54 protein-coding genes, 3 riboswitches and 1 other annotated feature (1 of these 58 cut by a window edge) are annotated in these 55,780 nt (G+C 60.8%); of the genes, 14 read left to right on the top strand and 40 right to left on the bottom strand.

Annotated elements, in window-relative coordinates; genetic code table 11:
* From argH to PHI30_RS05415, 3 genes are all read right to left on the bottom strand, one after another.
* Positions 1-60, bottom strand: partial view of an argininosuccinate lyase gene (argH, locus tag PHI30_RS05425; protein WP_300024956.1) — the start only. 1,323 nt of this gene lie to the left of the window's left edge; 60 of the gene's 1,383 nt are visible here — the first part of the coding sequence; it begins with the start codon at positions 58-60; the stop codon falls past the left edge of the window.
* Between the two features lie 118 nt (positions 61-178).
* Positions 179-1,405: an argininosuccinate synthase gene (locus tag PHI30_RS05420; RefSeq protein WP_300024952.1), complete on the bottom strand. Its 1,227-nt coding sequence runs from the start codon at positions 1,403-1,405 to the stop codon at positions 179-181.
* A 364-nt stretch (positions 1,406-1,769) separates the two neighbouring features.
* Positions 1,770-3,128, bottom strand: coding sequence for a lyase family protein (locus PHI30_RS05415; RefSeq protein WP_300024949.1), 1,359 nt, complete (start codon positions 3,126-3,128; stop codon positions 1,770-1,772).
* A 216-nt stretch (positions 3,129-3,344) separates the two neighbouring features.
* Here PHI30_RS05415 and PHI30_RS05410 point away from each other — a divergent pair, with 216 nt between their 5' ends.
* The gene (locus tag PHI30_RS05410; protein ID WP_300024947.1) at positions 3,345-4,286 is read left to right on the top strand and encodes a metal ABC transporter substrate-binding protein; all 942 of its coding nucleotides are present in this window, start codon (positions 3,345-3,347) and stop codon (positions 4,284-4,286) included.
* 112 nt (positions 4,287-4,398) lie between these two features.
* Here PHI30_RS05410 and PHI30_RS05405 read toward each other — a convergent pair whose 3' ends face one another.
* The 6 genes from PHI30_RS05405 to PHI30_RS10080 all read right to left on the bottom strand — a co-directional run bounded on the left by PHI30_RS05405 (position 4,399) and on the right by PHI30_RS10080 (position 10,252).
* Positions 4,399-5,157, bottom strand: coding sequence for an SDR family oxidoreductase (locus tag PHI30_RS05405; protein WP_300024944.1), 759 nt, complete (start codon positions 5,155-5,157; stop codon positions 4,399-4,401).
* Between the two features lie 22 nt (positions 5,158-5,179).
* The gene (locus PHI30_RS05400) at positions 5,180-6,109 is read right to left on the bottom strand and encodes an NAD(P)/FAD-dependent oxidoreductase (RefSeq protein ID WP_300024941.1); all 930 of its coding nucleotides are present in this window, start codon (positions 6,107-6,109) and stop codon (positions 5,180-5,182) included.
* Positions 6,110-6,164: 55 nt separating this feature from the next.
* Positions 6,165-8,543 carry a ribonucleoside triphosphate reductase gene (locus PHI30_RS05395; RefSeq protein WP_300024938.1) on the bottom strand — a complete coding sequence of 793 codons (2,379 nt, stop codon included), beginning with the start codon at positions 8,541-8,543 and terminating at the stop codon, positions 6,165-6,167.
* A gap of 201 nt (positions 8,544-8,744) precedes the next feature.
* A complete protein-coding gene (locus PHI30_RS05390) occupies positions 8,745-9,437 on the bottom strand; it encodes an anaerobic ribonucleoside-triphosphate reductase activating protein (RefSeq protein WP_300024935.1) in 693 nt (230 codons plus the stop codon).
* 146 nt (positions 9,438-9,583) lie between these two features.
* A complete protein-coding gene (locus PHI30_RS05385; protein ID WP_367186338.1) occupies positions 9,584-10,081 on the bottom strand; it encodes a Crp/Fnr family transcriptional regulator in 498 nt (165 codons plus the stop codon).
* 6 nt (positions 10,082-10,087) lie between these two features.
* The gene (locus tag PHI30_RS10080) at positions 10,088-10,252 is read right to left on the bottom strand and encodes a hypothetical protein (RefSeq protein WP_367186337.1); all 165 of its coding nucleotides are present in this window, start codon (positions 10,250-10,252) and stop codon (positions 10,088-10,090) included.
* A 233-nt stretch (positions 10,253-10,485) separates the two neighbouring features.
* Between PHI30_RS10080 and PHI30_RS05380 the strand changes: the two genes are divergently transcribed.
* The 4 genes from PHI30_RS05380 to PHI30_RS05365 all read left to right on the top strand — a co-directional run bounded on the left by PHI30_RS05380 (position 10,486) and on the right by PHI30_RS05365 (position 16,035).
* Positions 10,486-13,977, top strand: a complete 3,492-nt coding sequence (locus tag PHI30_RS05380) for an EAL domain-containing protein (RefSeq protein ID WP_300024932.1) — start codon at positions 10,486-10,488, stop codon at positions 13,975-13,977.
* A 195-nt stretch (positions 13,978-14,172) separates the two neighbouring features.
* Entirely contained in the window at positions 14,173-14,676 is a 504-nt protein-coding gene (locus PHI30_RS05375) for a GreA/GreB family elongation factor (RefSeq protein ID WP_300024930.1), read from the top strand.
* Between the two features lie 55 nt (positions 14,677-14,731).
* On the top strand, positions 14,732-15,076 hold the full coding sequence (locus PHI30_RS05370) for a Spx/MgsR family RNA polymerase-binding regulatory protein (RefSeq protein ID WP_300024928.1): 345 nt from the start codon (positions 14,732-14,734) through the stop codon (positions 15,074-15,076).
* The gene (locus PHI30_RS05365; RefSeq protein ID WP_300024926.1) at positions 15,073-16,035 is read left to right on the top strand and encodes a tRNA-dihydrouridine synthase family protein; all 963 of its coding nucleotides are present in this window, start codon (positions 15,073-15,075) and stop codon (positions 16,033-16,035) included. The genes PHI30_RS05370 and PHI30_RS05365 overlap by 4 nt, the downstream gene beginning before the upstream one ends.
* Positions 16,036-16,170: 135 nt before the next feature.
* On the opposite strand, the gene PHI30_RS05360 is transcribed toward PHI30_RS05365, so the two are convergent.
* The 11 genes from PHI30_RS05360 to PHI30_RS05310 all read right to left on the bottom strand — a co-directional run bounded on the left by PHI30_RS05360 (position 16,171) and on the right by PHI30_RS05310 (position 25,755).
* A complete protein-coding gene (locus PHI30_RS05360; RefSeq protein WP_300024925.1) occupies positions 16,171-17,244 on the bottom strand; it encodes a PTS transporter subunit IIC in 1,074 nt (357 codons plus the stop codon).
* 96 nt (positions 17,245-17,340) lie between these two features.
* Complete coding sequence (locus PHI30_RS05355; protein WP_300024922.1) at positions 17,341-17,853, bottom strand: transcription repressor NadR; 513 nt, start codon at positions 17,851-17,853, stop codon at positions 17,341-17,343.
* 132 nt (positions 17,854-17,985) lie between these two features.
* On the bottom strand, positions 17,986-18,687 hold the full coding sequence (locus PHI30_RS05350; RefSeq protein ID WP_367186339.1) for an ABC transporter ATP-binding protein: 702 nt from the start codon (positions 18,685-18,687) through the stop codon (positions 17,986-17,988).
* 11 nt (positions 18,688-18,698) lie between these two features.
* The gene (locus tag PHI30_RS05345; RefSeq protein ID WP_300024918.1) at positions 18,699-19,532 is read right to left on the bottom strand and encodes an ABC transporter ATP-binding protein; all 834 of its coding nucleotides are present in this window, start codon (positions 19,530-19,532) and stop codon (positions 18,699-18,701) included.
* A 1-nt stretch (position 19,533) separates the two neighbouring features.
* The gene (locus PHI30_RS05340) at positions 19,534-20,583 is read right to left on the bottom strand and encodes a branched-chain amino acid ABC transporter permease (protein ID WP_300024916.1); all 1,050 of its coding nucleotides are present in this window, start codon (positions 20,581-20,583) and stop codon (positions 19,534-19,536) included.
* A 10-nt stretch (positions 20,584-20,593) separates the two neighbouring features.
* Positions 20,594-21,475, bottom strand: coding sequence for a branched-chain amino acid ABC transporter permease (locus tag PHI30_RS05335; protein WP_300024913.1), 882 nt, complete (start codon positions 21,473-21,475; stop codon positions 20,594-20,596).
* A gap of 174 nt (positions 21,476-21,649) precedes the next feature.
* Positions 21,650-22,837, bottom strand: a complete 1,188-nt coding sequence (locus PHI30_RS05330; protein ID WP_300024911.1) for an ABC transporter substrate-binding protein — start codon at positions 22,835-22,837, stop codon at positions 21,650-21,652.
* Between the two features lie 91 nt (positions 22,838-22,928).
* A complete protein-coding gene (locus tag PHI30_RS05325; RefSeq protein ID WP_300024909.1) occupies positions 22,929-23,204 on the bottom strand; it encodes a hypothetical protein in 276 nt (91 codons plus the stop codon).
* 171 nt (positions 23,205-23,375) lie between these two features.
* Entirely contained in the window at positions 23,376-23,507 is a 132-nt protein-coding gene (locus PHI30_RS05320; RefSeq protein ID WP_300024906.1) for a hypothetical protein, read from the bottom strand.
* Between the two features lie 14 nt (positions 23,508-23,521).
* Positions 23,522-25,528: a ferrous iron transport protein B gene (gene feoB / locus PHI30_RS05315; protein ID WP_300024903.1), complete on the bottom strand. Its 2,007-nt coding sequence runs from the start codon at positions 25,526-25,528 to the stop codon at positions 23,522-23,524.
* Positions 25,525-25,755, bottom strand: coding sequence for a FeoA family protein (locus PHI30_RS05310; RefSeq protein WP_300024900.1), 231 nt, complete (start codon positions 25,753-25,755; stop codon positions 25,525-25,527). Before PHI30_RS05310 ends, feoB begins: the two co-directional genes overlap by 4 nt.
* Before the next feature lie 206 nt (positions 25,756-25,961).
* On the opposite strand from PHI30_RS05310, the gene PHI30_RS05305 reads away from it, so the two are divergent.
* Positions 25,962-26,327 (top strand): VOC family protein, encoded by a 366-nt coding sequence (locus PHI30_RS05305; protein WP_300024897.1) that lies wholly within the window; start codon positions 25,962-25,964, stop codon positions 26,325-26,327.
* Between the two features lie 103 nt (positions 26,328-26,430).
* Here PHI30_RS05305 and PHI30_RS05300 read toward each other — a convergent pair whose 3' ends face one another.
* The gene (locus PHI30_RS05300; protein ID WP_300024894.1) at positions 26,431-27,687 is read right to left on the bottom strand and encodes a diaminopimelate decarboxylase; all 1,257 of its coding nucleotides are present in this window, start codon (positions 27,685-27,687) and stop codon (positions 26,431-26,433) included.
* A gap of 214 nt (positions 27,688-27,901) precedes the next feature.
* Between PHI30_RS05300 and PHI30_RS05295 the strand changes: the two genes are divergently transcribed.
* Genes PHI30_RS05295 through PHI30_RS05285 form a run of 3 tightly spaced genes read left to right on the top strand, consistent with a single transcriptional unit; the run spans position 27,902 to position 28,626 of the window.
* Positions 27,902-28,075, top strand: coding sequence for a DUF6472 family protein (locus PHI30_RS05295; protein WP_300024891.1), 174 nt, complete (start codon positions 27,902-27,904; stop codon positions 28,073-28,075).
* A gap of 12 nt (positions 28,076-28,087) precedes the next feature.
* A complete protein-coding gene (locus PHI30_RS05290; protein ID WP_300024888.1) occupies positions 28,088-28,243 on the top strand; it encodes a hypothetical protein in 156 nt (51 codons plus the stop codon).
* Complete coding sequence (locus PHI30_RS05285; RefSeq protein WP_300024885.1) at positions 28,198-28,626, top strand: NUDIX domain-containing protein; 429 nt, start codon at positions 28,198-28,200, stop codon at positions 28,624-28,626. Before PHI30_RS05290 ends, PHI30_RS05285 begins: the two co-directional genes overlap by 46 nt.
* Positions 28,627-28,676: 50 nt before the next feature.
* Here the strand turns inward: PHI30_RS05285 and PHI30_RS05280 are convergent, their stop codons facing one another.
* Positions 28,677-29,303, bottom strand: a complete 627-nt coding sequence (locus tag PHI30_RS05280; RefSeq protein WP_300024883.1) for a single-stranded DNA-binding protein — start codon at positions 29,301-29,303, stop codon at positions 28,677-28,679.
* A gap of 142 nt (positions 29,304-29,445) precedes the next feature.
* On the opposite strand from PHI30_RS05280, the gene PHI30_RS05275 reads away from it, so the two are divergent.
* Entirely contained in the window at positions 29,446-30,615 is a 1,170-nt protein-coding gene (locus tag PHI30_RS05275; protein WP_300024881.1) for an Mbeg1-like protein, read from the top strand.
* A gap of 574 nt (positions 30,616-31,189) precedes the next feature.
* On the opposite strand, the gene PHI30_RS05270 is transcribed toward PHI30_RS05275, so the two are convergent.
* A complete protein-coding gene (locus tag PHI30_RS05270; protein ID WP_300024879.1) occupies positions 31,190-31,681 on the bottom strand; it encodes a hypothetical protein in 492 nt (163 codons plus the stop codon).
* A gap of 177 nt (positions 31,682-31,858) precedes the next feature.
* Positions 31,859-33,244, bottom strand: a complete 1,386-nt coding sequence (locus PHI30_RS05265) for a TrpB-like pyridoxal phosphate-dependent enzyme (protein WP_300024877.1) — start codon at positions 33,242-33,244, stop codon at positions 31,859-31,861.
* An 82-nt stretch (positions 33,245-33,326) separates the two neighbouring features.
* Positions 33,327-33,576: a binding site (T-box leader), on the bottom strand.
* A gap of 243 nt (positions 33,577-33,819) precedes the next feature.
* Positions 33,820-33,900, top strand: a riboswitch (cyclic di-GMP riboswitch).
* A gap of 73 nt (positions 33,901-33,973) precedes the next feature.
* Positions 33,974-34,057, top strand: a riboswitch (cyclic di-GMP riboswitch).
* A gap of 74 nt (positions 34,058-34,131) precedes the next feature.
* Between PHI30_RS05265 and PHI30_RS05260 the strand changes: the two genes are divergently transcribed.
* Positions 34,132-35,685 carry a hypothetical protein gene (locus PHI30_RS05260; protein WP_300024875.1) on the top strand — a complete coding sequence of 518 codons (1,554 nt, stop codon included), beginning with the start codon at positions 34,132-34,134 and terminating at the stop codon, positions 35,683-35,685.
* A 13-nt stretch (positions 35,686-35,698) separates the two neighbouring features.
* On the opposite strand, the gene obgE is transcribed toward PHI30_RS05260, so the two are convergent.
* The 15 genes from obgE to PHI30_RS05185 form a co-directional block, all read right to left on the bottom strand.
* Positions 35,699-36,982 carry a GTPase ObgE gene (obgE, locus tag PHI30_RS05255; protein ID WP_300024872.1) on the bottom strand — a complete coding sequence of 428 codons (1,284 nt, stop codon included), beginning with the start codon at positions 36,980-36,982 and terminating at the stop codon, positions 35,699-35,701.
* Positions 36,983-37,131: 149 nt separating this feature from the next.
* On the bottom strand, positions 37,132-37,413 hold the full coding sequence (gene rpmA / locus PHI30_RS05250) for a 50S ribosomal protein L27 (protein WP_300024870.1): 282 nt from the start codon (positions 37,411-37,413) through the stop codon (positions 37,132-37,134).
* Between the two features lie 42 nt (positions 37,414-37,455).
* Positions 37,456-37,788, bottom strand: a complete 333-nt coding sequence (locus tag PHI30_RS05245) for a ribosomal-processing cysteine protease Prp (protein WP_300024866.1) — start codon at positions 37,786-37,788, stop codon at positions 37,456-37,458.
* 2 nt (positions 37,789-37,790) lie between these two features.
* Positions 37,791-38,102: a 50S ribosomal protein L21 gene (gene rplU, locus PHI30_RS05240; protein ID WP_300024863.1), complete on the bottom strand. Its 312-nt coding sequence runs from the start codon at positions 38,100-38,102 to the stop codon at positions 37,791-37,793.
* Between the two features lie 220 nt (positions 38,103-38,322).
* The gene (locus tag PHI30_RS05235; RefSeq protein ID WP_300024861.1) at positions 38,323-39,834 is read right to left on the bottom strand and encodes an IMP dehydrogenase; all 1,512 of its coding nucleotides are present in this window, start codon (positions 39,832-39,834) and stop codon (positions 38,323-38,325) included.
* Positions 39,835-39,895: 61 nt separating this feature from the next.
* A complete protein-coding gene (locus PHI30_RS05230) occupies positions 39,896-43,570 on the bottom strand; it encodes a phosphoribosylformylglycinamidine synthase (RefSeq protein WP_300024859.1) in 3,675 nt (1,224 codons plus the stop codon).
* Positions 43,571-44,851: a phosphoribosylamine--glycine ligase gene (gene purD, locus PHI30_RS05225; protein WP_300024856.1), complete on the bottom strand. Its 1,281-nt coding sequence runs from the start codon at positions 44,849-44,851 to the stop codon at positions 43,571-43,573.
* A 19-nt stretch (positions 44,852-44,870) separates the two neighbouring features.
* The gene (locus PHI30_RS05220; RefSeq protein WP_300024853.1) at positions 44,871-46,049 is read right to left on the bottom strand and encodes a phosphoribosylaminoimidazolecarboxamide formyltransferase; all 1,179 of its coding nucleotides are present in this window, start codon (positions 46,047-46,049) and stop codon (positions 44,871-44,873) included.
* Positions 46,050-46,060: 11 nt separating this feature from the next.
* Entirely contained in the window at positions 46,061-46,666 is a 606-nt protein-coding gene (purN, locus tag PHI30_RS05215; RefSeq protein ID WP_300024850.1) for a phosphoribosylglycinamide formyltransferase, read from the bottom strand.
* Positions 46,660-47,694, bottom strand: a complete 1,035-nt coding sequence (gene purM / locus PHI30_RS05210) for a phosphoribosylformylglycinamidine cyclo-ligase (RefSeq protein WP_300024849.1) — start codon at positions 47,692-47,694, stop codon at positions 46,660-46,662. Before purM ends, purN begins: the two co-directional genes overlap by 7 nt.
* Entirely contained in the window at positions 47,687-49,195 is a 1,509-nt protein-coding gene (purF, locus tag PHI30_RS05205) for an amidophosphoribosyltransferase (protein WP_300024846.1), read from the bottom strand. The genes purM and purF overlap by 8 nt, the downstream gene beginning before the upstream one ends.
* Positions 49,185-49,904 (bottom strand): phosphoribosylaminoimidazolesuccinocarboxamide synthase, encoded by a 720-nt coding sequence (purC, locus tag PHI30_RS05200; protein ID WP_300024843.1) that lies wholly within the window; start codon positions 49,902-49,904, stop codon positions 49,185-49,187. The genes purF and purC overlap by 11 nt, the downstream gene beginning before the upstream one ends.
* A 59-nt stretch (positions 49,905-49,963) precedes the next feature.
* A complete protein-coding gene (locus PHI30_RS05195; RefSeq protein WP_300024840.1) occupies positions 49,964-51,385 on the bottom strand; it encodes an amidophosphoribosyltransferase in 1,422 nt (473 codons plus the stop codon).
* A 69-nt stretch (positions 51,386-51,454) separates the two neighbouring features.
* Positions 51,455-51,949 (bottom strand): 5-(carboxyamino)imidazole ribonucleotide mutase, encoded by a 495-nt coding sequence (purE, locus tag PHI30_RS05190; RefSeq protein ID WP_300024837.1) that lies wholly within the window; start codon positions 51,947-51,949, stop codon positions 51,455-51,457.
* 29 nt (positions 51,950-51,978) lie between these two features.
* Positions 51,979-52,704 carry a GntR family transcriptional regulator gene (locus PHI30_RS05185; protein ID WP_300024834.1) on the bottom strand — a complete coding sequence of 242 codons (726 nt, stop codon included), beginning with the start codon at positions 52,702-52,704 and terminating at the stop codon, positions 51,979-51,981.
* Between the two features lie 366 nt (positions 52,705-53,070).
* Here PHI30_RS05185 and PHI30_RS05180 point away from each other — a divergent pair, with 366 nt between their 5' ends.
* Positions 53,071-53,583, top strand: a complete 513-nt coding sequence (locus PHI30_RS05180; RefSeq protein ID WP_300024831.1) for a shikimate kinase — start codon at positions 53,071-53,073, stop codon at positions 53,581-53,583.
* A gap of 292 nt (positions 53,584-53,875) precedes the next feature.
* Positions 53,876-54,682: a C39 family peptidase gene (locus PHI30_RS05175; protein WP_300024829.1), complete on the top strand. Its 807-nt coding sequence runs from the start codon at positions 53,876-53,878 to the stop codon at positions 54,680-54,682.
* A gap of 19 nt (positions 54,683-54,701) precedes the next feature.
* On the opposite strand, the gene PHI30_RS05170 is transcribed toward PHI30_RS05175, so the two are convergent.
* Positions 54,702-55,256, bottom strand: a complete 555-nt coding sequence (locus PHI30_RS05170) for a phosphatase PAP2 family protein (RefSeq protein ID WP_300024826.1) — start codon at positions 55,254-55,256, stop codon at positions 54,702-54,704.
* 158 nt (positions 55,257-55,414) lie between these two features.
* Positions 55,415-55,588: riboswitch (Lysine riboswitch) on the top strand.
* Between PHI30_RS05170 and PHI30_RS05165 the strand changes: the two genes are divergently transcribed.
* A partial coding sequence (locus tag PHI30_RS05165; RefSeq protein WP_300024823.1) for a hypothetical protein occupies positions 55,584-55,780 on the top strand: 197 nt, incomplete at its 3' end. It overlaps the preceding riboswitch by 5 nt.

Here is a 55,780-nt window from a genome sequence, read left to right as displayed (position 1 = left end):
GTTGAAGTCGTTGACTAAGGCGTCGGTTTCCTTGCCGAAGCGCCCGGACCAGAGTTTCATACAAGCGTTCCTTTCACTGCGAACGCGGGGCGAAGAGCATCTCCGTCCCGCATCCGCGTTTTTCTTTTCAAAGCCGACGCCGCGGCCCACGAACCGGGGCGGGCGGAAGGCACGCTGCTTACAGCTTGCCCTCTTCCCGCAGGGCCAGCACCGTGTCGGGCAGGCCCCAGAGATTGATGAAGCCGGTGGCGTTGGTCTGGTCGTAGCTGCTTTCGTTGAAGGTGACCAGCTCCTCGGAGTACAACGACTCAGGAGAGGTGATGGAAGCGGTGATCAGGTTGCCCTTGTAGAGCTTGAGCTTCACGCTGCCGGTGACGTGCTCCTGCGTTTTGTCGGCAAAGGCGGAAAGAGCCTCCCGCAGGGGGGTGAACCACTTGCCGTTGTAAATAAGGTCCGCAAAATCCACCGCCAGCTTGCTCTTCATGTGGGCGGTATCTTTATCCACAGTCAGCATCTCCAGGCACTGATGGGCCTTGTAGAGAATGGTGCCGCCCGGCGTTTCGTACACGCCACGGTCCTTCATGCCCACCAGTCTGTTTTCCACGATGTCCAGAAGGCCGATGCCGTTCTCGCCGCCCAGCTTGTTCAGCTTGCGGATGATGTCGCTGCCCTTCATCTGCTCGCCGTCCACGGCCACGGGCACACCCTTTTCAAAGTCGATGGTGACATAGGCGGCCTTGTCCGGCGCGGTGACGGGGGAGACGCCCATTTCCAAAAAGCCGGGCTTTTCGTATTGTGGCTCGTTGGCGGGGTCCTCCAGATCCAGACCCTCATGGCTCAGGTGCCAGAGGTTTTTATCCTTGGAGTAGTTGGTCTCCCGGTTGATTTTCAGGGGGACCTTGTGGGCTTCGGCGTAGTCGATCTCCTCGTCACGGCCCTTGATGTCCCACTCTCTCCAGGGGGCGATGATGGTCATGTCGGGGGCAAAGCGCTTGATGGCCAGCTCAAAGCGGACCTGATCGTTGCCCTTGCCGGTGCAGCCGTGGGCGATGGCGTCAGCGCCCTCCGCCTTGGCGATCTCCACCAGCTTCTTGCCGATGATGGGGCGGGCAAACGCGGTGCCCAGTAAGTACTGCTCGTAAGTCGCGCCCATCTTCAGGGAGGGGAAGATGACCTCGTCCACCATCTCGTCGGTGAGATCCGCGATGTAGAGCTTGGAAGCGCCGGTTTTCAGGGCCTTTTCCTCCAGACCCTCCAGCTCGTCGTTCTGGCCCACGTCGCCGGCCACGGCGATGATCTCGGGGTTGTTGTAGTTTTCTTTCAGCCAGGGGATGATGATGGATGTATCCAGACCGCCGGAATAGGCCAGTACGATCTTGTGGATATCCTTCTTTTCTTTTTTCATGGTGGACGCCTCCGTTTGAAGTAATTTGTTGATTGAATTATACGCTTGCTATGTATAATTATGCAAGTGGCGGGTTGCACAACAATTGGGCCTTGAATACGGTACTTTTGCCTATTTTGCCATGTTTTTCCTATCCATCCTTACAATGGGCGGCGGCGCTGCGCGCAAGACGCCGGGAGGGGGCGTCCCACTGGGGGGTAAAGAAATGGAAAGTGCATAATTTTCCGGTTCCGGACCGGATGACGGCTGTGGGGGGGAAACGGCGGAGCGGCGCATCCCGCCAGCGCCCCGGCGGAAAGCACAGCCTTTCGGTGAACAAAAAAGCCCGGCGCACACAGGGTGCGTCGGGCCTTGGAAAACGCGGTCATACCATCTTTTCCGGTTTTACGGTCTCGTCAAATTCCTCCCCAGTCAAAAGGCCCAGCGCGAGGACGGCTTCCTTAAGGGTGGTGCCGTCGTGAAGCGCCTTTTTGGCGCACTGCGCCGCCGATTCGTAGCCGATTTTCGGCGTGAGGCACGTCACCAGCATCAGGGAATTGTGAAGGTTGCGCTGCATCCGTTCCTCGTCGGGGACGATGCCCTCCACGCAGTGGACCCGGAACGAGTCGCACACGTCGCCAAGCAGCCGGGCGGACTGGAGAAAGTTGTAGGCGGCCACCGGCAAAAACACATTCAGCTGGAAGTTGCCCTGACTTGCCGCCACGCCGATGGCGGTGTCGTTGCCCAAAACCTGCACCGCCGCCATGGTCACGGCCTCGCACTGGGTGGGATTCACCTTGCCGGGCATGATGGAGCTGCCCGGCTCGTTTTCCGGAATGTGGAGCTCGCCCATGCCGCAGCGGGGACCGCTGGCTTCCCAGCGGATGTCGTTGGCGATCTTCATGAGATTTGCCGCCAAGGCCTTGAGCGCCCCGTGGGAAAAGACCAGCGCGTCCTTGCTGGTGAGGGCGTGGAACTTGTTCTCGTCGGGCACGAAGGGAAGGCCCGTCATCTCCCGCAGCCGCTGGCAGACCATGGCGTCGTATCCCTTGGGGGCGTTCAGTCCGGTGCCCACCGCAGTGCCGCCGATGGCAAGGCGGCAAAGCTCGTTCTGGGCAAGGCGCAGCATCCGGCAGGGGGCCGCCACCAGCTCCCGCCAGCCGGAGACCTCCTGGGCAAAGCGCAGGGGCGTCGCGTCCTGCAGGTGGGTCCGGCCGATGCGGATGAGGTTGGGCCATGCGGCCTCCAATTTGGCAAAGGCGTCCGCCAGTCGCTCCGCCGCAGGCAGCACCGCCTGCTCCACCGCCAGCGCCGCGGCGATGTGGAGGACGGAGGGGAAGGTGTCGTTGCTGGACTGGGAGGCGTTCACGTGGTCGTTGGGATGGAGCTGTACACCCCGGTCCGCCGCAAGGTGCGCGATGACCTCGTTGACGTTCATGTTGGTCTGGGTGCCGCTGCCCGTCTGCCAGACCACCAGCGGAAACTCCTCGTCCCAGCGGCCCTCTCGGATTTCGGCGCAGCTCTGGGCCACGGCGTCCGCCTGCGCCGCCGTCAGCTTGCCGCACGCCTCGTTGGCCCGGGCGCAGGCCTCCTTCAAATAGGCGAAGGCGGTGATGATCTCTTTGGGCTGGCGCTCGCCGCCGATTTTAAAATTTTCAAGGCTCCGCTGGGTCTGGGCGCCCCAGTGCCGCTGGGATGGAACGGCGATCTCGCCCATGGTGTCGTGCTCGATGCGGGTTGTCATGATGTGGTCCCCCATTTTTCCATAAGTTGCGCCGCAGTGCCAAGCGGCGATATCCTGCGCAGACCGCCAGGAAGTCTGCCAATCAGACAGTATTATAACGGCAAGCGGCCCCAAACGCAAGCGGCAGGGAGGGGGGAAAAGCAGCTTGCATTTTTTGCCCGGACGTGCTATCATAAACATCTGAAAATCATTCTCAGTTTGAAAAGGAGCCATTTCGTGAAAAAACAAGTGTTTTCCCTGCTGCTGTTGTGCGCGCTGGTGCTGACAGGCTGCGGCGGGCAGATAGAAAAAACGGAGCGGTCGGACCGCCTTCAGATCGTGACCACGGTGTTCCCGGCCTATGATTTTGCCCGGGCTGCGGCGGGGGAGTGGGCGGATGTCAAGCTGCTGCTGCCGCCGGGAACGGAGAGCCACACCTACGAGCCGACCCCATCGGACATTCTGGCGGTGCAGGAGTGCGATCTCTTTTTGTACCTTGGCGGAGAGTCCGACGCGTGGGTGGAGACAATCCTCTCCGCCGTGGAGATGCGGGGGACCGCCATGCGGATGGTGGACTGCGTGGACTTGCTGGAGGAGGAATCGGTGGCGGGCATGCAGGAAGAACACGAGGACCACGGAGCGGGGGAGGTGGCGGAGCTGGACGAGCACGTGTGGACGTCGCCCCAAAACGCCGCCGCCATCACCCGGGCGGTGGGGGAGCAGCTCTCGGCGCTGGATGGCGCTCATGCCGGGGACTATACCGCGGCGGCGGAGGCGTATGCCGCGAAGATCCACGAGCTGGACGGGGAGTTTGCGGCGTTTTTTGATGCCCGGACGGACCGGACCATGGTCTTTGGCGACCGGTTTCCCCTGCGCTATTTTGCGGAGGAATACGACTTGGACTACTACGCCGCCTTCCCCGGGTGCAGCACCCAGACGGAGCCTTCCGCCGCCACCGTGGCATTTTTGACAGACAAGGTGCGCCAGGAGAAAATCCCCACAGTCTGGTATATCGAGTTTTCCAACCATTTGGTGGCGGACAGCATCGCGGAGGCCGCCGGGGCCAAAACGGCAATGTTCCACTCCTGCCACAATGTTTCCAAGGTGGAACTGGACGGCGGGGCGACCTATGTCACGCTGATGCAGGGGAATCTGGAAGCGCTGAAAAAGTATCTATAAACGGATAAAAGCTGCCGGGAGCAGCCCCCTTGGGGCTGCATCTGGCAGCTTTTTTAAACAGTATGGCGCAAGGCGTCCGGCCGTCTTTACGCGAAAGCGCGATAGACGCCCCTCAGCGGACGGTGTAGCCGCCGTCCACGGGGATCATGACGCCGGTGATATAGTCGGAAGCGGAAGAGGCGAGAAACACCGCAATGCCTTCAAAATCCGCGGGGGTGCCCCAGCGGCCCAAGGGAATCCGCGCGTCCATGGGTCCGCGCCGCTCCGGATCGCTCCAGATGGCGCGGGTGAGTTCCGTTTGGATATAGCCCGGGGCGATGGCGTTGACGCAGATGCCGTAGGGGGCAAGCTCATTGGAAAGGGCCTTGGTCATGCCCATGATACCGTGCTTCGTGCAGGTGTAGCCGCTGACCTCCACACCGCCGAAGGTGGTGAAGAGGGAGGCGGTGTTGATGATCTTCCCGGGGCAGCCCCGGCTTTGAAAGTGGCGGGCGGCCTTCTGGGAAAGAAGATAGGCGGCCTTCAAATTCACCGCCACGATCTTATCAAACATGGCTTCCGGGTATTCAAAGGCGGAAGCGCGGTACTGCATGCCCGCGTTGTTGAAGAGGATGTCCACGGTTTTAAAGTCCGATAGCAGAGCGTTCCAAGCCGTGTCGATGCTGTGGGAATCGGCAAGGTCCACGTGGTAGCAGCCGCAGACCCGTCCCAGCCCGGTGACTTTTTGCCTTGTGTCCTCAAGATCGGCAATGTCCAGCGCGATGATGTCGGCCCCGGCTTTTGCAAGCCCCACGGCAAGGCCCTGCCCGATGCCGGTGGCGCAGCCGGTAATGACGGCGGTTTTTCCCGCCAGAGAAAAAAGCGAATCCATCAGTTCTGCCTCCTGCTCATTTTTATGCAGAGGGAATCGTTCCCTCCCGGTCACAGTAGGAACAGGCCGCGATGGCGGCCACCGCGCCGTCGGCGCAGGCGGTGGTCAGCTGGCGGACCGCCTTACACCGGCAGTCGCCGGCGGCGAAAATGCCGTCAGCCCCCGTGCGGCAGTCCTCTCCGGCGGGAATGAAGCCCCCGTCGTCCGCCACCGCCAGCGCCCGGGCCAGCGCGCTCTCCGGCGTTTGACCAACGGCTTCAAACAGGGCGTCCACCGCCAGCAGAGGTTCCTCGCCGGTGCGGAGATCGCGCAGCGTGAGTCCGGTCAGCGCACCGTCTCTTCCTTGCAGGGCGTCGATCACCGTCTCCGGCAGAAGCGTCACATTTTCCCGCTTCTTCAGCGCCTTTAGCAAAATGGGGTCCCCCCGGAAGGTATCCCGCCGGTGGATGAGGGTCACGCGGCGGCAGAGATCGGCCAAAAACAGCGCGTCCTGCAAGGCGGTGTTCCCCCCGCCGCAGACCGCCACGGAGCGGTTTTCGTAGAAGGCCCCGTCGCACACGGCGCAAAAGGAGATGCCGGAGAGGGTGTCCTCCCCCGGAAGGCCCAGCGTGCGGTGGGTCATGCCGGTGGCGAGGATCAGCGCGGCGCAGGAATAGGCGGCGTAGTCCGTCACCACGGTTTTGGGCGCGCCGTTTTGCACCTCCAAAACCTCTTCCAGCTCGATTCGCGCGCCCAGCGCCTCCGCCTGCCGGTAGAGCCGGTCCGCCAGCTCCGCCCCGGAGACGCCGGGGACGGCGGGGAAATTCTCCACCCGGGGAGAGGAGGCAATCTGCCCGCCGATGCCCGCCTTTTCCAGCACCAGAACGGACTTGCCCGCCCGGCGGGCGTAGAGCGCGGCGGTAAGCCCGGCAGGGCCGCCGCCCACGATGATGATGTCGAAATACTCGTTCATAGCTTGCGTTCTCCCAATGAAAACAGGAGGGATGCGGTCCCTCCTGTTTTGCGGTTTATTGTGTGACGGCGAAGCGCTTGATAACGGAGGCGTTCACCAGCTTTTCCACCTGACCGCCCCGGCGGACGATCAGCGTGGGGGCCTGCTGGACGCCGTAGAGCACGGCAAGGTCCCGGTGCTCCGCCACGTCGCAGACACGGTAGGAAAGGCCCGCCTTGTCCAGCTCGCTTTTGGCGATCTTGCAGTTGGGGCAGGTGGCGGTGGTGAAGAGGAACAGCCCGTCCGCTTCCTGCGACGCGGGAGCGGTCTGCGCCGGCGCGGTGGCGCTTTCCCGGTCGCACAGACGGCGGCCCTCCAGCTGGGAGGCGCCGAGATCGTAGGTCTGGCGGTCCTCAAACTCCTGCACCTTGCCGTCGTTCCAGTTTTGCACGGGGCGGTAATACCCGGTGATGCGGCTCCACACCTCACAGGTTTTGCCGCACTGGGGACAGGTGGCGTGCTCCCCGGCGATGTAGCCGTGGTCCGGGCAGATGGAGTAGGTGGGGGAGATGGTGTAGTAGGGCAGCTTGAAATTCTCCGCGATCTTGCGCACCAGCGCGGCGGCGGCCTTCCAGTCCGGCAGCTTCTCGCCGAGAAAGGCGTGGAACACGGTGCCGGAGGTGTAGAGCGTTTGCAGCTCGTCCTGCACGGCCAGTGCGTCGAAAATGTCGGCGGTGTAACCCACGGGCAGGTGGGAGCTGTTGGTGTAGTAGGGCGTGTCGCCGGGTTCCTTGGCGGCGGTGAGGATGTCCGGATACAGCTCCACGTCGTGCTTTGCCAGCCGGTAGGTGGTGGACTCCGCGGGGGTGGCCTCCAAATTGTAGAGGTCGCCGTACTCTTCCTGATAATCGGAAAGGCGCTCGCGCATATGGTTCAAAACGTCCTTGGCGAAGGCCTGCGTCTCCAGATGGGTGAGGTCTTGGCGCAGCCACGCGGCGTTGAGGCCCACCTCGTTCATGCCGATGAGGCCAATGGTGGAGAAGTGGTTTTGGAAGGTGCCGAGGTAGTATTTCGTGTAGGGATACAGTCCCGCGTCCATCAGCCGGGTGATAACGGTCCTCTTGGTTTTCAAAGACCGGGCCGCGAGGTCCATCACGTGGTCCAGCTGCCGGTAAAATTCCTCCGGCGTTTTGGCGCAGTAAGCAATGCGGGGCAGGTTGACCGTCACCACGCCCACGCTGCCGGTGGATTCGCCGGAGCCGAAATAGCCGCCGGACTTCTTGCGCAGCTCCCGCAGGTCCAGCCGCAGCCGACAGCACATGGAGCGCACGTCGGAGGGCTCCATGTCGGAGTTGATGTAGTTGGAAAAATAGGGCGTACCGTATTTTGCGGTCATCTCGAAGAGCAGACGGTTGTTTTCCGTCTCGCTCCAGTCAAAGTCCTTGGTGATAGAGTAGGTGGGGATGGGATACTGGAAGCCCCGACCGCCGGCGTCCCCCTCGGTCATGATCTCGATGAACGCGCGGTTCACCATGTCCATTTCCTTCTGGCACTCGCCGTAGGTGAAGCTTTGCTCCCGGCCGCCCACGATGGCGGGCAGATTCTCAAGGTCCTTTGGCACGGTCCAGTCCAGCGTGATGTTGGAAAATGGCGCCTGCGTGCCCCAGCGGGAGGGGGTGTTGACCCCGTAAACAAAGGACTGCACGCACTGCTTGACCTCTTTCGGGGTGAGACCGTCCACGCGGACGAAGGGGGCAAGGTAGGTGTCAAAGGAGGAGAAGGCCTGGGCCCCGGCCCACTCGTTTTGCATGATGCCGAGGAAATTCACCATCTGGTTGCAGAGGGTGGAAAGATGGCTGGCGGGGGCGGAGTTGATTTTCCCGGGAATACCCAGCCCCTGTTGAATGAGCTGCTTGAGACTCCAGCCCGCGCAGTAGCCGGTGAGCATACTGAGGTCGTGAATGTGCATGTCGCCGCTTTTGTGGGCCTTGGCAACCTCTTCGTCATAGATCTCGCTGAGCCAGTAGTTGGCGGTGATGGCGCCGGAGTTGGAGAGGATCAGACCGCCCACGGAGTAGGTGACGGTGGAGTTTTCCTTCACGCGCCAGTCGTTGATCTTGACGTAGTTATCCACCAGCTCCTTGTAGTCCAGCACGGTGGAATTCAAATTCCGAATCTTCTCCCGCTGCTTGCGGTAGAGGATATAGGCCTTGGCCACGTCGGCATAGCCGGTTTTGCTGAGTACATCCTCCACGCTGTCCTGAATGTCCTCCACGGTGACCTTGCCGTCTTTGATTTTGTCCTGATAATCCGCGGTGACCTTCAATGCCAGCAGGTCGATGATATCGGGGTTGTAATCCTTGTTGGTGGCCTCAAAGGCCTTGGTGATGGCGACACTGATTTTAGAGAGATTAAAATCGGCAATTTTACCGTCTCTCTTTACGACCTGGTACATAAGTATTCCCTGCTTTCTCTCATGATGTCCGGCATCTCTGTCTCTTCGCGGCAGCGCCGCCGCAATGCCTCGCAATCTACATTTTACCATATGGCAGGGGGAAGTCAATGAGAGAAACCACGATATCTTGTGCGTTTTTTTGGTGAAAGACACAAACGGCACTATATTTAGCAGAGGGCGGCTGACCGCGCCGGAAGGCGACTAGACGCCGCGAACCTCCACATGGCCGAAAAACGGCTGCGCGGCGGCGGCGAAGGCCGCCATCTCCTCGGGGGAGAGGGGGTGTAGCCCGGAGGCGATCAGGTTTCCGGAGTCCACAAAGGTTTGCAGGCAGTACCGCTTCGCGCCTGCAAGCCACGCGCCGATGGCGCGGATGTCGGCGGCGGTGTGCAGCTCCCGAACCGCCGTGGTGCGAAACTCAAAGCTTACGCCGCTGCGACGCAGCAGGCGGATGCTCTCTTCCACGGGGGCGATGTCAAAATCCGGAACGCCCACGGTTTCTGGATAGCGCTCCCGGCAGTTTTTGATGTCCATGGCCACATAATCCACCAGCCCTTGGGAAAGAAGGTTCCCCAGCGCGTCGGGATAGCAGCCGTTGGTGTCCAGCTTCACGGAAAAGCCAAGGGCGCGGACCTCCCGCAAAAAATCAGCCGCGCCAGCGTGAAGCAGCGGCTCGCCCCCGGAGAGGACAACGCCGTCCAAAAGGTTTCGGCGGGTGGAGAGAAAGGAGAGGATGTCGCCACTCTCCAGCGCGGGGGACTCCTCCAGCCGGGTCACCAGCAGCGCGTTGTGGCAGAAGGGACAGCGCAGATTGCACCCGCCGGTGAACACGGTGGCGGCAAGTTTACCCGGATAGTCCACCATGGACAGCTTTTGCAAACCGCAAATACGCATGGCACAAACCCTCCCAAAGTGCAAATTTTCGCCCGGACTCCCACCGCGTACCGGCGGTCGGATGTAAGCCCATGATAGCAGGGCGGCGGCGCAAAAGCAAGGTCCCCCGGACCCCGGCGGAACAAAGGCCGCGCCCGGTTAAAGCTTCACGCAAACCGACTGCTCAGCAGCACAAAGTGGTTTTTTCGCACCCGAAGAAGGCCCTCTCGCTGCATTTTGCCAAGCTCGGCGGAAAGGGCGCTGCGGTCCACGCTGAGATAGTCGGCCAGCGCCTGACGGTCAAAGGGAATGGTGAAGTCCCGGCTGCCCTGGCGGAGCGCCTGATAGGAAAGATAGGACAGCAGCCGGCCCCGGATGGACTTGGAGGAGGTGTGAAAAATCCTGCGGGAGAGATTCAAGTTTTTCTGTGCCGAGATGGAGAGCAGGTTCGCGATGAGCCTTGCGTGATGGGAACAGGCGCTTTGGCAGGGCAGCAGCAGCTGCGCCGCGTCAAGGAAGAGCACCTGCGCCGTTTCCGCCGCCACCACGCTGACCATGAGGGCCTCCCCGGGTACGCAGGCGTAAGTCTCCGCAAAGACCTGACCCGGTCCCACCCGGTCCAGCACGCTGCGGTTGCCCCAGAGATCGTTGTTTTCAATGGACACGCTGCCTTAGAGCACCATGGCGAAAGAGGTGACGTACTCCCCGGCGTGGTAGACGGTCTCGCCCTTTTCGTATCGCCGCGTCGTGGCCCGCAGGCACGTGAGCATGGAGGCGACCTCCTGGGGGGCGGCGCCCCGAAAGAGCGCCGTTTCGGATAAAAAAGCAAAGTCCATGGCGGACCTCCCTGTGCGGTTGCCGCAAAGCGGTTTCGTTGGAATTACAATAAAACCTCCGGCGGGGAAAGTCAAGCCGGGGCGTTTTGCCCCGCTGGCAGATTTTCCCCCATTTGTTGTTTTTTGAGGAAAAAGGTGATAAAATGATATAAAATACACAAAGTTGATTTGGCATTTTACCAAAAAATAGAAAAATTGGCCGGATCAGTTGGGATAGATTGGGGGATGGAGATATGCTGGAGAAAAAGATGATTTTGATTGCAGAGGATTCCGCTGTCAATCGAAAAATTCTGGTTCGGCTGCTCTCTCCGGAGTACGATACGCTGGAAGCCGAGAATGGGCAGGAGGCGTTGGACCTGCTGCATACACGCCGCACCATGATCTCCGGAGTCATTTTGGATTTGGTCATGCCGGTGATGGACGGTTTTTCCTTTCTCAAGGCGGTTGGGCGCGACGAGGCCTGCCGGAACCTCCCCATCGTGGTGGCGACGGGGAACGACAGCGAGGAGATGGAGGTGCAGGCGCTGGAGCTGGGGGCGTGGGACTTTATCACAAAGCCCTACAACGGGGAGATCATCCGCTTCCGGCTGCGCAACGCCATCGCCCGCAGTCAGCTCTCCGCGTTTGAGCGGCTGAAGTATCTGGCGGAATTTGATACGCTGACGGGCATCTACAATCAAACAAAATTCCTCAAGGAGACCCGCAAAATGCTGGACGCCAATCCCCAGGGGCAGTTTGCGCTGGTGCGGCTGGATATCGACCGGTTTCAGCTCATCAACTCCTTTTTCGGGACGGAGGAGGGGGACCGGCTGCTGATCCATCTGGCCAGGAACATGAGCTGCAAGGAATTGGGGGCGATGTATACATACGGGCGCATCGAGGGGGACGTGTTCGCCATGTGCTTTCCCTACCCCACAAGGGACGCGGTGATACAGGGCCTTGTCCTTGCGCGGGAGAAGGTCAAGGCCTATAACCGCAGCTTTGACATTGTGCCCATTTTCGGCGTTTATTTTCTGGACGATCTGACGATCTCGGTCAACAAAATGCTGGACCGGGCAACCCTCGCTGCAAAGACCTGTAAGGGCAACTATATGGAGACCACCGGCGTTTACACGCCGGAGCTGAGCGCGAAGCTGGAGCAGGAGCAGGAGATCATCAACGAGATGGTGACCGCGCTGGAGGAGCATCAGTTTTGCGTGTATCTCCAGCCTCAATACGCGCTGGAGACCAATTCCCCCACGGGGGCGGAGGCGCTGGTGCGCTGGCGGCACCCCACCAAGGGCCTGATCCCGCCGGGCAGGTTTATCCCGGTTTTTGAAAAAAACGGCTTTATTTCAAAGCTGGACTATTATATGTGGGACCAGGTTTGCGCCCTGCTGCAAACGTGGCTCAAGCAGGGCCACCATCCCGCGCCCATCTCCGTGAACGTCTCCCGGGTCAATCTCTACAACCCGCACACGGTGGAGATCATCGACGGCCTTGTCCGCGAATACGCCCTGCCGCCCCGGCTTTTGCAGCTGGAACTGACGGAGAGCGCCTACATGGACAACCCCAAGATGATGGAGCAGTTTGTCTGCCAGATGCACGAGAGGGGCTTCACCATCCTGATGGACGACTTTGGAAGCGGATACTCCTCTTTGAGCGTCTTGAAGAACATTGATGTGGACGTACTCAAAATCGACATGCGCTTTTTTGAGACGGCCAAGGATTCCAACCGGGGCGCCAATATCATCGCAAGCGTGGTCCGTATGGCAAAATGGCTGAATATTCCAACGGTGGCGGAGGGCGTTGAAAAGGCCGAACAGGTCAGCTTCCTGCGCAGCGTGGGCTGCGACTTTGCACAGGGGTACTATTTTGCAAGGCCCATGCCGGTGGAGTCCTATCAGGAGCTGCTGGTGGAAAGCGGAACGGTCGTGCTGGAACAGCCCGTCGCCCCGCCCGGCGGCTTCGACATGGCGCGGCTGTGGTGCTCGGACCCGGAAATGGAAGTGCTGTTTTCTAATGCCACACAAGCCAACTGCGTCTACGAATTTGACGGAGAACGGGTGGGGACGCTGCGCGTCAACCGCGCGTTCCGCAAACTGTTTGGATACAGTAAGGAGAGCACAGCGCCGGAGACCCTTTCCTTCGCCGTGCCGGACGACCGGAAAGACGTGCTGGAGGCGTTCCAAAACTGCGTGGACGCCAAAACGGCGGAGAGCTGCATCTACCGCAGCAAAAATGAAGCCGGCAGGGTGCTTTGGGTGGATTTGAAGCTGCAATATATTTGTCAGGTGGGCGACCAGCATATCCTGATGGGGCAATTGACGGATGTCACTGCCCAGAAATTGCTGGAGCTGGAGCTGGACCGGTTCCGTCAGGCGAGCCTGGAAAGGACGGAAGCGGGCAAAAAAATTCTGATTGTGGATGATTCCGACACCGGCGATGTTTCGCTGCGGCAGATTTTTCGGAAGGACTATCAGGTCCTCTTTGCCCCAAGCGGGGAAAAGGGCCTTGCGCTCATGGAACAGCACAAGGGGGATCTGGCGCTGATCCTCTTGGATATGCAGACCGCGCAGATGGATGAAACGGAATTTCTGCTGCGGAAATCCGAACATGCGGACACCGGAGGAATTCCCGTGCTGGCGGTTTTGCCGGACGATGACGCCCAGCGCCAGACCCATATGCTGCGCCTTGGCGTCAATGACTACATTACCAAGCCCTTCGTCCCGGAGGTGGTGGAGCGGCGGGTAAGGAATGTACTGGAATACAGCGGCCGCTTTGCCGCCATGGTGCGGGAATATCGCAAGGCCGTCATGGGCATGCCCAATGAGAAGCTCTTCGAGATGGACGGCGTGTACACCGCCGCAGAGATGCGGGGGATGATGGTGTTTTTGAAGCCGGTATTTGATACGGTGCGGCTGGTGGACCCCACGGATACCTGCGTCATTTCTCTGGAGCAGGACGGCAGTATGCGCCGGGAGCCGTACAGCTGTTTTCACGTTTGGAACAAGGATACCCGCTGCGAAAATTGCACCAGCATGTGCGCCGTGCGGGAAGAGTGCCGCATGACGAAGTATGAATTCATCCAAAACAATGTGTTTTACGTCACCTCCAACCCCCTGACGGTGGAGGATCTCACCGGGCGGCGGCACCGGCTGGTGCTGGAGATCGTAAGCCGGGTGTCCGACCACCTGATGCTGGGAAAATACGGGGAAAAGACCGTTTCCCAGCTGATCGCGGAGACGCAGGAAAAAATCTACAAGGATGAGCTGACCGGCGCATACAACCGCCGCTTCCTCCGGGAGATGCTCTTCACCCACCACGGCCAAACCGGCCTTGTGCGGCAGATGGCGCTGGTGATGCTGGACCTGCACGGATTCAAGCAGATCAACGACCAGCACGGCCATGCCATCGGCGACGATGTGCTTGCCCGGGTGGCAAAGGCGCTGATGAAAACGGTGCGCCAGAGCGACTCTGTCATCCGATACGGCGGAGACGAGTTTTTGGTGATCCTCACCAACTGCACAGAGCAGCAGACGAAAGAGACCGTCGGGCGGATACGCCACGCCATCGGCGCCGTCCGCTACGGAGAGAAAAACCGCAAGGCGGTCAGCGCCGAACTGGGGTATGCGTATACCAAGCGGTTTGATTTCAAAAAAGAGACGCTGGAAGAGATGCTGCATGTCGCCGATGAGGCCATGTATCAGGAAAAGAAAAACGAGACTGTCGACCGGGAGAGCTGAAAATCCCGGCGGGCGTCGGCAACTGAGAAACTGCGCAAAGCGCCGGAGCGGATGGGGAAACCATCCGCTCCGGGGCTTTGTTCCCTCCGGCGGGGCGGCAGTTGTGTTTTTTGCCCCGGGGTGGTAAAATAACCGGAAGAAAACGGCCTTTAAAACCCACGGGCTTTTGGGGCGAGAGATGGGAGGAGAAGTCCTTTGTACGACGAACTAACGGAAGTAGATCTAAAGAAGATGCAGGAAGAGATCGATCACCGGGTCCGGGATCTGCGCCCCCAGCTGATCGAAGAGGTGCAGACGGCCCGGGCCTTTGGGGACCTGAGCGAAAATTTTGAATATAAGTGCGCCAAGCAGGCGAAAAATCGCAACGAGAGCCGCATCCGCTATCTGGAGCGGATGATCCGCACGGCGAAGGTGATCGAGGTCCGCTCTCAGGCGGACGCGGTGGGGCTTTTCGACGCTGTGACAATCTATCATGAGCTGGCAAAAAAGGAAATGACTATCCGCATCGTCACCACCTTGCGCCAAGACGCGCTGAAGGGTCTCGTCAGCAAGGAGTCCCCGGTGGGGAAGGCGCTGCTGGGCCACCGGGTGGGCGACCGGGTCTCTGTGGAGGTCGGCCCCGGGACGGGCTATTTTGTGAAGATCCTTGCCATTGAAAAGGGCGGGGACGACGCGTCGCTGGAGATCAGCGCGTACTGACGGGAAAATCCGCCCCTGCGGGAAAAAAATACGCCATTTCCGGGAGGAAACGAAGATGCTGTTTGTGTGCTACCCCAAGTGCTCCACCTGCCAAAAGGCCAAAGCGTGGCTGGAGGCGCGGGGCATCGCGTTTGAGACGCGAAATATCAAAGAAGCGCCGCCCACGGCCGAGGAGCTGGCGCGCTGGCAGCTGCTCAGCGGAAAACCGCTGACGCGCTTTGTCAATACCAGCGGCGCGCAGTACCGGGCGCTGGGCGTGAAGGCCTCGGACTTGGAGGAGGAGGCGCTGCGCGCGCTGCTCGCAGGTAGCGGGATGCTGGTCAAGCGCCCCATTCTCGTAGGCGACGAGCTTGCGCTGGTGGGCTTTCACGAAGCGGAGTGGGGAGAGAAGCTGACATGATGGAGCGCCTTGATTTTGCGCCGCTGGACGGCATTACCAAAGTGGTGTTCCGCCGGGTGTGGAGCCAGTATTTCGGCGGCGTGGACCGCTACTTCATCCCCTTCATTTCCCCCACCGACCAGCATATCCTCACGCCCCGGGACCGGCGGGAGTTGGAGCTTTCCCACGGCGGCGCGCCGGCCATCCCCCAGATCATGACCTGCCGGGCGGCGGACTTCCTCTGGGCGGCAGAGCAGATGGCGGAGCTGGGATTTTCGGAAGTGAATTTGAATCTGGGCTGTCCCTCCGGCACGGTGACGGCCAAGGGAAAGGGGTCCGGATTCCTGGCAAAGCCGGAGGAGCTGGACCGCTTTTTCGAGGAGGTCTTTTCCAAGGCGGTGCTGCCAATTTCCGTCAAGACCCGGCTGGGCATTGCCGAGGCGGAGGAGTTTCCCGCCCTGCTGGACATCTATAACCGCTACCCCATCGCCTGCCTGACCATCCACGCCCGGGTGAAGAAGGAGAAGTACCGGGGCCCGGTGCATCTGGAGACCTTTGAACAATCGCTCCGCAACAGCCGCAACCCGGTGTGCTACAACGGCGATCTGCGCACGGTGGCGGAGGTGCGGGCGCTGGAGGAGCGTTTTCCGGACGTCACCGCCGTGATGATCGGCCGGGGCGCCGTGGCGGACCCGGCACTGGCGCGCAAGCTGCGTGGCGGTCCTGCCGCCACCCGGGAGGAACTGATGGCATTCACCGAGGAGCTGTTTCAGGCGTATCAGGCGTTTTACGGGCAGGCGGACAATGCCGCCCAGCGGATGAAGGAGGTCTGGTTTTACTTGATCCACCTCTTTGAAGGCGGCGAGCGGCTGGACAAGCAAATGCGCCGCTCCCGCGGCCCAGCGGCCTATGTGTCCATCCGCTCCGCGATCTTTGCCGAGCTGCCCTTGCGGGACCACAGCGAGGGCAACCTCATTTAAAGCGCGACCGCTGCTTATGGCCGCTGCCATTTAAAAAAGGAACGATCAAAGGCCCAATTGCAGCGCGAAAAACCCGCCGCTTCGGAAAGAAGCGGCGGGTCATTTTTTCAAAATCTGGGCAGATGGTTGCGCCCGTCAGTCCAGCGTCAGGTCTCCGTCCTTCACCCACCCCAGATGGCGGCAGAAGCGATTGATGAGCGGAGCGAGAATGGCGGGCAGCACGAAGCAGATAAGGAGGAGGCCCAGCCACTGGAACGCCCCCGGCGTGATGGCGGCAGCGCCCTTGGCGAGGGCTTCCTCACTGGGGGCGAGCCAGCCTGTCCACACGCCGATCTGGCCGCACAGGCCGCAGGTGCCCATGCCGGAGTTGATGGGCGCGCCGTTCATCTCCAGCTTGAAAAGACAGGTGGCAATCGGTCCGGTGATGGCGGAGGCCACGGTGGGCGCGATCCAGACGCGGGGGTTGCGGACGATGTTGGGCATTTGCAGCATGGAGGTGCCCAGTCCCTGACTCACCAGCCCGCCCCAGCGGTTTTCCCGGAAGCTCATCACGGCGAAGCCCACCATCTGGGCGCAGCAGCCCGCCACAGCGGCCCCGCCCGCAAGGCCCGTCAGCTGCAAAACGGAGCAGATGGCGGCGGACGAGATGGGCAGCGTCAGCGCCACGCCCACCAGAACGGACACGGCAATCCCCATCCAGAAGGGCTGGAGCTTGGTGGCGTTGTCGATTACAAGGCCGAAGGCCCCTGCGGCAGCGCCGATAGGCGGCGCGATGAGCTTGGCAAGCGTCACGCCCACGAGAATGGTGACGGCGGGGGTCACCAGAATGTCTACGCGGGTCTCCTTGCTCACCGCTTTGCCGCACTCCGCGGCGATGATGGCGATGAGGAGAACGGCCAGCGGCCCCCCCGCGCCGCCCTCTGCGTTGGCGGCCCAGCCCACGGCGGCCAGAGAAAAGAGGACCATGGGGTCTGCCTTCAGCGCATAGCCGATGGCAATTGCCATGGCGGGGCCGGAGACGCTCATGGCGTATGTACCGATGTCCGTCAAAAGGGAAATGCCGGTCTGCTGACCCAGCGTTTTGATGATGGTTCCGATCAAAAGGGAGCAGAACAGCCCCTGCGCCATGGCGCCCAGCGCGTCAATGCCATATCGTTTGGCGGAGAGCTCAATGTTCTTGCGCGCGAGAAAGGTCTTTACGTTTTCCATACTGGTACCTGCTTTTTTAAAAAGTGTGGTGGACAGGTGTCTTGACACTTGTCCACCACACTATACTAAAGATTCCCATGCTTGTCAACCGCTTTTTCAGCCCTCCAAAAGGATGCCCAGCGCCTTGAGCGACGCCTTCACCCGGGAAAAGGCGTCCTCATAGGGGCAGGAGAGGGTGTGGAGGTGGATGCCCTCCGTCAAGGCGGACAGGGGGCGGGCGTCGGACTGGGCGCGGCGGGAGAGAAACTGGCTCACCTCGTACCGGTTGGAGAGCTGAAGCGGCCCTGTGAGCTGCCCGTAAATGGGGTGCTCCACAATCACGTCCAGCACGGTGCAGCCCTGATCGACGATGGCGTTCAGCTCCGCTTCCATGTCCTGCGCGTCGTGGCGGCAGGCCACCTGATGCAAAAGTCCCCCGGGAGAGACCAGAATCACATAGCCCCGGGGCGTTGCGGAGATGTTGGCTCCCGCGGCCCGCAGCAGGGCGATGTCCCCCACGATGATTTGGCGGCTGACGCGAAAGCGGGCAGCCAAAGCTGCGGCGCTGACGGGCTGCGGCGTGGTATGGAGTTGTTCCAAAATGGCCTGACGGCGTTCTTCCGCGTGCATGGAAGCCCCCCTTTTTTTCCGAGTTGTCTTGACAGCAGTATACCACGATATGGGGAAAATGCAAACAAAAAGGAGAGCGCATACGCGCTCTCCTTCAAAAATTTGCAGACAGGGAAAACACCGCCGGGGCGCTCAGCCGCCAAGATACGCCTTTTTGATGACGGGGGAGGCCAGCAGCTCACTGCCGGTGCCGGAGGTGAGGACCTTACCGGTTTCCAGCACGTAGCCCCGGTCGGCCACGCTCAGGGCGGCCTGGGCGTTTTGCTCCACCAGCAAAATTGTGGTGCCGGATTGGTGGAGCCGCTGAATGATGTCAAAAATCTGCTCCACCAGAATGGGGGCAAGGCCCATGGAAGGCTCATCCAGCATCAAAAGGGTGGGGTGGCTCATCAGGGCCCGACCCATGGCCAGCATTTGCTGTTCGCCACCGGAAAGCGTGCCTGCCACCTGACGGTAGCGTTCCTTTAGGCGGGGGAACTGGGCGTAGACCTTTCCAAGATCCTCGTCCACGGTTTTTGTGCCGCAGGTGTAAGCGCCCATTTCCAGGTTTTCCTGCACGGTCATCTGCAAAAAGATGCGGCGGCCCTCCGGGACCAGCGCCAGGCCCTTGGAGACGATCTTGTGGGAGGGGACCTTTGCCAAATCCTCGCCCATAAAGGACACGGAGCCGGTCTTGCTGTGGAGCAGGCCGGAGATGGTGTTCAGCGTGGTGGACTTTCCCGCGCCGTTGGCGCCGATGAGGGTGACGATCTCGCCCTTGTTCACCTCGAAGGAGACGCCCTTGATGGCGTGGATGCTGCCGTAATAGACGTTGATATCGTCTACCTTTAAGATGGGTTCCATGCTCACGCCTCCTTTTTCTTGCCGAGGTACGCCTCGATGACTGCGGGGTTTGCCTGAATGTCGGCGGGACTGCCCTTGGCGATGACGCGGCCGAAGTTCAGTACGCAGATGCCCTCACAGATGTTCATGACGAGACTCATGTCGTGCTCAATGAGCAGGACTGCGATCTGGAAGGTGTCTCGGATCTTGCGGATGTTTTCCATCAGCTCCGCCGTCTCCGAGGGGTTCATGCCCGCCGCCGGTTCGTCCAGCAGCAGCAGCGAGGGGTTGGTGGCCAAGGCCCGGACGATTTCCAGACGGCGCTGTGCGCCGTAGGGCAGGGAGCCTGCCTTCACGTTTGCCATGTCCGCCATATTGAAGATGGAAAGAAGCTCCAGCGTCCGCTCCCGGGCGGTCTTTTCCTCTTTCCAGTAGTCGGGCAGGCGGAAGAGGCTGCTGAACATATTGTAGTGCATCTGGGTGTCCATGCCGACTTTCACGTTGTCGGCAACGCTGAGGTTTTGGAAAAGGCGGATGTTCTGGAAGGTGCGGGCGATGCCGGCGCGGTTGACGTGGGCGGTGTCCATGCTGTGGGTGTCGGTGCCGTCCAGCAAAATGGTGCCCTTGGTAGGCTCGTAGACCTTGGTCAGCAGGTTAAAGACCGTGGTCTTGCCCGCGCCGTTGGGGCCGATGAGTCCGGCGATCTCCGTGCGGCCGATGGTGAGGTTAAAATCCTCCACGGCCTTGAGTCCGCCGAAGGTGATGCCCAAATTGACGCACTCCAGAATGGGGCGCTTATCGATGTCCCGGTCGGGGATCATGCTGCCCGAGGGGACGGGAACCAGTTTGGATAACATATCAGGCAGCCTCCTTTTTGTCGCGTTTACCGGTGATCCGGCTCCAGAAGGATTTGAACGAGGGGTTGTTGGTGGCAAGCATCACGAGAATCAGCACGATGGCGTACACCAGCATCCGGTAGTCGGCGAACTGGCGCAGCGCTTCCGGCAAAATGGTCAGCGCGGCGGCGGCCACGATGGAGCCCAGCATGTTGCCCTGTCCGCCCAGCACCACGAACACCAGCACCAGAATGGAGGTGTTGAAGTCGAACTTGTTGGCCACGATGGTGGAATAGTTCATGGCGAAGAGGGTGCCGGCGGAGCCTGCCAGCGCGGCGGAGGTGACGAAGGCCATCATCTTGTACTTGGTGATGTTCACGCCCACGCTCTCGGCGGCGATGCGGTTGTCGCGGATGGCCATAATGGCCCGGCCCGACCGGCTGTTCACCAGATTGAACACCACCACCAGCGTGATCATCACCAGCAGGAAGCCGGCGGTGAAGGTGGAGATTTTCTGGATGCCGCCGATGCCCATGGGGCCGCCGATGATGAGCTTGCCGCCCTCGGCAAGGTCGGTACTGTCGCTGAGGAGACTGAAGTGCAGGCCGTTTCCGTCCATCCCCACATAGAGGTTATTGAAGATGCTCTTGATGATCTCGCCGAAGGCCAGCGTCACGATGGCGAGATAATCGCCCTTGAGCCGCAGAACGGGGATGCCGATGAGAAAGCCCGCCAGCGCGGCGAAGGCAGCGCCCACCACCATGCCGATGGCAAGGCGCAGCGGCGCGATGGGGATGACACCTTGCAGCGCCACGGCGGCGGTGACGCCGGTGAAGGCGCCCACGCTCATAAAGCCCGCGTGGCCCAGGCTCAGCTCGCCCAAAATGCCCACCGTCAGGTTCAAAGAGATGGCCATGACCACATAGGCACAGATGGGCACCAGCATTCCCTTCAGGGAAGAGCTCAAAGAGCCGCTCAGCAGCTGGAGCACCAGATAGGCAAGAATCACCAGCACGTAAGTGAGGTAGTTGCGGCGGGAGGTCTTGCTGAGGGTTTTCAGTTTGTTTGCCATGCTCCTCACCTCAAACTTTCTCGCGGATCTGCTTACCCAGCAGGCCCGCAGGCTTTACCAGCAGCACCACGATCAGCACGGCGAACACGATGGCGTCGGAGAGCTGGGTGGAGATGTAGGCCTTGGCAAAAATCTCGATGACGCCCAGCAGCAAGCCGCCCAGCAGTGCGCCGGGGATGGAGCCGATGCCGCCGAACACGGCGGCGGTGAAGGCCTTGATGCCCGGCATGGACCCGGTGGTGGGGACCAGCGTAGGGTAGGCGGAGCACAGCAGCACACCGGCGATGGCGGCAAGGCCGGAGCCGATGGCGAAGGTCATGGAGATGGTGGCGTTGACGTTGATGCCCATCAGCTGCGCCGCGCCCTTATCCTCAGAGCAGGCGCGCATGGCCTTGCCCATCTTGGTTTTTCCGGTGAACCAGGTCAGCGCCAGCATGATGACCACGCAGGAGACGATGGTGACGATGGTGACGTGCGTGATGGTCAGCTCTCCGCCGAAGAGTGCCACCTTCCCGGTGCCCACCACGGAGGGAAACACCTTGGGGTTGGAGGACCACAGCAGCAGCGCCGCGTTTTGCAGGAAGTAGCTCACGCCGATGGCGGTGATGAGCACTGCCAGAGAGGGGGCCGCGCGCAGCGGCTTGTAAGCCAGCCGCTCCACCACCATGCCCAGCACCGTGCAGACGAACATGGCCAGCAGCACGCCCACCAGAGGCGGCAGGGAGAAGCGTGAAATTGCGTAGAAGCAGATATACGCACCCACCATGATGACGTCGCCATGGGCAAAGTTCAGCATCTTGGCGATGCCGTACACCATGGTATAGCCAAGGGCGATGATGGCGTAAATGCTGCCCAGACTGATCCCACCGATAAGGAAATTCAGAAAGGTCATGTGATACACCCCTTGTATGTTTGTTTCGAGGGAAAGGATCCGTTCAGTGCGTATCTGAAAATCGCCGGGAGTGCCGGGAATTTTCAGATACGCGCTGTTTATGCAAAAGCCGGAACGGGAGCGGCCGCCGTTTTGGGCAGCCGCTCCGGCCCCGTTGCCATCTGAGATTCCGGATTAGTCGAGGCCGACGTAAGCGCCGTTCTCGATGACCATGCCCTTGGGGCTCTTGGAAACAGCGCCGGAGGCGTCCCAAGTCATGCCCTCGCCGGTGAGGCCGTCAAAAGACATGGAGGTGAACTGCTCGACCATCTTGTCGCACAGGTCGGAGGCGCTCATGTCGGGTGTGCAGCCGGCGGCTTCCAGAGCCTGCTTGTAAGCGTAAACGCAGTCATAGGCGTCGGCCGCAAACTGGTTGGGGACCTCGTTGAAGCGCTCCTGATAGGCCTTGACGAAGGAGGCGGTTCTCTCGTCGGTGGAGTCGGCGTTGAAGGGGGTCAGCAGCATGACGCCCTCGGCAAGAGCCGGGTCAAAGCCTTCCATGGTCAAAATGCCGTCCATGCCGTCCACGCCGAACCACTTGGGGGCGTAGTTCATGGAGCTGGCCTGTGCGAAGATCAGGGAAGCGGGCTGATAGTACATGGGCAAAAACACCAGATCAGCGCCGTTGGTCTGGGCGCCAGAGAGCTGCACGGAGAAGTCGGTGTCGTTGCCGTCGGCAAAGGTGGTGTCGGAGACGATCTCCAGACCCAGCTCATTAGCCTTGGCGGTGAAGGTGTCGTGGATGCCCTTGGAGTACACATCATCATTCTTCCAGATGACGGCAACCTTGGTGGCAAGCGCCTTGTCGGCGATGTACTGTGCGGAAGCGGAGCCCTGGTTGGGGTCCATGAAGCACATCTGGAACATATTGTCCTTGCCCTCGGTGACGGCGGTGGAGGAAGCGGAGGGGGTCAGAGCAAAGATCCGGTCGGCGTAGGTCTCAGCGGCGGTCGCCTCGCAGGGCTTGGAGGTGACGGAGCCGAGGGAGATCTGCATATCCCAGTCCTTGAGGGCGTTGTACGCGTTGACGGCCTTCTCGGCGTCGTGGGTGTCGTCCTCATACTTCAGGTCGAACTGGATGCCGCCCATGGCGTTGATCTCATCCACGGCGATGGTGGCGCCGTTCTTGGCGGCAGTGCCGTAGATCGCGGCGCCGCCGGTCAGGGGGCCGGTGCCGCCCAGCTTAAAGGCGGAGCCGCTCTCGGCGGCAGGGGTGCTGGCGGGGGCATCGGAGGCGGGAGCCTCCTCTTTCTTCGCGCCGCAGGCGGCAAGGCTCAGGACCATTGCCATGACCAGCATCAAACTCATAAACTTCTTTTTCATCATGTGTCTCTCCTTTTGCAATAGATTGTGGAATATTATACAAAAAAGCGGCCCCGCCACGGAAGCGGAGCCGCTTTACTGTATCAAACAGTTATGCGTGCTTTCGCATCTTGGGCGTTTCCATCGTGCCGCAAACCAGCAGACCTGCCAGCAGTACCAGCAGTACCAGGCACAGGCGCAGTACAGCCAGGTTTACCAGCGCAATAATAATAATGGACGCCATAATAATGGCGTCCAGAATCATAATGATGGCATGAGAAGCAGCGTGCATAGAAGCACTCTGCGCGCAGCAAGAACCAGCGTCTGCGGAACCGGCGGACGCATGGCAAGACATCATAGACATGGCGAACATCTTAGCGTAAGTCATAGGGCCGGCTCCTTTCCAAATGTCTCGCGACATCTTTCACGTAAGTTGGTTTTATTTTAGCGGGTCAAAGCGGCAAAGTCAATTGCCGTTTTGACAGGAAGTTTCACAGAATTCGGGCCGTTTGTGAACGATAGTTATAAACATTCCACAAATTTCCCCAAAAGGAGGACGTCAGCGACGGTTTTGGCAGCTTTTACAGCAGCCGTCACAGCTGCCGCCGCACCCGCCGCCGGAATGGCGGCAGGCCCGCAGCGCCCAAATGAGCCAGACGCCAAGACCGGCCACAATCAAAAATTCCAACATGGCGGCACCTCCTTTTAAAAGATCAGCAAAGCCGCCCGATACACCGCAAAGGCCACGACCCAGGCCACCGCGCATTGACCGGCGGCCACGCCGGCGGCTTTCCAAGCGGAGCCAAGCTCCCGCTTGACTGCGGAGATGGCGGCAACGCAGGGCGTGTACAAGAGGGTAAATACCAAAAAGCTCAGTGCCGTCACGGGAGAAAACAGCGTGCCCAGCGCCGCCGCCGTCACCTCAGCCCCGGCGCCGGTGAGAATGCCCAACGTGGAAATGACGGATTCCTTGGCGATAAAGCCGGTGATGAGGGCGGTGGAAATGCGCCAGTCGCCAAAGCCCAGCGGGACAAACAGCGGCGCCAAAACCGCGCCCACGGAGGCAAGCAGGCTGTCGGCCCCCTCCTGCACCAGATTGAGCCGTGCGTCGAAGGTTTGCAGGAACCACACCATGATGGTGGCCACAAAGATGATGGTGAACGCCCGGGTCAGGAAATCCTTTGCCTTATCCCAGCACAGCTGCCAAACGCTCTTGGCGGAGGGAAAGCGATAGTTCGGCAGCTCCATGACAAAGGGGACGGGGTTGCCGCGAAAAGCGGTGGCGCCCAGAATCTTGGCCGCCACAATGCCCACCAGAATCCCCAGAAGGTACAGCGAAAGCATCACAAGGCCCGCGTATTTTGGGAAGAAGGCGGCGGAAAACACCGCGTAAATGGGAATTTTGGCGGAGCAGCTCATAAAGGGCGTCAATAGAATGGTCATGCGCCGGTCCCGCTCCGAGGCAAGCGTCCGGGTGGACATGATGGCGGGGACGGAGCACCCAAAGCCCACCAGCATGGGCACGATGCTGCGGCCGGAAAGGCCGATCTTGCGCAGCAGCTGGTCCATGACAAAGGCCACCCGGGCCATGTAGCCGGTATCCTCCAGAATGGAGAGGAAGAAAAACAGCACCACGATGATGGGCAGAAAGCTCAAAACGCTGCCCACCCCCGCAAACACCCCGTCGATCACCAGACTGTGGACCACCGGGTTGAGCCCGTAAGCCGTAAGCCCCGCGTCCACTGCGGCGGTGAGCGCGTCGATGCCGGCGGCCAGCAAATTGGAGAAAAACGAGCCGATGACATTGAAGGTGAGATAGAAAATGGCCAGCATGATGCCAAAGAAGATGGGCAGGGCCAGATATTTGCCTGTCACGATCCGGTCGATGGCCTCGCTGCGCTTGTGCTCCCGGGATTCCCGGCACTTCACCACGGTGTCGTGGCAGACGCCCTCGATAAAATGGTAGCGCATGTCCGCCAGCGCGGCGTTGCGGTCCATGCCCGCCTCCGTCTCCATCTCCTGCACGCTGTGCTCCAAAAGCTCCAGCTCGTTCTGGTCCAGAACCAGCCGCTGGCGGATATCCGGGTCGTTTTCGATGAGCTTCGTGGCGGCAAAGCGGACCGGAATCCCGGCGGACTCCGCATGGTCCTCGATCTGGTGGACCACGGCGTGGATGCAGCGGTGGACGGGACCGGGGGTGCAGAAATCGTACACCGTGGGATAGGTCCGGCCTCGGGCGGTGGCGACGGCGGTGCGGACCAGCTCCTCCACACCCTCGTTTTTGACCGCGGAAATGGGCACCACAGGAATGCCCAGGGCGCGGGACATGCCCTGCACGTCGACGGTGCCGCCGTTGGCGCTGACCTCATCCATCATGTTCAGGGCCAGCACCATGGGAATGCGCATCTCCATCAGCTGGAGCGTGAGATACAGGTTGCGCTCAATGTTGGTGGCGTCCACGATGTTGATGATGCCGTCCGGCTTTTCGTGCAGGATAAAGTCCCGGGTGACGATCTCCTCCGGCGTGTAGGGCCGGATGGAGTAGATGCCCGGCAGGTCCACCACCGTGCAGTCCTTCTGCCCCCGAATGACGCCGGACTTTTGATCCACCGTCACGCCGGGAAAGTTGCCCACATGCTGGTTGGAGCCGGTGAGCTGATTGAAAAGGGTGGTCTTGCCGCAGTTTTGGTTGCCCGCCAGTGCAAAAATCATACGCCGCGCACCTCCACCTCGATATTGCGGGCGTCCGATTTGCGCAGCGTGAGGGCATACCCCCGCACCCGCAGCTCAATCGGGTCCCCCAGCGGCGCGGTCTTTTCCACCCGCACGGCGGTCTTGGGAATCAGTCCCATATCCAGCAGGCGGCAGCGCAGCGCGCCCTCTCCGCCCACTGCGGTAATCACGGCATCCTGCCCCAAGGGCAGCGTGTCTAATGTCATCGCTCATTTCCTCCCCAAAAGTTAGCTTCTTCTAACTGCAAACAGTGTACCACAGAGAAAACGCGCCGTCAAACGGAAAAACGACGGAAAAATGCACAGACTTTTTCTCCCGAATTGTAAATGTTTGCAAACGGACTTCGCGCCGTAAAGAGCGGTTCTTGCGAACTCTGCGCGCTTCGTGGTATACTGCCGGTGAGGTGAAGGATATGCTGACATTTAACCATTTTAATTTCAACGTTTCGGACATGGACAGGTCCCTGCAATTTTATAAGGACGCGCTGGATTTAAAACCGGTGCGCCGGAAGGAATCGGAGGACGGCCGATTCCTCCTTGTGTATCTGGGAGACGGAAAGACGGACTTTTCTCTGGAGCTGACATGGCTGCGGGACCATCCCGGAAAGTACGATCTTGGGGAGTGCGAGTTCCATCTGGCCCTGCAGGCGGACGACTATGAAGCCGCCCACCGGCGGCACGAGGAGATGGGCTGCATCTGCTTTGAAAATCACGAGATGGGCATTTATTTCATTCAGGACCCGGACGGATACTGGATCGAAATTGTCCCCACCCGGTAAGAAAGCGCGGGGACCGGCGGGCGGGAAAAGCTCCGCAGGGAACCGGTCTGACACAAGCAAAACGCCGCGGCGAAAGCCGCGGCGTTTTGCGTTTTCGGAAACATTACCACACGAGGGTCGCGAAATAATCCTCCAGTGTCTCCGCCCGGCGGATCAGCTCCACGCTGCCGTCCTCTCGGAGCAGCAGCTCGGCGGAGCGAAGCTTGCCGTTGTAGTTGTACCCCATGGAAAAGCCGTGGGCGCCGGTGTCGTGGATCACCAGCAGATCGCCCTTGTCAATGCGGGGCAGCATCCGGTCCACGGCAAATTTGTCGTTGTTTTCGCAAAGGCCGCCCGCCACGTCGTATTTATGGTCGCAGGGCGCAGATTCCTTGCCCATGACCGTGATGTGGTGGTAGGACCCGTACATGGCGGGACGCATCAGATTGCAGGCGCAGGCGTCCACGCCGATATACTCTTTATAGATGTGCTTTTCATGGGTGGCCCGGGTGACCAGATGACCGTAAGGCCCCAGCATGAAGCGGCCCAGCTCCGTGTAGAGCGCCACATCGCCCATGCCCGCGGGAACTAAAATTTCCTCATAGGCCTGCCGGACGCCGTCGCCGATGACGGCAATGTCGTTGGCGGGCTGGTCCGGATGGTAGGGGATGCCGATGCCGCCGGAGAGGTTGATGAAGGTGATGTGGACGCCGGTTTCCCGCTTCAATTCCACCGCCAGCTGAAAGAGAATGCGGGCAAGGGCGGGATAGTAGGCGTTGGAGAGGGTGTTGGAGGCAAGAAAGGCGTGAATGCCGAATTCCTTGGCGCCCATGGCGTGGAGGCGGGTAAAGGCCTCTGCGATCTGGGGACGGGTCATGCCGTATTTGGCGTCTCCGGGGTTGTCCATCACCTGAAAGCCCTCCCGGGTCTCGCCCAGGGTGAAGGTGCCGCCGGGATTAAAGCGGCAGCAGATTTTTTCGGGGATTTTACCAATGGATTCCTCCAGAAAGTCCACCAGCGTCAAATCATCCAGATTGATGACGGCGCCCAGACGGCTTGCTGTCTGGAACTCGGAGGCGGGGGTGTTGTTGGAGGAGAACATGATGTGCTCGCCGGTGACGCCGCATTTTTCCGCCATCAGCAGTTCCGCCTCGGAGGAGCAGTCGCAGCCGCAGCCCTCCTCCGCCAGCAGCTTTAAAATGGCGGGAGTGGGCGTGGCCTTCACGGCAAAATATTCCCGGTAACCGGGATTCCAGGAAAAGGCGGCCTTCAGGCGGCGGGCATTTTCCCGGATACCTTTTTCATCATAAATGTGGAACGGGGTCGGGTAGTCGGCGGCAATGGCCTCCAGCTGCTGCGCGGTGACAAAGGGCGTTTTCATAGGCTTTCCATCCTTCCGTGTGGGCCGGGCGGAAAGCCCGGGATTGGGTTTTATTTTACGAGTCCCCACTCTTTCTGTCAAGGAATTTGCCGGGAAAACGCAAAAATGGGGATATTTTTATAAAAATGCGGCCCCTGCCCACATAGCTGCGGCACAAGAAGAGACTTGGAACGGAAAGCCGGATGTGCTATACTACGATGCAAGAGGTGATTTCATGGCGGCCAACTGTGAGGAGTGCGTCCATTACGATTATGATGCGGAAACGGACGTCTGCTTTTGTACGATGGATTTGGATGAGGATGAAATGGAGCGCTTTTTGCGCGGGGGCAACGATGCGTGCCCCTTTTACCGCCGGGGCGGCGACTATGAGACCGCGCGGCGGCAGTGAGGAGCGGAACGGATGGAATTGGTGGATCTATACGATGAAAACCGCGTGCCGCTGGGCAAAACGGCGGAGCGCTACGGGAAACGGCAGAGCGCTACGGGAAACGGCAGAGCGGGGAATACCGCGTGGTGGTCCACGTGTGCGTGTTCGGGAAGGACGGGCGGCTGCTGATCCAGCAGCGCGCCGAGAAAAAGCGGATTTGGCCCGGGTGCTGGGACGTGTCCGTGGGCGGCGGCGTGGACGCCGGAGAGACCAGTCGTCAGGGCGCGGAGCGGGAGGTCCGGGAGGAACTGGGCTATGCGCTGGACCTCACCGGACGGCGCGCGTCGGTGACGGTGCAGTTTCCCGGCGGGTTTGACGATTTCTTTCTCGTGGTGCGGGATTTGGACATTTCCGCGCTGACGCTCCAGAAAGAAGAGGTCCGGCAGGTGCGCTGGGCCACGCTGGAAGAGGTTTTGACCCTGGTGGATGCGGGAAGCTTCATCCGCTATCCCAAGAGCTTTTTGCGGTATCTTTTTGAGACGCGGGATACCTTTGGATTTCCCACCAAATGAGAAAACGCGGAAGTGCCCCAAAGGGCACCTCCGCGTTTTTCGGGCGCTTTTTATGTAGCGTCGGATGAGGGCGGGACCTCCGTCTCCAGCAAGTGCATCATGGAGACCTCGTAGGCCACCCGCTCCTCCGCGCCGCCGTCGGTGACCTTGCGGTACGTCCGGCTCTGCACCCGGCCCTCCAGCGTCAGCGAATCGCCCACCTGCAGTCGGCTGGCCTGTACGGCTAGCTGTCCCCACGCGATGACGGGCAGATAATCGGCCCTGCCGTATCGCCGGGGAGAGGCCAGCATCAAATCGCAGATGCTGCGGCCCAGCGGCGTGCGTCGAAAAACGGGCGGCTTGCAAAGCGCGCCGGAGAGTTGGATTTGGTTGAGTCCCGCGCCGGCGGCGCAGGGCTCGATGCTCTGGGCGTATACCGTGAGGACCAGACGGCTGCCCACGCCGCTGCGGTTGTTGAAAGAGCGCAGCTGTCCGACGACCCGCAAAGGCGCGCCCGCCGTCACCGGGGAAAGCAGCGCTTGCGGCAGCAAAATGGGCAGAACATCCGCCTGCCCCGACAGCCGCGGCACCTGCAGGAAGAAACGGTAAAACTGCGTCTCGTGATTTTCATGGGACCATTCCGGAGCCGCCAGGGCAAGTCCTTCCAAAAGGACTTCGTTCCGTGTCTGAGTTGTCATGTCGTCCACCTCTCGGTTGTGATGTCCCAGTTTATGAGACGTCTGCCGGGGATAGACCTCTTGCCTGTGGGGAAAATGTATCTTATAATATGGACTGCAAGGCAAGCTGCGGCGAACTGCCGGGCGGCAAGGAGGATGGACGATGGCAAATCTCTTGGATTATCTGGACTGGCGGGGGGACCTGACCTTGGAGCAGGCGCCCTTCAACGAGGTGGATAACCTCATTCTGGCGGAGCTCTCCTTTGTGGATTTCAAGGGGATCGTGCCCGGTCCCGGAGAGGGCGGGAGCGTGGAGCTGCGGGCGGCGGCAGAGGCCTATTTTGCCCGGTTTCCGGCGGGGGAGAAGATCGACATGGGCGTGCTGGTGCCCTCCGCCATTCCGGAGATGCTGCGCAAAATGGCCATCTCCCAGCGGTTTCGCGCCATGGGGCTGAACTGCTTTGTGGACCGGCTGGATGCCCAGCGGGCGGAGCAGTTTGCTGCGGTGGCGGTGGAGACGGGGGACGGCCTCGTATACCTCTCCTTCCGGGGAACGGACGACACGCTGGCCGGCTGGAAAGAGGATTTCAACATGTCCTGCGTGCCGGAGGTCCCGTCGCAAAAGCATGCCGTCCGGTACACGCAGGCGGTGGCAAAGCAGTATCCACGGAGGAAGCTGCGGCTGGGCGGCCATTCCAAGGGAGGAAATCTGGCTGTGTGGGCGGCGGTGTTCGCTCCGGCGGCCATCCAGCGGCGCATCTGCGCCGTGTGGTCCAACGACGGCCCCGGCTTTCATGACGACATTCTGGATCTGCCCCAGCACGGCAGAGTGGCGGAGCGGATCACCTCCATCGTGCCGAAATCCTCCGTGGTGGGGATGCTTTTGGAGCATGAGGAGGATTATGTGGTGGTGGACAGCAGTCAGCAGGGCCTGATGCAGCACGACGGCTTTTCCTGGGCGGTGCTGGGCGACCATTTTGTGCGGCTGCGCAGCATCACCCGGCAGGGCAGGCTGAACGATCTGGCACTGAAGGAGTGGGTCCGCAATATGCCGCTGGACCAGCGGGAAAAGTTTGTGGACGGTCTTTTCGCGGTGCTCTCCGCCTCCGGCGCCGTGACGCTGACGGACCTGCGGGCGGAAAGCTTTAAGGGGGCGGGCGCCATGGTCAAGGCCATGAAGGACATGGAAAAGGACACCCGCGATGCGCTCTTTTATGCCATCCGACTGCTGTTTCGCAGCAATTTGAAAGTGCTGCTGGAGGACTGGCAGCAGGAGAGCGAGAAAAAGCCCAAGAAAAAGTGGGGCCTGCTGAAAAAAGAGAGCGAGGAGTAAAAAGGCCCCCGGACTGACACCCCGATCAGAATGTTTTCAGAGCATCCCCGTTTCTAAAACGGGGATGCTCTGCGTTCTCTCAAGATTGGTGTGCGCCCCGGGAAGCTGCCGGGCGGGGCTTAGGGCAAGAAGGCGGCATTGCCGCGAGAATGCACCCCCCGTTCTTTTACGTCTTGCCAAAAAAGAACGCGCCGTGCACGGTGTAAGAAAAAGGCGCTTAGGGGTTTTGTCTGCGGGAAGACTGGATGCACTGAAGCTTCGTAGAAGGCAAAGCCCCAAAAAACGGTTTCTTTTCCACCGCTCCGGCGGCGACTTGCACCCGCAAGGGGTATGCCACATCTGTAAGCGGCGAAGCCGCCAACGGCTGTGCAATCTTTGCCAAGACAAAGAAAAATGGGGGCCGCATTCTGCCGCAAAGCGGCACATTTTTGGCCGCGATGGCGCGGCAGCTGTATGCGAACTTTCGATTAATCTGTTAGTCGCAAAATATAAATAATATTTACTTCATCTTCTCCGCCAAAGGCGCACAGGCTCCCAATCAACCGCGCTGCGCATTTGCCCGGCAAACGGGAAGTTACAGTTGATTGCTTGATGGACCTGCTTTCCTTCCAAATGGCACAAAGAGAAACGGAGCAAGGTTTCCTGACAGGACAGAGAAGGCGAACTGATCTGTGATCTTCAGCAAAAAGGAACCCAAAGTGCCGGTCCAGTTCTGAAGGACTGCTAATTCAACGCTGAGGGATACAGGGAAGTTTGGAAAATATAGCTGCAGGAAGGTTGCGGATAGATAAACGGCAGAGATCATGGCCGCGGAGACGGCAATCTCTGCTTTTGTCATCTCCCGGAAAGCCCACAATCCCCCCAGCAGCAGCACTATTAAAAATAGTCCTCCGTTAAAAATGGCAGAGCGAAGAGGATCGACAGAGACTTCCGTCACGCCATCGGCCCCTATGGTCTGCACGGTAAAGAAAAATCCACCCAAATAGACGGTGAGATAAAAACTGATCCAACTGGCGGCAATACAGAAAACCGGCACCCGCCATAAGGTATTGACTCGTAGTTTCATAAGAATCCCTCCCTGTTACAAGCAATCAAATTGCCGCTTGCCGCGCCGCCGGCAAACCGGAGCTTATTTTTACCATTGTAGCACGATTTAAAAATGCAGGCAATGCGCGCGCTGAGGCGGCAAAAAGATGGCAGACACGTTCGCGTCTGCCATCTTTTTGCCGCAAATCGCGGTTATTTATTTCGACTGGCCCGGAACGGCGGGCAGGTGGGAAAAGCTCTCCAAAAGCTCCGCGTCCGTGGGGATGCTGTCGTGCATCTCGCCGTTGTGGAACTTCTCATAGGCCACCATGTCGAAGTAGCCCGTGCCCGTGAGGCCAAAGACGATGGTCTTTTCCTCCCCGGTCTCCTTGCACTTGAGGGCCTCGTCGATGGCCACCCGGATGGCATGGCTGGATTCCGGGGCGGGAAGGATGCCCTCCACCCGGGCGAATTGCTCCGCCGCCTCAAACACCTTCGTCTGCTCCACGGAGACGGCCTCCATGTAGCCGTCGTGGTAGAGCTGAGAGAGGATGGCGCTCATGCCGTGATACCTTAGGCCGCCTGCGTGACTGGGGGAGGGGATGAAACCGCTGCCCAGCGTGTACATCTTGGATAGCGGGCACACCATGCCCGTGTCGCAAAAATCGTAGGCAAACCGGCCGCGGGTGAAGCTGGGGCAGGAGGCCGGTTCCACGGCGATGATGCGGTAATCTTGTTCGCCCCGGAGCTTTTGCCCCATGAAGGGGGAGATCAGTCCGCCCAGGTTGCTGCCGCCTCCGGCGCAGCCGATGATGATGTCCGGCACGATGCCGTATTTGTCCAGCGCCGTTTTCGTCTCCACGCCGATGACGCTCTGGTGCAGCAGCACCTGATTCAAAACGCTGCCCAGCACGTAGCGGTAGCCGGGGTGGCTGGTGGCCACCTCCACCGCCTCGGAGATGGCGCAGCCCAGAGAGCCGGTGGTGCCGGGATGGTCCGAGAGAATCTTTTGCCCGATGCGCGTTTGGTCGGAGGGGGAGGGGGTGACGGACGCGCCGTAGGTCCGCATGACCTCCCGGCGGAAGGGCTTTTGCTCGTAGGAACACTTGACCATGAACACCTTGCAGTCCAGTCCCAGATAGGAGCAGGCCATGGAGAGGGCCGTGCCCCACTGCCCCGCGCCGGTTTCCGTGGTGACGCCCTTGAGGCCCTGCTGCTTTGCGTAGTAGGCCTGTGCGATGGCGCTGTTGAGCTTGTGGCTGCCGGAGGTGTTGTTGCCCTCGAATTTGTAGTAAATTTTTGCGGGGGTCTTTAGCTTTTCCTCCAGACAGTACGCGCGGATCAGCGGGGAGGGACGGTACATTTTGTAGAAATTCCGGATCTCCTGGGGAATGGGGATCTCCCGGGTGTCGTTGTCCAGCTCCTGACGGATCAGCTCGTCGCAAAAGACCGGGCGCAGGTCCTCGAAGCCCATGGGCTCGCCGGTGCCGGGGTTGAGCAGAGGGGCGGGCTTCACCTTCATGTCCGCGCGGACATTGTACCACGTCTGGGGAAGCTCCTCTTCAGAGAGATAGATTTTATAGGGGATGGATTCGTTTGCCATGGTGATTGCTCCTTTCCGTTTCTGCGGCCCTGTGGAAAAATAAAAAGACCCTCATCCCACAAGGACCTAATCCAATAGGTTCCTTTGGGACAAAAGTCTGAAACTTCTGCGGTGCCACCCAAATTGACGAAATACTTCGTCCGCTCGGCGACGTGCCAACACACGTCCTTCCTTGGTAACGGGGGAAAAGCCCGTCGGAACTTACTGGGGAAATTCCCGTTCAGCCCGCCCTCCGCAGTCCATTCCACAAAGTCATTCCTGCCGCCATCCCACCATCGGCGACTCTCTGAAAGAAACATCGTTTGCTTACTCGTCTGCATCATCGGTTTGTTCTTTTGAACTTGGAGAGAGTGTACAACGATTGACCGCCGTTGTCAATCCCCCAGAAGAAGTTTGTGAATTCCCAATAATTTCCGCAGCGGCCCGCTTGGTAAAAATTGTAATTTTGCATAAAAGGCAGCTGGTGCTGCAAATTTAAAAGCACAAAAATTGGTAATTTTCGCATTGGCATTCTTCAATTTCTAGATTATATTGTAACCAATGATAACGTGTGCGTCGTTATCACCATGACAATTGAATCAAATGGGCAAAACCGGCGAAAGTCGGCGACGCAAAGCTAAAGGGCCTACCTCTTCGGTTGGCAGCCAGTTACGGTTTGAAGAGAAAGAGCAATGGCTTTGCGCGTTGGCGCAGAGCCATTTTTTGCCCCACTTGTCAAAAAGAAAGGGAGCATTTGTTTGGCAAAATCGGCGAAAGCCGGTGACGCAAAGCTAGAGGGCCTTACCTACCCCAGGTTGGCAGCCAGCTGCACTGTGGCCGATTGAAGATCGCCTCAGTCGAAAGCGGTCCGCGCACGGAAGAAGCGCCGCCGCAGAAGGGGAATGAATATGAACAACCATCAGAAGAATCATCGCAAGTCCCGGGCACTGATCGCACTTTTGCTGTTTCTGCTTGCTGCGTCCGCCGCCGTTGGCCTGTCTGTTCGGATGAACCGCGCACCGGCTCAGGACAAAGCATCCGCGCAGGAAGTGTCCACTCCGCTGACGGAGGAGATCGAAGAGACCGCCGTGCCTCTGGCCGCCCCGGAAATCACGGATGCGGAAGAGACCGCCGCCGTGGTGGAAGAACTGCCGGCATCCCTGCCGGTCGTTGCGGCGAGTGCAAGGAAGCAGACGAAGCCGGTCCCGCAGGCAGCTGCGGAAGCGGTAGAGGAGATCCTCCCGGAAGAGGAAGTGCCTCTTGCTTCCTTCGTGGAAGCGCCTGTCCCGGAAGATGTGAAGGCCGCGCTGGAAGTTCTTGAGACTGTGGAGAAGGTTGAAAACGACGCCGACGAGGCCCGTGAGGATGCCGCTGCGGCACAGATCAAGCGCGAGGAAGCCGAGGCGGCCGTGGCGAAGGCCGAGGCTGACCGCAAGGAGGCCGAGGACCGTCTGAGCGAGGCGCAAGAGGCCGCGAGGCGCGCCGAAGAGGCTCTGGCAGAGACGGAAAATGCCCGGGAGATGACCGCACAGGCCGAGGCTGCTGCCGAAGCCGCCGAAAAGAGTGCCGCCGCCGAGCGGGCCGCTGCCGATCTGGCAGATGCCAGGGACGCGGTGGAGCAGGCTACGACCAAGGCCGAGGAGGCCAAGGCCGCCGCGGAGGCTGCCCGGAACGATGCAAAGGTCTATGACGCCCTCAAGGTTCTGGAAAAGGGCGTCGAGGAGCAGGTAGTCGAGAGAACCAATGGGCAGGATTACTTTAAGGCAGGCCAGTCGCTGGATTCCAACGGGGTCAACTTCGCCGAGCAGATGACCGAGTATCTGAAAGAAAGCGGCGTTCTGGCGGAGGACGAGGCGTACACCTACCGGGTCTGGCGCAACAACTATGATGCCGGCGATTACAACATTACGCTGGTCCTCACCTCCATCACCGACGCGGGTAAGGGCGATACCGTGGAAGAGGTCGTCCGCTACAACACGGTTACAAAGACCTTTGAAAAGGGTTCGGTAACGGTGGGCGTCGGCTCTGCGGTATCCGCGGAGACGAATGAGAAGGTGGAGTACAATGTGCTCAGCGGCGCGATCCTCGATGGCAAGGATATCACCGCTGAGGCCAACGCAGCCATTGCCGACGCCGTGACCACAGAGACTGCCCATGAGGCGGCGGATGGTGAGCTGGCGGACGCACAGGCAAAGCTGGACGCCGCCGTGGAGGCGGACGAAACTGCCAGGGCTGAGGCGGAAGCGGCGCAGATCGCCGCGGATGCATCTGCCGACAAGCAGCAGGAAGCCGAGCAGGAGCTTTCTGACGCTGCCCAGGCCGACCAGACCGCCCAGGAGGCGGTGGAAGATGCCGTGGTAGCCGCCGAGGAGGCCAACGAGAACGTTTCGAACGCACAGGACGATCTCGCTGCCGCCGAGGATTCGCTCAGCGAGGCAAACGAGGCGCTGGAAGCGCTGTAAACAGCAAGAAAGCTTATCGCTGATACTCAAACTCGAAGTCGTACATGGAAACCGTGTCGCCGTCCTGAATGCCAAGATCCTCCAGCTGCCGGAAAAGACCGGATTCCCGCAGGGTCTTGTCGAAGTACATCCGGCTCTCGTAGTCCGAAAAGTTGACATTGCCCATCAGGCGCTGAAGCCACGGGCCTTCCACCAGCCATGTGCCGTCGTCAGAGCGCTGGATGTCCAGCGGCGCGGTGGTATCCACCACGGCGGGGCGCGGGACATACTCCGGCTCGTAGACCGTCACGGGCGGCAGCGTGGAAAGCTGCTGCGCCACCTTTTGCACCAGTTCCCGGGTGCCCTGATGGGCCGCGGCGGAAATTTCCAGCAGGGAATAGCCCAGCGACTCCACGTGCTGGCGCAGGCGCTCCAGATTCTCCGGGCTTTCGCAGATGTCCGTTTTGTTGGCTGCCACGATCTGGGGACGCTTCGCAAGGTCCGCGCTGTACTGGGAAAGCTCGGCATTGATGGCGTCAAAATCCGCCACAGGGTCCCGCCCCTCGCTGCCGGAGACGTCCACCACGTGGACGAGCAGGCGGCAGCGGTCAATGTGCCGCAGGAAATCGTGGCCCAGACCCGCACCCTCGCTGGCACCTTCGATGATGCCGGGGATATCGGCCATGACGAAGGAGACACCATCGTCCACCCACACAACGCCCAGATTGGGATAGAGCGTGGTGAAATGATAGTTGGCGATCTTGGGCTGCGCCTTGGAGACCACGGACAGCAGCGTGGACTTGCCCACGTTGGGGAAGCCGATCAGCCCCACGTCCGCCAAGAGCTTCAGCTCCAGCGTGACGTCGTGGCTCTCGCCGGGCAGGCCCGCCTTGGCAAAACGGGGGATCTGCCGCGTGGGGGTGGCAAAGTGCATGTTGCCCCAGCCGCCCCGGCCGCCCCGGCAGAGGACAAACGGCTCGCCGCTGCTCATGTCCTTGATGATCTCGCCGGTCTCCGTATCCCGGACCAGCGTGCCCCGGGGGACCCGGATCACCAGATCCTGCCCGTCCTTGCCGGACTTCCGGGAGCCCTGCCCGTCGATGCCGCTGTTTGCCGCGTATTTGCGCTTGTAGCGGAAGTCCATGAGGGTGGACATATTGTCGTCCACCTGCAAAATGATGGAACCGCCCTTGCCGCCGTCCCCGCCGTCGGGACCGCCTGCGGCCACGTATTTTTCCCGGTGGAAGGCGACGGCGCCGTTGCCGCCGTTGCCGGCCTTCACGGTGATCCGGGCTTTATCGATAAAAGAAGTTGCCATGGTAATACACCTCCAATGGGTAGTATGACTGGTTTGAGGCGTGTGCATCCCAAAGCGCGGAGCGCCGCGCCCTCGGATGCAGACGCCTGAGGGAAGATTTTGGGAAAAAGAGCCCCGAACGTGTGGCGTTCGGGGCTCTCCATGTCTGATTACTCAGCCTCGTAGACAGAAGCCTGCTTACGATCCTTACCCAGCCGCTCAAAACGGAGCACGCCGCTCGCGGTGGCGAACAGGGTATCGTCGCTGCCGATGCCGACATTCACACCCGGATGGATGTGGGTGCCGCGCTGGCGAACCAGAATGTTGCCGGCCTGGACAAACTGACCGTCCGCGCGCTTGGGACCCAGGCGCTTGGACTCAGAGTCACGGCCGTTCTTGGTGGAGCCGCCGCCCTTTTTGTGGGCGAAGAACTGAAGACCAATACGAATCATGATACGGACCATCCTTTCTGAAGATTTTTAGATGGAGAGGAATTATTCTTCCTCCAGAACTTCAATATTGTCGGGATACTCGTCGTGTAGCTCGGCAAAGTAGACCATCAGTCCTGTTAAAAGCGCCTGTGCGGTGCTTTCCGCCGTGGGGGAGAGCCCCCCGGGCAGACGCAGAGAGATGGAGGCGTCACTTTCCCGGACCTTCACCGCTGCCGCAAGACCCAGCACGTCGTTGATGGTGGCCTCTACCAGACGGATGGCGCTGGTGATGCCCGCGCAGACGATGTCCGCGCCCTCTTCGGCGTAGCCGCTGTGGCCGATGGAGTCAAAACCGACGATGCGGTCGCCCTCCGAGCGGAATGTGATGGTGGTCATGCTCAGTAAGAGATCTTGCCGATCTCAACCTTGGTGTAAGGCTGACGATGGCCCTGACGCTTGCGATAGCCCTTCTTGGCATTGTACTTGAAGATGTGAATCTTCTTGCCCTTGCCGTTCTTGACGATGGTGGCGTCCACGAAAGCACCCTCCACAACGGGGGTACCGAAGGTTGCCTTTTCGCCGTCGAGAATTGCCAGAACCTGGTCGAACTTCACGGCGTCGCCGGCTTCCTGGTCCAGCTTTTCGATGTAGACCACGTCGCCCTCGGCCACCTTGTACTGCTTGCCGCCGGTTACGATGATTGCGTTCATTCTTTGTTTCAACTCCTTCATTACGGACTCGCTGTCGGGGGCGGTGCCAAAGCACACTTAAAATACCCATTCAAAGCGGCTCATAAAGTATATCAGTGGAAATTCGATTTGTCAATGCTATTTCCAAAGAAAAGATTATTTTTCCGTCGCTTTCCGCCACTTTTTCGGCAATTAAAAAAGTTCCTCCCCGCCGACAAGACGGGGAGGAACTGGAAATTGCTTAATTTCTGCTGCCGGAATTGGTGGTGTCCTTGAGCAGCACGTCGTGGGCGCCGCCCTCCACGATGGAGACGGAGGAGACCAGCGTCAGCTTGGCCTTGTCCCGCAGCTCCGGGATGGTCAGCGCGCCGCAGTTGCACATGGTGGAGCGGACCTTGGAAAGCGTGGTGGCGATGCCGTCCGTCAGGGCGCCGGCGTAGGGGACGTAGGAGTCCACGCCCTCTTCAAAGGAGAGCTTTGCCGCGCCGCCCAGATCGTAGCGCTGCCAGTTCCGGGCACGGGCGCTGCCCTCGCCCCAGTATTCCTTCATATAGCTGCCGCCAATGAGGACCTTGCTGGTGGGGGATTCGTCGAACCGGGAGAAATACCGGCCCAGCATGCAGAAGTCCGCGCCCATGGCCAGAGCCAGGGCGATGTGGTAGTCCTGCACAACGCCGCCGTCGGCGCAGATGGGAACGTACACGCCGGTTTCGGCAAAATACCGGTCCCGCTCCGCCGCCACGTCGATGACGGCAGTGGCCTGCCCGCGGCCGATGCCCTTGGTCTCACGGGTGATGCAGATGGAGCCTCCGCCGATGCCGACTTTCACGAAGTCCGCCCCGGCGTCCGCCAGAAAACGGAAGCCCTCGCCGTCCACCACGTTGCCCGCGCCCACCTTCACGCTATCGCCGTAATGGTCCCGAATCCACTTGAGGGTGAGGGCCTGCCATTCGGAATAGCCCTCGGAGGAGTCGATCACCAGCACGTCCACGCCGGCCTCCACCAGAGCGGGGACCCGCTGGGCATAGTCCCGGGTGTTGATGCCCGCGCCGACCACATAGCGCTTTTGAGAGTCCAGCAGCTCCAGGGGGTTACCCTTGTGGGAGTCATAGTCCTTGCGGAACACGAAGCTCACCAACCGTCCGTCCGCGGACACGATGGGCAAAGCGTTGAGCTTGTGGTCCCAGATAATGTCGTTGGCGGCCTTTAAGCTGGTGCCCTCGGGCGCGAAGATCAGCTTTTCCACGGGCGTCATAAAGGCGCTCACGGGCGTGGTGGGGTCCATGCGGCTGACGCGGTAGTCCCGGCTGGTGACAAGGCCCAGCAGTTTGCCATTGCCGGTGCCGTCGTCGGTGACGGCCATGGTGGAATGCCCGGTGCGCTCCTTCATTGCCAGCACCTCGGAGAGCGTGTCGCCCACGCGCAGGTTGGAGTCGCTGATGACAAAGCCGGCCTTGTAGTTTTTGACCTTGCGGACCATCTCCGCCTGCGCCTCAATGGTCTGGGAGACGAAGATGAAGGCGATGCCGCCTTCCTTGGCAAGGCCGATGCCCATCTGCTCGCCGGAGACAGACTGCATCACGGCGGAGACCATGGGCACGTTCATGGTGAGCGGGCACTTTTCTCCCTTTTTATACTTTACCACCGGGGTCTCCAGCGAGACATTGGCGGGGATGCATGCGGAGGAGGAGTAACCGGGCACCAACAGATACTCGCTGAAGGTGTGAGAGGGTTCTGTAAAAAAGTACGCCATGCGGCCACCTCATTTCGTAAGATTATAGGATAGGATACCACAAAACGGGAAAAAGGAAAGCTTAAATGTGGAAATAATCGTGAGCGGCCTCGAAAAGGCGCAGATCGTAGTCGCCGGGGACGTTGCGGTACAGCTCGCTGCCGATGCGCTCGGCGTGGCCCATCTTGCCCAGCACCCGCCCGTCGGGGGAGGTGATGCCCTCAATGGCCCAGACAGAGCCGTTGGGGTTGAAGTCCACGTCCATGGTGGGGTTTCCGGCAAGGTCCACGTACTGCGTGGCGAGCTGCCCGTTTTCCGCCAGCTTTTTCAAAAGCGCCGGATCGCAGAGGAAGCGGCCCTCGCCGTGGGAGATGGGCACGGACACCACGTCGCCCACCTGCATCTTCGCAAGCCACGGAGAGCGGTTGGAGGCGATGCGGGTGCGCACGATTTTGGACTGGTGGCGGCCCAGACAGTTGTAGCTGAGGGTGGGGCAGGTGTCGTCGGTGTCGAGAATCTCGCCAAAGGGCACCAGGCCCAGCTTGATGAGGGCCTGAAAACCGTTGCAGATGCCAAGGATCAGGCCGTCCCGGCCCTTGAGCAGCTCCATGGTGGCGTCCGTCACTTCGGGGTTGCGGAAAAAGGCGGTGATGAATTTGCCGGAGCCGTCCGGCTCGTCACCGCCGGAAAAGCCGCCGGGGACGAAAATGATCTGGCTTTCCCGGGCCGCCTTGGCAAAGCGGGCGGCGGAGTCCGCCACACCGGCGGCGGACTGGTTGTTCACCACCAGAATTTCCGCTTTGAGACCGGCGCGCTCCACGGCGCGGGCGCTGTCGTATTCGCAGTTGGTGCCCGGGAACACGGGAATCAGCACCCGGGGCTGCGTAACACCGGCCTTGGGGGCCACACGGGTGACGGCGGGGGCGCTGAGCACGGGAACGGGGTCCTCTTTGTCGGCGGTGCGGTTGGGATATACGTCCTCCAGCACGCCTTCGTTCAGCGCCAGCAGTTCGTCAATGGACGCGCGGTCGCCGCCAAGGATCACCACCGGCTCGGCGGTGGTCTGGCCAAGTCTGGTCCCGCCAGAAACTTCCTCCGTCAGCTCCGCCACGATGGCGCCGGGAGCGATGCGCTGGGGAGCGGTTTCTCCGGTAAAGCCTACGCGGTTGCCGAAGGACATGTTCATCACGGCCTCGGCAACGCCGTTTTCCGTGGCCCATGCCGCCCGGACCTTTCCGTCGGCGCAAAGGGCATGGAAGGAATCCCAGCAGGCCTTCATTGCCGCGGCGCTGCCGTCCGCCGGGGCGAACAGGTACACGGGATGGCCCGGGGCCTTAAATTCGGGGGAGAGCACCCCGCCCGCCTTGGCGGGGACGATGGCAAAGGAGATGAGGGTGGGGGGCACGTCCAGATTCAGGAAGGAGCCGGACATGGAGTCCTTGCCGCCGATGGCGGCGACCCCCAGATCCAGCTGGGCGTCCAGTGCGCCGAGGAGGGCGGCGAAGGGCTTGCCCCAGCGCGCAGGCTCCTCCCGCAGCTTTTCAAAATACTCCTGGAAGGTGAGATAGGCCTGATGGAAGTCGCCGCCGGCGGCCACCAGCTTTGCAAGGGAGGTGACCACGGAGCGGTAAGCGCCGGTATAGGGGTCGGCGCACATGGTTTCCGGGTCGAAGCCCCAGGCCATCACGGAGCAGTCCTCCGTCTCCTGACCGGGCAGCACGGGAAGCAGCGCCGCCATGGCCTGCGCGGGGGTCCGCTGGTACTTGCCGCCAAAGGGCATCAGCACGCTGCCCGCGCCGATGGTGGAGTCGAACCGCTCCGCAAGGCCCCGGCGGGAGGCGGAGCGCAGGCTGGACGCCGTCTCCCGGAGGGAGCGAACGTCGCCGCTTTGCAGGGCGGCGCGGTCCTTTTGCGCAACGGAGACGGTGGTGTGCTTCACAGCGCCGTTGGTGTCCAAAAAGGCGCGGCTGAGGTCCACAATGGTCTCGCCCTGCCAGTGCATCACCATCCGGGGGGACTTTGTGACCACGGCCACCTGATAGGCCTCTAAGTTTTCCGCCTCGGCGGCGGCGATGAAGGTTTTGGCGTTTTCGGGAGCCACCACCACGGCCATGCGCTCCTGGGATTCGGAGATGGCAAGCTCCGTGCCATCCAGCCCCTCGTACTTCTTGCGCACGGCGTCCAGCTCGATGGAAAGACCGTCGGCCAGCTCGCCGATGGCAACAGAAACGCCGCCCGCGCCAAAGTCGTTGCAGCGCTTGATGAGCCGGGTCACCTCGCCGTTGCGGAACAGGCGCTGAATTTTCCGCTCCTCGGGGGCGTTGCCCTTTTGGACCTCGGAGGCCATGGTGGTGAGGGATTTGCGGTTGTGGCTCTTGGAGGAGCCGGTGGCGCCGCCGATGCCGTCCCGACCGGTGCGGCCACCCAGCAAAATGACCACGTCGCCGGGAAGGGGACGCTCTCGCACCACGTTTTCACTGGGCGCTGCGCCCACCACCGCGCCGACTTCGAGGTGCTTTGCAACGTAACCGGGGTGGTAGACCTCGCTGACAAGGCCGGTGGCAAGGCCGATTTGGTTTCCGTAGGAGGAATAGCCCGCGGCGGCGGTTTGGGCCAGCTTGCGCTGGGGGAGCTTGCCGGGAATCGTCTCCGCCACCGGTGTGCGGGGATCGCCGCAGCCGGTGAGCCGCATGGCCTGATAGACATAGGCGCGTCCCGAGAGGGGGTCACGGATGCAGCCGCCGATGCACGTGGCGGCACCGCCGAAGGGCTCGATCTCCGTGGGGTGGTTGTGGGTTTCGTTTTTAAACATGAGCAGCCAGTCCTGCGCCTCGCCGTCCACCGTGGCGGTGACATGGATGGAGCAGGCGTTGATCTCCTCGCTCTGGTCGAGATTTTCAAGCAGGCCCCGCTTTTTCAAAACCTTGGTACCAAGGGTCGCCATGTCCATCAGCGTCTGGGGACGGAGGCTAGCCTTCTCCGGGCCGTAGACCTTCTTCCGGGCGGCAAGATACCGCTCGTAGGCGGCCTTCGTCTCTCCGTCCAGAATCTCCACCGCGTCAATGTGGGTGGAGAAGGTGGTGTGGCGGCAGTGGTCGGACCAGTAGGTGTCCACCACCCGGATCTCGGTGATGGTGGGGTCCCGGCGCTCTTCGTCCCGGAAGTGGGCCTGCAAAAACTTCAAATCGTCCAAGTCCATGGCAAGGCCCAGCGTGTCCAGCAGGGCGGAAAGTCCCGCTTCGTCCAGCGCGGTAAATCCGGAGACGGTCTCCACGGCGGCGGGGACGCAGGCGTCCATTTGCAGGGTCTCCACCGTCTCAAGGCCCGCTTCCTGCGCTTCCACGGGGTTAATCACGTAGCTTTTGATCTTCTCCACGTCGGCGGGGGTCAGCTCACCGGAGAGAAGGTAGACCTTCGCCGTGCGGACGGCGGGGCGGTCGCTCTGCGTCATCAGCTGGATGCACGCCCGGGCGGAGTCCGCCCGCTGGTCGAACTGACCGGGGAGATACTCCACCGCGAAGGCGGTGTAGTCCCCGGCGGGGAGAGCGGCGGTGGCGTCGTCCACCTGCGGCTCGGAAAACACGGTCTGGACCGCCCGCTGGAAAACGGACTCCTCCAGCCCCTCCACGTCGTAGCGGTTGACAAGCCGCACGCCGGTCAGAGAGGAGATGCCCAAAAGCGCCTGCAATTCATGAAGAAGGCTTTTGGCCTCCTGCCGCAGGGCGGGCTTTTTTTCAACATAGATCCGTCGTACCATTTATTGTTCCTCCATTGCCCGCAGGGCCAGCTGGCCGATGTCGCGGCGCATGTATTTTCCTTCAAACGTCACGGTTTCGGCGGCGGCATAAGCGTCGCGCAGCGCTTCGCGGAGCGTGCTTGCCGTGGCGGCGACGCCCAGCACCCGGCCACCGCTGGTAAGGAGCTCGCCGCCTTCCAGACGGTCGCCTGCGTGGTAGCAGGTGACGTTTTCGGGGAAGGCGGCGGGGAGCGTCATCACTTTCCCCTTTTCATAGTGGCTGGGATAGCCGCCGGAAGCCAGAATGACGCAGGCGGCGGCGCCTTGGTGCCACTCCACGGGAAGGGCGGAGAGCGTCTCGTTTTCCACCGCCTGCATGACCGTCAGCAAATCGCTTTTGAGCAGGGGCAGGACGACCTGCGTCTCCGGATCGCCGAAGCGGCAGTTGTACTCGATGACCTTGGGGCCGTCGGGTGTGAGCATGAGGCCGAAATAGAGACAGCCCTTGAAGGGGCAGCCCTCTGCGCGCATGGCGGCAAGGGTAGGCAGGAAGATGGTGTCCATGCAGACCTTGGCGATCTCCGGCGTATAGTAGGGGTTGGGGGCAATGGTGCCCATGCCGCCGGTGTTGAGGCCCGTGTCCCCGTCTCCGGCGCGCTTGTGGTCCATGGAGGAGACCATGGGGGAGATGGCGGCGCCGTCGGTAAAGGCCAGCACGCTCACCTCGGGACCGGTGAGGAATTCCTCCACCACGATCTCGTTGCCGGAATCGCCGAAGGCCTTGTCCTCCATGATGGTCTTGACCGCCTCCTCCGCCTCGGGGAGGTTCTGGGGGATCAGCACGCCCTTGCCCAGGGCCAGACCGTCGGCCTTGACCACGATGGGGAAGGAAGCGCCCCGCAGATAGGCAAGTGCCTCGGCAGGGTCTGAAAAGACCGCGTAGCCGGCGGTGGGGATGCCGTATTTTTTCATCAGGTTTTTGGAAAACACCTTGCTGCTTTCAATACGGGCCGCCGCGGCGCTCGGTCCGAAGCAGGGGATGCCCGCCTCGTGGAGACGGTCCACGCAGCCGAGGGCCAGCGGATCGTCCGGCGCCACCACGGCAAAGCCGATTTCATGGCTTTTGGCAAACGCCACGATGGCGGGGATGTCGCTGGCGCCGATCTCCGGAACGCACGTGGCGTCCTGCGCGATGCCGCCGTTGCCCGGCAGGGCGTAAATGGTGCTCACCGCCGGGTTTTCCTTCAGCTTTTTGATGATGGCATGTTCGCGGCCGCCGCCGCCCACTACCAGAAGATTCATGCAGTTGCCCCCCTAGTCTTTAATGATGGAATAGACGCATGCCGGTGAAGGCCATCACCATGCCGTATTTGTCGGCGGTGGCGATGACATGGTCGTCCCGGATGCTGCCGCCGGGCTCGGCGATGTATGCCACACCGGACTTGCGGGCGCGCTCCACATTGTCGCCGAAGGGGAAGAAGGCGTCGCTGCCCACCGTCACGCCGGACTGGGTGGCGATCCATGCTTTTTTCTCCTCGGCGGTCAGCGCTTCCGGCTTTACTGTAAAGGTCTGCTGCCACACGCCGTCGGCAAGAATGTCCTCGTACTCGTCGGAGGTGTAGATGTCGATGGCGTTGTCCCGGTCGGGGCGGCGGATGCCGTCCACAAAGGAAAGACCCAGTACCTTCGGGTGCTGGCGCAGATACCAGTTGTCGGCCTTCTGCCCGGCAAGGCGGGTGCAGTGGATGCGGCTTTGCTGGCCCGCGCCCACGCCGATGGCCTGCCCGCCCTTTACATAGCACACGGAGTTGGACTGGGTGTACTTCAAGGTGATGAGGGAGATGATCATGTCGATTTTGGCGGACTGAGGCAGGTCCTTATTTTTGGTAACAAGGTTATTCAGAAGGTCGGCGTCGATTTTGAAGTTGTTCCGGCCCTGCTGGAAGGTGATGCCGAACACGTCCTTGTATTCCTGCGCCTCGGGCACGTAGTTCGGGTCGATCTCCACCACGTTGTAGCCGCCCTTTTTCTTGGTTTTCAGAATCTCCAGCGCCTCGTCGGTATAGCCGGGGGCGATGACGCCGTCGGACACCTCGTACTTGAGGTAGTTCGCGGTGTCCGCGTCGCACACGTCGGAAAGGGCCGCCCAGTCGCCGTAAGAGCACAGGCGGTCGGCACCTCTGGCGCGGATATAGGCGCAGGCAATGGGGGAGAGCGGCGCGTCGCCGTCCACAAAATAGATCTTCCGGTCGGTGTCGCTCAGGGGAAGGCCCACGGCGGCGCCGGCGGGGGAGACGTGCTTGAAGGAGGCGGCGGCGGGAAGGCCCGTGGCGGCTTTCAGCTCCTTGACCAGCTGCCAGGAGTTGAAGGCGTCCAGAAAATTGATGTAGCCGGGCTTACCGTTGCGCACGGTGATGGGCAAATCCCCGCCAGAGCGCAGGAAGATGCGGGAGGGTTTCTGGTTGGGGTTGCAGCCGTATTTCAATTCCAGTTCGTTCATGGAAGCGTCCCTCAGCTTTCTGTAATTTGTTTGCACAGCAATTCTGTGGCTTGGGGGAGCAGGACCCATTCCGCCTGCTCCATCACCCGGCGCTGCAAGGTCTCCGCCGTGTCGTCGGGAAGAATATCCACCGCTTTTTGCGCCAGAATGCGGCCGCCGTCGGGAATTTCGTTCACGAGATGGACGGTGGCGCCGGTGAGCTTCACGCCCCGGGCAAGCGCCGATTCGTGGACCTTCAGCCCGTAATACCCCTTGCCGCAAAAGGCGGGGATCAGGGAGGGGTGGACGTTCACGATGCGCTCGGGCCACTGGCGGACAAAGGCCTCGGACAAGATGGAGAGGAATCCGGCCAGCACGATGAGGTCCACCCGGTATTCCGCCAGCTTCAAGGAAAGCGTCTTTTCAAAGGCCTCCTGCGTCAGCAGCTTTTTGGGAATGGCGACGCCGGGCACGCCGTGGTCCGCGGCCCGGGTCAGGGCGTAGGCGGTTTCGTTGCTGGCACAGACGAGAACGATCTCCCCGTGGGGAATATCGCCCCGCTCCTGCGCTTGCAGCAAAGCCTCTAAATTCGTGCCGCCGCCGGAGACGAACACGGCGATGCGGGCGCGCTTTAGCATAAAGTCACCCGTTCGCCGCCCTCTACGATCTCGCCGATGACGTAAGCGTCGCAGCCTTCCTTCCGCAGGGCGGCAAGCGCCCGGTCAGCATCCTCCTTGGCGGTGATGACGGTCATGCCCACGCCCATGTTGTAGGTGTTGAACATGTCGTGCTCGGGAATGCCGCCCATGCTCTGGAGCATGGAGAAGATGGGGGGCGTCCGGAGAGCGGCCTTCTCAATTTTGGCGGAGAGGCCGTCGGGCAGGCACCGGGGAATGTTTTCAAAGAAGCCGCCGCCGGTGATGTGGCTGACGCCCCTGACGGCGGCAGCTTCCATGCAGGCGAGGACGGGCTTCACGTAAATGCAGGTGGGCCGAAGCAGGGCCTCGCCCAGCGTCTCGCCCAGCTCCTCAGAGTAGAGGTTCAAGTTGGCGTGCTCCACGTTGAACACCTTGCGCACCAGCGAATAGCCGTTGGAATGGATGCCGCTGGAGGGCAGGGCCAGCACCACGTCGCCCCGCTTCATGGCGGAGTGGTCAATGATCTTGGGCTTGTCCACGATGCCCACGGAGAAGCCCGCAAGGTCGTAGTCGTCGGCGGGCATCATGCCGGGATGCTCGGCGGTCTCGCCGCCAATGAGGGCGCAGCCCGCCTGTACGCAGCCCTCCGCCACGCCGGAGACCAGCGTGGCGACTTTTTCCGGCTCGTTTTTGCCGATGGCAATGTAATCCAGAAAGAAAAGGGGCTTGGCGCCGCAGCAGATGATGTCGTTGACGCACATGGCCACGCAGTCGATGCCCACGGTGTCGTGCTTGTCCATGAGCATGGCGATGCGAATTTTGGTGCCCACGCCGTCGGTGCCGGAGACCAGCACCGGCTCGCGCATGCCGGAAAGATTGGGGGCGAACAGGCCGCCGAAGCCGCCAAGGTCGGAGACAACGCCGGGGATCATGGTGCGCGCCACGTGTCCCTTCATAAGTTGAACGCCCTCGTATCCGGCCTCAATGTTGACGCCGGCGGCGCGATAGCTGTCAGAAAAACTACGCATCTTCGTGTTTCTCCCTTTCACTGATTTTACACTCGAAACGGTCCTTGCCGCCGCTTTGGGGAATGGAGGTGGGGTATCCGCCGCCAAAGCACGCGGTGCAAAAGCCGCTCTCGGTATTGTCCGCCAGCTTCACCACGTCGGAAAGGCTCAGATAGCCCAGAGAGTCCACGCCGATGATTTGGGCGATCTCCTCCACGGAGTGGTTGTTGGCGATGAGTTTTGTGGGGTCGTCGATATCGGTGCCGTAGTAGCAGGGGGCCACAAAGGGCGGCGCGGAGACCCGCATGTGAATCTCCCGGGCGCCCGCTTTGCGCAAAAGATCGATGGTGCGGCGGCAGGTGGTGCCCCGGACGATGGAGTCGTCGATGAGCACGACCCGCTTGCCCTCCACCACGGAGCGGACGGGGTTGAGCTTGATGCCCACCTCGTTTTCCCGCATGGTCTGGGTGGGGGAGATAAAGGTCCGCCCGATGTACTTGTTTTTGATGAATCCCATGCCGTAGGGAATGCCGGATTGCCGGGAATAGCCCAACGCGGCGTCCAGCCCGGAGTCCGGTACGCCCACCACGATGTCCGCCTGCACGGGATGCTCCAGCGCGAGAAACGCGCCGGCACGCTGGCGGGCGGTGTGGACGCTGGACCCGTCGATGACGGAGTCCGGCCGGGCGAAATAGATGAACTCAAAGACGCACAGCTTCTTGGGGGCCTTGCCGCAGCGGCGCTTGTCGGATTTGACGCCGGTGCGGTCCGCCACCACGATCTCGCCGGGCAGAATGTCCCGCTCAAACCGGGCGCCCACGGCGTCCAGCGCGGAGGATTCGGAGGCGAACACCACGGAGCCGTCCTTCAGCCGGCCCATGCAAAGGGGCCGAAAGCCGTTGGGGTCCCGGACGGCGATGAGCTTGCTGGGGGAGGAGATGACGAGAGAGTAAGCGCCCACGATCCGGTCCATGGCGGCGGCGACGGCCTCCTCAATGGAGGAAGCGCGCAGCCGCTCCTGCACGATGATGTAGGCGATGACCTCGGAATCCGTGGTGGTGTGGAAAATGGAACCCTGACTCTCCAGCTCGGAGCGCAGCTCGTGGGAGTTGGTGAGATTGCCGTTGTGGGCCAGCGCCATGCGGCCTTTGTAGTGGTTGACCAGAATGGGCTGGACGTTGCGCTTGTTGTCCGAGCCCGTGGTGCCGTAGCGCACGTGGCCCACGGCGATGTTGCCGGTGCCGAGGGACGCAAGGCGCTGGGGCGGAAAGACTTCGCTTACAAGGCCCACATCCCGGTAGGAGGTGAAAAGGCCGTCGTCGTTCACGACGATGCCCGCGCTCTCCTGCCCCCGGTGCTGCAAGGCGTAAAGCCCATAGTAGGCGAGGGAGGCGACGTCCGCGGGGGTTTCGGAGTAGACGCCAAAGACGCCGCACTCCTCATGAAGGTGGCGATGCTTGATTCCGGCGGGGGCCGCCTCTCCGTTGAGACGGTCCGCCGGGAGAGTTCTGTTAGTCCGCATCGTGGCTTAGTAGCCGATTCATGATTTCAGCATACGCGTCCTCTACCCCGCCGAGGTCCCGGCGGAAACGGTCCTTGTCCAGCTTTTCGTGGGTCTTGGAGTCCCACAGGCGGCAGGTGTCGGGGCTGATCTCGTCAGCGAGGACGATGGTGCCGTCGGAGAGCTTGCCGAATTCCAGCTTAAAGTCCACCAGCGTCACGCCGCACTCCGCCCAGAAGGCCTTGAGGACCTCGTTGACGGCAAAGGCGTACTTCTCAATGGTCTCGACCTCTTCACGGGTAGCCAGCTTCAGCGCCAGGGCGTGATAGGTGTTGAGCAGGGGGTCGCCCAGATCGTCGTTCTTGTAGGAGAATTCAATGGTGGGCGCGTCGAACACGATGCCCTCCTCCACGCCGTAGCGCTTGGCGAAGGAACCGGCGGAGATGTTGCGGATGATGACCTCCAGCGGCACGATGGAAACCTTTTTCACCAGCGTCTCCCGCTGGGAAAGCTCCTTGACGAAGTGGGTGGGGATGCCCGCCTTCTCCATCTTTGCCATCAGGCGGTTGGTCATCTGATTGTTGATGACGCCCTTACCGACGATGGTGCCCTTTTTGAGACCGTTGAATGCCGTGGCGTCGTCCTTGTAGTCCACAATGTACAGCTCGGGATCGTCTGTTTGAAATACCTTCTTGGCTTTGCCCTCGTAAACCTGCTCCAGCTTCTGCATAATCGTATCCTCCTGTTAAAAAATAGAGTGTTGATCTTAAAAGTATGGTCCCGGCGACGTTATTCCTTGCCGGTCCAGCAATAGGTGCAGATGGTGTCCTTGTCGATGCCGATGGCCTCCAGCAGTCCGTCGATGGACTGATAGCCCAGCGAGTCGAAGCCCATCTCCTTGCAAATGGTTTTCAAAAGGCACTGGCCCCGCTCCGTGGAGGCGTCCGCGTACTCGTCCAGATGGTTTTCGCCCTCGTCGCCCTCCAGATCCTGCACGGTCTTTCTCGCCAGCAGCTCCATGTCGGAATTGCTGCGGGAGAAGTTCAGGTATTTGCACCCGTACATGATGGGGGGGCAGGCAGAGCGCATGTGGACCTCCGCCGCGCCGCTTTCATAAAGGAATTCCACCGTTTCCCGCAGCTGGGTGCCCCGGACGATGGAATCGTCCACGAACAGCAGCTTTTTGCCTTCAATCAGCTCGGGCACGGGGATCTGTTTCATTTTAGCCACCTGATTGCGCACGTCCTGCGTGGAGGGCATGAAGGACCGGGGCCAGGTGGGGGTGTATTTGACGAAGGGGCGGGCGAAGGGCTTGCCGCTGCGGTTGGCAAAGCCGATGGCGTGGGGCAGTCCCGAGTCCGGGACGCCCGCCACATAGTCCACCTTGGGCAGCCGCCCCTGGGCGACCTCGTCCCGGGCCATGATCTCGCCGTTGCGGTAGCGCATGACCTCCACATTCACGCCCTCGTAGTTGGAGTTGGGGTAGCCGTAATAGGTCCACAAAAAGGCGCAGATGCGCATTTTCTCTCCGGCGGGGGAGAGAGACTCCACACCCTCCGCCGTGACCTTGACGATCTCCCGGGGGCCCAGCTCGTAGGCGGTCTGATAGCCCAGCTTTTGATAGGCGAAGGATTCAAAGGAGACGCAGCACCCATCCTCACGCTGACCGATCAGCACCGGCAGCCGGCCCAGCTTGTCCCGGGCGGCAAGAATGCCGTCCTCCGTCAAAAGCAGAATGGTGGCGGAGCCGCTAATGACCTCCTGTGCGTGGCGGATGCCCTCCAGCAGGGAGTCCTTTTGGTTGATGAGGGCGGCGATCAGCTCCGAGGAGTTGACCTTGCCGCTGCTCATGGCCATGAACTGGTGGCCGTGGTCGGAGAAGTAGGTCTCCACCAGCGCCTCGGCATTGTTGACGATGCCCACCGTGGTGATGGCGTACAATCCCAGATGGGACCGCACCAGCAGGGGCTGAGGGTCCGTGTCGCTGATGCAGCCGATGCCGCTGCGGCCGTGAAATTCCGCAAGGTCCCCCTCGAACTTCGTGCGGAAGGGGGTGTTTTCAATGTTGTGGATCTGGCGCTGAAACCCGTCTACGGGGTCATAGATCGCCATGCCGCCCCGTCGGGTCCCCAGATGGGAGTGGTAGTCCACGCCGAAAAAGATATCGAGTACGCAGTCCTGCTTTGAAATCGCTCCAAAAAAACCGCCCATGATTGTGACTCCTGACCGTTTCAATCGAATTTCCGCCGAAAAGGACGACGGAGAAGAAAAAGCGGGGGATTACCGGCCCAGCTCCGCTTGCAGCTTGGCTTCCTTACTTGCAATCTGGCGGGCCATCTCTGCGCGGGCTTCGTCCAGCCGGGCGGCGAGGGCGTCGTCACTCACCGCCAGAATCTGGGCGGCCAGTACGGCGGCATTTTTCGCGCCGCCCACAGCCACGGTGGCCACGGGAATGCCGCTGGGCATCTGGACGGTGGCAAGCAGGGCGTCCAGTCCGTCCATCACACCGCCCTTCATGGGGATGCCGATGACGGGAAGGGTGCAGTTTCCGGCGAAAGCACCGGCCAGATGGGCCGCCATGCCGGCGGCGCAGATCAGCACGCCAAAGCCGTTTGCCCGGGCGCCTTTTGCAAAGTCTGCGGCGGCGGTGGGGGTGCGGTGGGCGCTTAAGATGTGGGCTTCATAGGGAATCTCAAAGGCATCCAGCTGGGCACAGGCGCCCTTGACCACGGGCCAGTCGGAATCGCTGCCCATAATGACCGCTACTTTTTTCATGGTGTCTCTCCTTTTATTCTTTCCAAAAATCACAGCTTTTTCCGCATGACGGTGTGGTGGAAAATGCCGTCGGCGAAGTATTCCGTGGAGCAAAATACCGGTTTGCCGTCAATGTCGAAGTCCACTTCCTCCATGTTCAGCAGGGGGGAGCCCATGGGGACCTGAAAAATTTCCGCCAGCGCCGCGTCTGCCACCGCAGGGCGCAGGTCCGTCAGGTCCAGATAGGGGGACACGCCGCAAAACTGCTGGAGAAAATGGAAAATGGGCAGCTTCAGATCCCGGATGGTGTAGATCCCCTTCACCAGCGCCTTGTCCACCACATCCTCGCAGTAGATAGCGGGCCGCCCGTCCGCGGTGCACAGTCGGGCCACCCGGATCACCGGGTCTCCCACTTCCATGTGCAGCTGCGCGGCGATTTTTTGATCCGCAATGCCCTCGGAGACCCGGACGGAGGCCACGGCGGGGGCATGGCCGCTCTGGCGGATCATGTCCAGAAATTCCACCTCGATGTCCATGCGGGTCTGGATGCTCAGCACATGACGGTTGATAATGGTGCCGACGCCGTGACGCCGGGTGATGAAGCCCTCCCGTTCCAGAGAGGCCAGGATATCCCGCAGCTGCGTGCGGCTGATGCCGAGCTTCTCGGCCAGAATGTTTTCCCGGGGAAGGCGTCCGCAATGGGCGTACTCCCCGCATTTCATGGCGGTAAGCAGATTGGCCCGGATGGTTTTGGATTGGGTTGGCTGCGTGTTCATTCCATTCACCTCATTGATTACGAAATGGGGAAATAGATACTACCTTACAAAGGTCATACCTATTGTAACGAATTTGCCCCGCGCCCGCAATAGGCAAATCTGACAGTTTGCGACAATCATTTTAGACCGGCCTTGTAGAGTGCGGAGGAACAGACCTTGCAGCGGCCTTTTTCGTGTAATTTGACCGTGGACAATTGTCCGCCTGCTGATATAATAAGGGCGACACCGTACAGAGAAAGCCGCAAGGCGCTCTTTGTGCGGCGTTGCCTAAAAAAGACAAGTCTCCTGCGGCGGGACGGGGCGCAGCGCCTCTGCCCGCGCCCGGGCACCGGCCCGGAAATTTGGAAAACGGATGGGAAGCGCTTTATGAAAAATATCATTCTAATCGGAATGCCGGGTACCGGCAAAAGCGTGGTGGGCCGCGCATTGGCCGCCCGCTTGCAGGCTGCGTTTGTGGATGTGGACGATCTGATCGTTGAAAAGACCGGCAAAACGCTGCCGGAGATTCTGCGGACCGACGGCCTTGATGCCTTTTTGAAAATTGAGGGGAAAATCGGCGCGGAGCTGGCGTGCGAAAATACAGTGGTGGCCACCGGCGGCAGCATGGTCCTCTCGGAGGAGGCCATGGCCCACCTGCGGGAGGACGGCGTGGTGGTGTGGCTGGAAACGCCGCTCTCCCGCATCTCGGACCGGATGCCGGAGGATTTGACGGACCGGGGCATCGCCGCGGCGCCGGGGATGACGATTCGGGAGATCTACCGCCAGCGGGAATCGCTGTATGCACAGCACGCGGATTTGATCGTGGCCAGCCGGGACGGGTCCGACGACACGGCCCATCAGGTGGAGACGATCCTGCGCACGGTAGGCGTCGCCCTTTGAGACCAGCTCGGTTTGCATGGGGAGGAAACCAGGCCTGTTTCGTCATATGATAAAACAGCCGGTGAAAGGGGCGCGGCGGTATGGACGCGGCGGCGTTTTTTTCCGCAGCCATCGCCGCGTATTTGCGCCGGTAAAAAACTGGAGAAAAAGGAAAAAGCCGGGTGGTTGACCCGACTTTTTTTCTATGAATTTGTGCATTGTGCAGCGGGGGAGCGTCCTGTATAATGACACGCAACACACGGGAATCCCGTGTGAAATCGGACGGGGCAACGCCCCGAAAAGGAGATCGACAATGAAAAAAACAGTCACGCTGGCGCTCACCGCTTCTCTGGTGATCGGACTTTTGTCCGGCTGCGCCAATGACACGCCGGCTCAAAACGCCGAGAGTCCCCAAAAAGCTGAAAATTTCAGCGACGAAATGAAAATTCCCTACGCGACGGATCTGTCCCCGGAGGACGGCGCGGACTCTGTGGAGCGGGCGGGAGACCATGAAAATTCCCCCTACTTCGCCCATCCCGACGTCTACCATCTGGAGTCCACGGACACGCTCACGGTGCTCAGCAGGTTCAAAACCCAGCAGCAGACCAGCGAGTGGGCCTGCGGCGTGACCGCGGCATTGATGGTGCTGGAGTGGTACGGCAAGCTTGGCGATTGGAGCGAGGAGAGCCTCGCGGCGCTGCGGCATTCGCTGAGCGCCACAGACCTTGCGGACTATCCCGGCACCACCCTCAATCAGGCCATGGACATCTTTGACGGCGTAGGCGGTTTCGATATGATCTCGACCCATGACCGGCCAGACGGCATCTGGATGGAGGACATCCAAGGATGGCTGGCGGAGGGCAAGCCCGTCATGATCTGCTGGAACGACTGGGGCGGGCACTGGCAGGTCATCGTGGGCTATGACACCATGGGCACGGAGACGGAGCAGGACGACGTATTTCTGGTGGCGGACCCCTACGACACCACCGACCACAATCAGGACGGCTACGGCGTCTATTCCGCCGAGCGGCTGCTGTACAACTTTTCCATGTACGGTGCCTTCCCGGAGGAAGAGGGCGGCAACGAGGCGCTGTTCCTTGTGGCCAGCCCCACGGAATAAGGGAAACACCCCGGAGACCTCAGGTCTCCGGGGTGTTTTTGCTTTGGCTGTGCCACCGAGCGTCCAGATAGCCCGCAAACCGGGCGCCCGCCCAGCCCGCGGCAGCCCCCAGCAGTGCGCCGCCCAGCACGTCGCTGGGCCAGTGGACGTAAAGATACAGCCGGGAAAAGGCCATCGCCACGGCCACCGCCATGGCGGGCTTCCACAGGGGACTTCCGGCGGTTTTCAGGGCAAATGCGGCGGCAAAGGAGGCCGAGGTGTGCCCCGAGGGGAAGGAGGGGTCCAGCGGCGGCGGGATCAGCAGCTCCAGCCCGGGCTGGAAGGCGAAGGGCCGGATGCGGCCAAAAAGCGGTTTTAAAATGAGATTGCAGCCAATCAGATTTACCACCAGCGCCCACCCCACAGCCGTGCCGCAGCGGCGCTGGCGGCGCATGACCACAAGAATCAGCGCCAGCGCGATCCACAGCTCCCCGTGGTTGCAGGTCCAGCTGAGAAAGACCATCACGGTATCCAGCAATTCGCAGCGCAGATGCGCCTGTATCCAGTCCAGAACGGCAAGTTCCACAGCTTGCATGAAAAACCTCCTGTTCAAATAGCATTGCATGATACTATACCACAGTTTTCGTGCAGAAGAACAGAGACTTTTTGAGAATTCAAACAAAAAGCGCAAAGATTTTTGGAAAACCGTTGACAGAGTGCGGCGGGAGTGATAGGATACGAAAAATTGAATCGCTGAGAGATAGAGGCGCGGTGTTCATCAGTAGCGCTCCGACAAGGCCAGGCAGCCGTCGGACGGGAAAGGGAAGATCGCCGAAGTTGCGGGGGAGTGCCTGTCCCTTCGCTGCTGGGCCGACAGAGAAGATTTGTCGGACTGTCACAAGTAGCTTGTGAAGCGCTATCAATGGCTGTTCGGAGCGCCTTTTTTGGCCTGCTTCCGTATTTCCATGGACCGCTTGACAAAGCGGTCCAATTTTTTGGCTCAACTCCAAAGTTTGTTGATGAAAAGGTCTGTGCTATACTGGTACAGGTGATTGTAAATGGTAAATGGATTCACAGACATGATAGCTGGTTCCCTCAATCTGAAAGAACCGTGGTATG

The organism is Oscillibacter sp., assembly GCF_028693505.1.
Lineage (GTDB): Bacteria > Bacillota > Clostridia > Oscillospirales > Oscillospiraceae > Oscillibacter.
The sequence above is the reverse complement of the archived record's forward strand: the minus strand, read 5'-3'. Positions and strand labels throughout refer to the sequence as shown.

Excerpts from the sequence above, each read along its gene's own strand:
- PHI30_RS05420 (WP_300024952.1), bottom strand. The coding sequence starts at position 1,405 with ATGAAAAAAGAAAAGAAGGATATCCACAAGATCGTACTGGCCTATTCC.
- PHI30_RS05415 (WP_300024949.1), bottom strand. The coding sequence starts at position 3,128 with ATGACAACCCGCATCGAGCACGACACCATGGGCGAGATCGCCGTTCCA.
- PHI30_RS05405 (WP_300024944.1), bottom strand. The coding sequence starts at position 5,157 with ATGGATTCGCTTTTTTCTCTGGCGGGAAAAACCGCCGTCATTACCGGC.
- PHI30_RS05400 (WP_300024941.1), bottom strand. The coding sequence starts at position 6,109 with ATGAACGAGTATTTCGACATCATCATCGTGGGCGGCGGCCCTGCCGGG.
- PHI30_RS05395 (WP_300024938.1), bottom strand. The coding sequence starts at position 8,543 with ATGTACCAGGTCGTAAAGAGAGACGGTAAAATTGCCGATTTTAATCTC.
- PHI30_RS05390 (WP_300024935.1), bottom strand. The coding sequence starts at position 9,437 with ATGCGTATTTGCGGTTTGCAAAAGCTGTCCATGGTGGACTATCCGGGT.
- PHI30_RS10080 (WP_367186337.1), bottom strand. The coding sequence starts at position 10,252 with ATGGACTTTGCTTTTTTATCCGAAACGGCGCTCTTTCGGGGCGCCGCC.
- PHI30_RS05380 (WP_300024932.1), top strand. The coding sequence starts at position 10,486 with ATGCTGGAGAAAAAGATGATTTTGATTGCAGAGGATTCCGCTGTCAAT.
- PHI30_RS05370 (WP_300024928.1), top strand. The coding sequence starts at position 14,732 with ATGCTGTTTGTGTGCTACCCCAAGTGCTCCACCTGCCAAAAGGCCAAA.
- PHI30_RS05365 (WP_300024926.1), top strand. The coding sequence starts at position 15,073 with ATGATGGAGCGCCTTGATTTTGCGCCGCTGGACGGCATTACCAAAGTG.
- PHI30_RS05360 (WP_300024925.1), bottom strand. The coding sequence starts at position 17,244 with ATGGAAAACGTAAAGACCTTTCTCGCGCGCAAGAACATTGAGCTCTCC.
- PHI30_RS05355 (WP_300024922.1), bottom strand. The coding sequence starts at position 17,853 with ATGCACGCGGAAGAACGCCGTCAGGCCATTTTGGAACAACTCCATACC.
- PHI30_RS05345 (WP_300024918.1), bottom strand. The coding sequence starts at position 19,532 with ATGTTATCCAAACTGGTTCCCGTCCCCTCGGGCAGCATGATCCCCGAC.
- PHI30_RS05340 (WP_300024916.1), bottom strand. The coding sequence starts at position 20,583 with ATGGCAAACAAACTGAAAACCCTCAGCAAGACCTCCCGCCGCAACTAC.
- PHI30_RS05335 (WP_300024913.1), bottom strand. The coding sequence starts at position 21,475 with ATGACCTTTCTGAATTTCCTTATCGGTGGGATCAGTCTGGGCAGCATT.
- PHI30_RS05330 (WP_300024911.1), bottom strand. The coding sequence starts at position 22,837 with ATGAAAAAGAAGTTTATGAGTTTGATGCTGGTCATGGCAATGGTCCTG.
- PHI30_RS05325 (WP_300024909.1), bottom strand. The coding sequence starts at position 23,204 with ATGACTTACGCTAAGATGTTCGCCATGTCTATGATGTCTTGCCATGCG.
- PHI30_RS05320 (WP_300024906.1), bottom strand. The coding sequence starts at position 23,507 with ATGTTGGAATTTTTGATTGTGGCCGGTCTTGGCGTCTGGCTCATTTGG.
- feoB (WP_300024903.1), bottom strand. The coding sequence starts at position 25,528 with ATGATTTTTGCACTGGCGGGCAACCAAAACTGCGGCAAGACCACCCTT.
- PHI30_RS05310 (WP_300024900.1), bottom strand. The coding sequence starts at position 25,755 with ATGACATTAGACACGCTGCCCTTGGGGCAGGATGCCGTGATTACCGCA.
- PHI30_RS05305 (WP_300024897.1), top strand. The coding sequence starts at position 25,962 with ATGCTGACATTTAACCATTTTAATTTCAACGTTTCGGACATGGACAGG.
- PHI30_RS05300 (WP_300024894.1), bottom strand. The coding sequence starts at position 27,687 with ATGAAAACGCCCTTTGTCACCGCGCAGCAGCTGGAGGCCATTGCCGCC.
- PHI30_RS05295 (WP_300024891.1), top strand. The coding sequence starts at position 27,902 with ATGGCGGCCAACTGTGAGGAGTGCGTCCATTACGATTATGATGCGGAA.
- PHI30_RS05290 (WP_300024888.1), top strand. The coding sequence starts at position 28,088 with ATGGAATTGGTGGATCTATACGATGAAAACCGCGTGCCGCTGGGCAAA.
- PHI30_RS05280 (WP_300024883.1), bottom strand. The coding sequence starts at position 29,303 with ATGACAACTCAGACACGGAACGAAGTCCTTTTGGAAGGACTTGCCCTG.
- PHI30_RS05275 (WP_300024881.1), top strand. The coding sequence starts at position 29,446 with ATGGCAAATCTCTTGGATTATCTGGACTGGCGGGGGGACCTGACCTTG.
- PHI30_RS05270 (WP_300024879.1), bottom strand. The coding sequence starts at position 31,681 with ATGAAACTACGAGTCAATACCTTATGGCGGGTGCCGGTTTTCTGTATT.
- PHI30_RS05265 (WP_300024877.1), bottom strand. The coding sequence starts at position 33,244 with ATGGCAAACGAATCCATCCCCTATAAAATCTATCTCTCTGAAGAGGAG.
- PHI30_RS05260 (WP_300024875.1), top strand. The coding sequence starts at position 34,132 with ATGAACAACCATCAGAAGAATCATCGCAAGTCCCGGGCACTGATCGCA.
- obgE (WP_300024872.1), bottom strand. The coding sequence starts at position 36,982 with ATGGCAACTTCTTTTATCGATAAAGCCCGGATCACCGTGAAGGCCGGC.
- rpmA (WP_300024870.1), bottom strand. The coding sequence starts at position 37,413 with ATGATTCGTATTGGTCTTCAGTTCTTCGCCCACAAAAAGGGCGGCGGC.
- PHI30_RS05245 (WP_300024866.1), bottom strand. The coding sequence starts at position 37,788 with ATGACCACCATCACATTCCGCTCGGAGGGCGACCGCATCGTCGGTTTT.
- rplU (WP_300024863.1), bottom strand. The coding sequence starts at position 38,102 with ATGAACGCAATCATCGTAACCGGCGGCAAGCAGTACAAGGTGGCCGAG.
- PHI30_RS05235 (WP_300024861.1), bottom strand. The coding sequence starts at position 39,834 with ATGGCGTACTTTTTTACAGAACCCTCTCACACCTTCAGCGAGTATCTG.
- PHI30_RS05230 (WP_300024859.1), bottom strand. The coding sequence starts at position 43,570 with ATGGTACGACGGATCTATGTTGAAAAAAAGCCCGCCCTGCGGCAGGAG.
- purD (WP_300024856.1), bottom strand. The coding sequence starts at position 44,851 with ATGAATCTTCTGGTAGTGGGCGGCGGCGGCCGCGAACATGCCATCATC.
- PHI30_RS05220 (WP_300024853.1), bottom strand. The coding sequence starts at position 46,049 with ATGAACGAACTGGAATTGAAATACGGCTGCAACCCCAACCAGAAACCC.
- purN (WP_300024850.1), bottom strand. The coding sequence starts at position 46,666 with ATGCTAAAGCGCGCCCGCATCGCCGTGTTCGTCTCCGGCGGCGGCACG.
- purM (WP_300024849.1), bottom strand. The coding sequence starts at position 47,694 with ATGCGTAGTTTTTCTGACAGCTATCGCGCCGCCGGCGTCAACATTGAG.
- purF (WP_300024846.1), bottom strand. The coding sequence starts at position 49,195 with ATGCGGACTAACAGAACTCTCCCGGCGGACCGTCTCAACGGAGAGGCG.
- purC (WP_300024843.1), bottom strand. The coding sequence starts at position 49,904 with ATGCAGAAGCTGGAGCAGGTTTACGAGGGCAAAGCCAAGAAGGTATTT.
- PHI30_RS05195 (WP_300024840.1), bottom strand. The coding sequence starts at position 51,385 with ATGGGCGGTTTTTTTGGAGCGATTTCAAAGCAGGACTGCGTACTCGAT.
- purE (WP_300024837.1), bottom strand. The coding sequence starts at position 51,949 with ATGAAAAAAGTAGCGGTCATTATGGGCAGCGATTCCGACTGGCCCGTG.
- PHI30_RS05185 (WP_300024834.1), bottom strand. The coding sequence starts at position 52,704 with ATGAACACGCAGCCAACCCAATCCAAAACCATCCGGGCCAATCTGCTT.
- PHI30_RS05180 (WP_300024831.1), top strand. The coding sequence starts at position 53,071 with ATGAAAAATATCATTCTAATCGGAATGCCGGGTACCGGCAAAAGCGTG.
- PHI30_RS05175 (WP_300024829.1), top strand. The coding sequence starts at position 53,876 with ATGAAAAAAACAGTCACGCTGGCGCTCACCGCTTCTCTGGTGATCGGA.
- PHI30_RS05170 (WP_300024826.1), bottom strand. The coding sequence starts at position 55,256 with ATGCAAGCTGTGGAACTTGCCGTTCTGGACTGGATACAGGCGCATCTG.